Source organism: Streptosporangium sp. NPDC087985, from assembly GCF_044741965.1.
Taxonomy (GTDB): Bacteria; Actinomycetota; Actinomycetes; order Streptosporangiales; family Streptosporangiaceae; genus Streptosporangium.
This window is the reverse complement of the sequence record NZ_JBIUTQ010000019.1, coordinates 55249-111409: the sequence shown is the minus strand read 5'-3', so window position 1 is coordinate 111409 and position 56161 is coordinate 55249. Positions and strand designations below refer to the sequence as shown.

General features: G+C 68.1%; 53 protein-coding genes and 3 pseudogenes (2 of these 56 running past the window's edge). 30 read left to right on the top strand and 26 right to left on the bottom strand.

Annotation, left to right across the window (positions count from 1 at the left end; all coding sequences use genetic code 11):
• On the bottom strand, positions 1-520 hold the 5' portion of the coding sequence (locus tag ACIN94_RS27150; RefSeq protein ID WP_400711669.1) for a hypothetical protein. 1523 nt of this gene lie to the left of the window's left edge; the window shows 520 of its 2043 coding nt (coding positions 1-520); it begins with the start codon at positions 518-520; its stop codon lies beyond the left edge, outside the window.
• A gap of 550 nt (positions 521-1070) precedes the next feature.
• Positions 1071-1592 (bottom strand): hypothetical protein, encoded by a 522-nt coding sequence (locus ACIN94_RS27145; RefSeq protein ID WP_400711666.1) that lies wholly within the window; start codon positions 1590-1592, stop codon positions 1071-1073.
• A 499-nt stretch (positions 1593-2091) separates the two neighbouring features.
• Here ACIN94_RS27145 and ACIN94_RS27140 point away from each other — a divergent pair, with 499 nt between their 5' ends.
• A complete protein-coding gene (locus ACIN94_RS27140; protein WP_400711663.1) occupies positions 2092-4482 on the top strand; it encodes an ATP-binding protein in 2391 nt (796 codons plus the stop codon).
• Positions 4483-4487: 5 nt separating this feature from the next.
• Here ACIN94_RS27140 and ACIN94_RS27135 read toward each other — a convergent pair whose 3' ends face one another.
• The 3 genes from ACIN94_RS27135 to ACIN94_RS27125 all read right to left on the bottom strand — a co-directional run bounded on the left by ACIN94_RS27135 (position 4488) and on the right by ACIN94_RS27125 (position 7196).
• Positions 4488-4871 carry an ATP-binding protein gene (locus ACIN94_RS27135; RefSeq protein WP_400711660.1) on the bottom strand — a complete coding sequence of 128 codons (384 nt, stop codon included), beginning with the start codon at positions 4869-4871 and terminating at the stop codon, positions 4488-4490.
• 673 nt (positions 4872-5544) lie between these two features.
• Positions 5545-6351, bottom strand: coding sequence for a hypothetical protein (locus ACIN94_RS27130; RefSeq protein WP_400711657.1), 807 nt, complete (start codon positions 6349-6351; stop codon positions 5545-5547).
• Entirely contained in the window at positions 6351-7196 is an 846-nt protein-coding gene (locus tag ACIN94_RS27125) for a DUF692 family multinuclear iron-containing protein (protein WP_400711654.1), read from the bottom strand. Before ACIN94_RS27125 ends, ACIN94_RS27130 begins: the two co-directional genes overlap by 1 nt.
• Positions 7197-7531: 335 nt before the next feature.
• On the opposite strand from ACIN94_RS27125, the gene ACIN94_RS27120 reads away from it, so the two are divergent.
• The 4 genes and pseudogenes from ACIN94_RS27120 to ACIN94_RS27105 all read left to right on the top strand — a co-directional run bounded on the left by ACIN94_RS27120 (position 7532) and on the right by ACIN94_RS27105 (position 9780).
• Positions 7532-7864: an ArsR/SmtB family transcription factor gene (locus ACIN94_RS27120; protein ID WP_400711651.1), complete on the top strand. Its 333-nt coding sequence runs from the start codon at positions 7532-7534 to the stop codon at positions 7862-7864.
• Positions 7861-8325 carry an SRPBCC domain-containing protein gene (locus ACIN94_RS27115; protein ID WP_400711648.1) on the top strand — a complete coding sequence of 155 codons (465 nt, stop codon included), beginning with the start codon at positions 7861-7863 and terminating at the stop codon, positions 8323-8325. Before ACIN94_RS27120 ends, ACIN94_RS27115 begins: the two co-directional genes overlap by 4 nt.
• A gap of 20 nt (positions 8326-8345) precedes the next feature.
• Positions 8346-8474 (top strand): annotated as a pseudogene (locus ACIN94_RS27110) (DUF664 domain-containing protein); the annotation flags it as partial.
• A gap of 406 nt (positions 8475-8880) precedes the next feature.
• On the top strand, positions 8881-9780 hold the full coding sequence (locus tag ACIN94_RS27105; RefSeq protein WP_400711645.1) for an aminoglycoside phosphotransferase family protein: 900 nt from the start codon (positions 8881-8883) through the stop codon (positions 9778-9780).
• Between the two features lie 226 nt (positions 9781-10006).
• Here ACIN94_RS27105 and ACIN94_RS27100 read toward each other — a convergent pair whose 3' ends face one another.
• The 6 genes from ACIN94_RS27100 to ACIN94_RS27075 form a co-directional block, all read right to left on the bottom strand.
• Positions 10007-10819 (bottom strand): SAM-dependent methyltransferase, encoded by an 813-nt coding sequence (locus ACIN94_RS27100; RefSeq protein ID WP_400711642.1) that lies wholly within the window; start codon positions 10817-10819, stop codon positions 10007-10009.
• Between the two features lie 190 nt (positions 10820-11009).
• Positions 11010-11843, bottom strand: a complete 834-nt coding sequence (locus tag ACIN94_RS27095) for an NAD(P)H-binding protein (RefSeq protein ID WP_400711639.1) — start codon at positions 11841-11843, stop codon at positions 11010-11012.
• A gap of 115 nt (positions 11844-11958) precedes the next feature.
• A complete protein-coding gene (locus tag ACIN94_RS27090; protein WP_400711636.1) occupies positions 11959-12660 on the bottom strand; it encodes an MFS transporter in 702 nt (233 codons plus the stop codon).
• A gap of 200 nt (positions 12661-12860) precedes the next feature.
• Positions 12861-13109, bottom strand: coding sequence for a DUF1062 domain-containing protein (locus tag ACIN94_RS27085; protein WP_400711708.1), 249 nt, complete (start codon positions 13107-13109; stop codon positions 12861-12863).
• 69 nt (positions 13110-13178) lie between these two features.
• Positions 13179-13553, bottom strand: coding sequence for a VOC family protein (locus tag ACIN94_RS27080; RefSeq protein ID WP_400711633.1), 375 nt, complete (start codon positions 13551-13553; stop codon positions 13179-13181).
• 139 nt (positions 13554-13692) lie between these two features.
• On the bottom strand, positions 13693-14889 hold the full coding sequence (locus ACIN94_RS27075) for an FAD-dependent monooxygenase (protein ID WP_400711630.1): 1197 nt from the start codon (positions 14887-14889) through the stop codon (positions 13693-13695).
• 111 nt (positions 14890-15000) lie between these two features.
• Here ACIN94_RS27075 and ACIN94_RS27070 point away from each other — a divergent pair, with 111 nt between their 5' ends.
• Complete coding sequence (locus ACIN94_RS27070) at positions 15001-15576, top strand: TetR/AcrR family transcriptional regulator (RefSeq protein ID WP_400711627.1); 576 nt, start codon at positions 15001-15003, stop codon at positions 15574-15576.
• A gap of 57 nt (positions 15577-15633) precedes the next feature.
• Here the strand turns inward: ACIN94_RS27070 and ACIN94_RS27065 are convergent, their stop codons facing one another.
• Positions 15634-16425 (bottom strand): EamA family transporter, encoded by a 792-nt coding sequence (locus ACIN94_RS27065; protein WP_400711624.1) that lies wholly within the window; start codon positions 16423-16425, stop codon positions 15634-15636.
• A gap of 145 nt (positions 16426-16570) precedes the next feature.
• Here ACIN94_RS27065 and ACIN94_RS27060 point away from each other — a divergent pair, with 145 nt between their 5' ends.
• Positions 16571-17494 carry a LysR family transcriptional regulator gene (locus tag ACIN94_RS27060; protein WP_400711621.1) on the top strand — a complete coding sequence of 308 codons (924 nt, stop codon included), beginning with the start codon at positions 16571-16573 and terminating at the stop codon, positions 17492-17494.
• A 60-nt stretch (positions 17495-17554) separates the two neighbouring features.
• Here ACIN94_RS27060 and lxmK read toward each other — a convergent pair whose 3' ends face one another.
• Positions 17555-18643 (bottom strand): class V lanthionine synthetase subunit LxmK, encoded by a 1089-nt coding sequence (gene lxmK, locus ACIN94_RS27055; RefSeq protein ID WP_400711618.1) that lies wholly within the window; start codon positions 18641-18643, stop codon positions 17555-17557.
• 177 nt (positions 18644-18820) lie between these two features.
• Here lxmK and ACIN94_RS27050 point away from each other — a divergent pair, with 177 nt between their 5' ends.
• The 9 genes from ACIN94_RS27050 to ACIN94_RS27010 all read left to right on the top strand — a co-directional run bounded on the left by ACIN94_RS27050 (position 18821) and on the right by ACIN94_RS27010 (position 25931).
• On the top strand, positions 18821-18964 hold the full coding sequence (locus tag ACIN94_RS27050; protein WP_400711615.1) for an LxmA leader domain family RiPP: 144 nt from the start codon (positions 18821-18823) through the stop codon (positions 18962-18964).
• 231 nt (positions 18965-19195) lie between these two features.
• Positions 19196-19339 (top strand): LxmA leader domain family RiPP, encoded by a 144-nt coding sequence (locus ACIN94_RS27045; protein ID WP_400711615.1) that lies wholly within the window; start codon positions 19196-19198, stop codon positions 19337-19339.
• A 231-nt stretch (positions 19340-19570) separates the two neighbouring features.
• On the top strand, positions 19571-19714 hold the full coding sequence (locus ACIN94_RS27040; RefSeq protein WP_400711615.1) for an LxmA leader domain family RiPP: 144 nt from the start codon (positions 19571-19573) through the stop codon (positions 19712-19714).
• A 198-nt stretch (positions 19715-19912) separates the two neighbouring features.
• Positions 19913-20893, top strand: a complete 981-nt coding sequence (locus ACIN94_RS27035) for a T3SS effector HopA1 family protein (protein WP_400711612.1) — start codon at positions 19913-19915, stop codon at positions 20891-20893.
• Positions 20894-20897: 4 nt separating this feature from the next.
• A complete protein-coding gene (locus ACIN94_RS27030; protein WP_400711609.1) occupies positions 20898-21848 on the top strand; it encodes an LLM class flavin-dependent oxidoreductase in 951 nt (316 codons plus the stop codon).
• The gene (locus tag ACIN94_RS27025; RefSeq protein WP_400711606.1) at positions 21835-22449 is read left to right on the top strand and encodes a flavoprotein; all 615 of its coding nucleotides are present in this window, start codon (positions 21835-21837) and stop codon (positions 22447-22449) included. Before ACIN94_RS27030 ends, ACIN94_RS27025 begins: the two co-directional genes overlap by 14 nt.
• Positions 22446-23378: a hypothetical protein gene (locus ACIN94_RS27020; RefSeq protein WP_400711603.1), complete on the top strand. Its 933-nt coding sequence runs from the start codon at positions 22446-22448 to the stop codon at positions 23376-23378. Before ACIN94_RS27025 ends, ACIN94_RS27020 begins: the two co-directional genes overlap by 4 nt.
• An 8-nt stretch (positions 23379-23386) precedes the next feature.
• Positions 23387-25489, top strand: coding sequence for a prolyl oligopeptidase family protein (locus ACIN94_RS27015; protein ID WP_400711705.1), 2103 nt, complete (start codon positions 23387-23389; stop codon positions 25487-25489).
• Between the two features lie 184 nt (positions 25490-25673).
• Positions 25674-25931, top strand: a complete 258-nt coding sequence (locus ACIN94_RS27010; RefSeq protein WP_400711601.1) for a hypothetical protein — start codon at positions 25674-25676, stop codon at positions 25929-25931.
• A gap of 91 nt (positions 25932-26022) precedes the next feature.
• Here ACIN94_RS27010 and ACIN94_RS27005 read toward each other — a convergent pair whose 3' ends face one another.
• Complete coding sequence (locus tag ACIN94_RS27005) at positions 26023-27066, bottom strand: hypothetical protein (protein WP_400711598.1); 1044 nt, start codon at positions 27064-27066, stop codon at positions 26023-26025.
• Positions 27067-27299: 233 nt separating this feature from the next.
• On the opposite strand from ACIN94_RS27005, the gene ACIN94_RS27000 reads away from it, so the two are divergent.
• The 7 genes from ACIN94_RS27000 to ACIN94_RS26970 all read left to right on the top strand — a co-directional run bounded on the left by ACIN94_RS27000 (position 27300) and on the right by ACIN94_RS26970 (position 35274).
• Positions 27300-28280, top strand: a complete 981-nt coding sequence (locus ACIN94_RS27000; protein WP_400711595.1) for an NAD-dependent epimerase/dehydratase family protein — start codon at positions 27300-27302, stop codon at positions 28278-28280.
• Positions 28281-28347: 67 nt separating this feature from the next.
• Positions 28348-29499: a M20 family metallopeptidase gene (locus ACIN94_RS26995; RefSeq protein ID WP_400711592.1), complete on the top strand. Its 1152-nt coding sequence runs from the start codon at positions 28348-28350 to the stop codon at positions 29497-29499.
• Entirely contained in the window at positions 29499-30128 is a 630-nt protein-coding gene (locus tag ACIN94_RS26990) for a LuxR C-terminal-related transcriptional regulator (RefSeq protein WP_400711702.1), read from the top strand. Before ACIN94_RS26995 ends, ACIN94_RS26990 begins: the two co-directional genes overlap by 1 nt.
• 102 nt (positions 30129-30230) lie before the next feature.
• The gene (locus tag ACIN94_RS26985) at positions 30231-32918 is read left to right on the top strand and encodes a M16 family metallopeptidase (protein ID WP_400711589.1); all 2688 of its coding nucleotides are present in this window, start codon (positions 30231-30233) and stop codon (positions 32916-32918) included.
• A 27-nt stretch (positions 32919-32945) separates the two neighbouring features.
• Entirely contained in the window at positions 32946-33920 is a 975-nt protein-coding gene (locus tag ACIN94_RS26980; protein ID WP_400711586.1) for an ABC transporter ATP-binding protein, read from the top strand.
• Positions 33910-34704 carry an ABC transporter permease gene (locus ACIN94_RS26975; protein ID WP_400711583.1) on the top strand — a complete coding sequence of 265 codons (795 nt, stop codon included), beginning with the start codon at positions 33910-33912 and terminating at the stop codon, positions 34702-34704. The genes ACIN94_RS26980 and ACIN94_RS26975 overlap by 11 nt, the downstream gene beginning before the upstream one ends.
• A gap of 99 nt (positions 34705-34803) precedes the next feature.
• Complete coding sequence (locus tag ACIN94_RS26970; protein ID WP_400711580.1) at positions 34804-35274, top strand: DUF1707 domain-containing protein; 471 nt, start codon at positions 34804-34806, stop codon at positions 35272-35274.
• Between the two features lie 120 nt (positions 35275-35394).
• Here the strand turns inward: ACIN94_RS26970 and ACIN94_RS26965 are convergent, their stop codons facing one another.
• The 7 genes from ACIN94_RS26965 to ACIN94_RS26935 all read right to left on the bottom strand — a co-directional run bounded on the left by ACIN94_RS26965 (position 35395) and on the right by ACIN94_RS26935 (position 47331).
• Complete coding sequence (locus ACIN94_RS26965; RefSeq protein WP_400711577.1) at positions 35395-36186, bottom strand: isocitrate lyase/phosphoenolpyruvate mutase family protein; 792 nt, start codon at positions 36184-36186, stop codon at positions 35395-35397.
• Positions 36187-36239: 53 nt separating this feature from the next.
• The gene (locus ACIN94_RS26960) at positions 36240-37103 is read right to left on the bottom strand and encodes a cytochrome P450 (RefSeq protein WP_400711574.1); all 864 of its coding nucleotides are present in this window, start codon (positions 37101-37103) and stop codon (positions 36240-36242) included.
• Positions 37104-37229: 126 nt separating this feature from the next.
• Positions 37230-41600, bottom strand: a complete 4371-nt coding sequence (locus ACIN94_RS26955) for a caspase family protein (RefSeq protein WP_400711571.1) — start codon at positions 41598-41600, stop codon at positions 37230-37232.
• Positions 41601-41608: 8 nt separating this feature from the next.
• Entirely contained in the window at positions 41609-42010 is a 402-nt protein-coding gene (locus ACIN94_RS26950; protein WP_400711568.1) for a hypothetical protein, read from the bottom strand.
• Between the two features lie 63 nt (positions 42011-42073).
• Positions 42074-42604: a hypothetical protein gene (locus tag ACIN94_RS26945; RefSeq protein WP_400711565.1), complete on the bottom strand. Its 531-nt coding sequence runs from the start codon at positions 42602-42604 to the stop codon at positions 42074-42076.
• 699 nt (positions 42605-43303) lie between these two features.
• On the bottom strand, positions 43304-44461 hold the full coding sequence (locus ACIN94_RS26940; RefSeq protein WP_400711562.1) for a M20 family metallopeptidase: 1158 nt from the start codon (positions 44459-44461) through the stop codon (positions 43304-43306).
• A gap of 77 nt (positions 44462-44538) precedes the next feature.
• Positions 44539-47331, bottom strand: a complete 2793-nt coding sequence (locus ACIN94_RS26935; protein ID WP_400711559.1) for a HelD family protein — start codon at positions 47329-47331, stop codon at positions 44539-44541.
• Between the two features lie 393 nt (positions 47332-47724).
• Here ACIN94_RS26935 and ACIN94_RS26930 point away from each other — a divergent pair.
• Positions 47725-47901, top strand: a pseudogene (locus tag ACIN94_RS26930) (Tn3 family transposase); the annotation flags it as partial.
• Positions 47902-48007: 106 nt separating this feature from the next.
• Here the strand turns inward: ACIN94_RS26930 and ACIN94_RS26925 are convergent.
• Both ACIN94_RS26925 and ACIN94_RS26920 read right to left on the bottom strand, forming a co-directional pair.
• Positions 48008-48466: an SDR family NAD(P)-dependent oxidoreductase gene (locus tag ACIN94_RS26925; RefSeq protein WP_400711556.1), complete on the bottom strand. Its 459-nt coding sequence runs from the start codon at positions 48464-48466 to the stop codon at positions 48008-48010.
• A gap of 66 nt (positions 48467-48532) precedes the next feature.
• Entirely contained in the window at positions 48533-49198 is a 666-nt protein-coding gene (locus ACIN94_RS26920; protein WP_400711553.1) for an FMN-dependent NADH-azoreductase, read from the bottom strand.
• Between the two features lie 95 nt (positions 49199-49293).
• Here ACIN94_RS26920 and ACIN94_RS26915 point away from each other — a divergent pair, with 95 nt between their 5' ends.
• Positions 49294-49803 carry a MarR family winged helix-turn-helix transcriptional regulator gene (locus ACIN94_RS26915; RefSeq protein WP_400711550.1) on the top strand — a complete coding sequence of 170 codons (510 nt, stop codon included), beginning with the start codon at positions 49294-49296 and terminating at the stop codon, positions 49801-49803.
• Between the two features lie 15 nt (positions 49804-49818).
• On the opposite strand, the gene ACIN94_RS26910 is transcribed toward ACIN94_RS26915, so the two are convergent.
• Positions 49819-50055 (bottom strand): hypothetical protein, encoded by a 237-nt coding sequence (locus ACIN94_RS26910; RefSeq protein WP_400711547.1) that lies wholly within the window; start codon positions 50053-50055, stop codon positions 49819-49821.
• A gap of 120 nt (positions 50056-50175) precedes the next feature.
• Between ACIN94_RS26910 and ACIN94_RS26905 the strand changes: the two genes are divergently transcribed.
• Positions 50176-50736, top strand: a complete 561-nt coding sequence (locus tag ACIN94_RS26905) for a TOPRIM nucleotidyl transferase/hydrolase domain-containing protein (RefSeq protein WP_400711544.1) — start codon at positions 50176-50178, stop codon at positions 50734-50736.
• Positions 50733-50906: pseudogene (locus tag ACIN94_RS26900) on the top strand (hypothetical protein); the annotation flags it as partial. The gene ACIN94_RS26905 and the pseudogene ACIN94_RS26900, both read left to right, overlap by 4 nt.
• A gap of 47 nt (positions 50907-50953) precedes the next feature.
• On the opposite strand, the gene ACIN94_RS26895 reads toward ACIN94_RS26900, so the two are convergent.
• Positions 50954-52036: an epoxide hydrolase family protein gene (locus ACIN94_RS26895; RefSeq protein ID WP_400711541.1), complete on the bottom strand. Its 1083-nt coding sequence runs from the start codon at positions 52034-52036 to the stop codon at positions 50954-50956.
• A 113-nt stretch (positions 52037-52149) separates the two neighbouring features.
• Between ACIN94_RS26895 and ACIN94_RS26890 the strand changes: the two genes are divergently transcribed.
• The 3 genes from ACIN94_RS26890 to ACIN94_RS26880 all read left to right on the top strand — a co-directional run bounded on the left by ACIN94_RS26890 (position 52150) and on the right by ACIN94_RS26880 (position 54535).
• The gene (locus ACIN94_RS26890; protein ID WP_400711538.1) at positions 52150-52629 is read left to right on the top strand and encodes a MarR family winged helix-turn-helix transcriptional regulator; all 480 of its coding nucleotides are present in this window, start codon (positions 52150-52152) and stop codon (positions 52627-52629) included.
• A gap of 173 nt (positions 52630-52802) precedes the next feature.
• Positions 52803-53402 (top strand): DEAD/DEAH box helicase, encoded by a 600-nt coding sequence (locus tag ACIN94_RS26885; protein ID WP_400711699.1) that lies wholly within the window; start codon positions 52803-52805, stop codon positions 53400-53402.
• Between the two features lie 290 nt (positions 53403-53692).
• Positions 53693-54535, top strand: a complete 843-nt coding sequence (locus ACIN94_RS26880; RefSeq protein ID WP_400711535.1) for an LLM class flavin-dependent oxidoreductase — start codon at positions 53693-53695, stop codon at positions 54533-54535.
• 331 nt (positions 54536-54866) lie between these two features.
• Here the strand turns inward: ACIN94_RS26880 and ACIN94_RS26875 are convergent, their stop codons facing one another.
• Positions 54867-56161 carry the 3' portion of a catalase gene (locus tag ACIN94_RS26875; RefSeq protein ID WP_400711532.1) on the bottom strand. It continues 211 nt past the right edge of the window, so only the last 1295 of its 1506 coding nucleotides appear in the window; the start codon falls outside the window, past its right edge; its stop codon occupies positions 54867-54869.

The following is a 56161-nucleotide window of genomic DNA, read 5'->3' as shown; positions in this document are numbered from 1 at the left end:
GGAAGAATCCGGCGGTGAGGTAGGCGTCTTGTTGCCCGTCGGCGAGCTTGTCGAGGATCCGGTCGTAGGCGGCATCGGGCAGGCCGAGGGAGGACGGGGGGAGACGGGTGAGCTGAGCGGCGAGTTCGGTGCCTTCTCTGGCGCTGCCCGCCGGGGACTTTCCGGTCTTCTCGTCGTAGGGCAGCAGTCCCCACTGGAACGGGTCCTGGAGCAGGCCGCCGGTCCACGCCGAGGCCGGTCCCGGCAGGCCGACCCCTCCTCCCAGCAGGGGGAGGTCCTGGTTGATCGTCTGCAGGCGTTGGCGCAGTCCCGGGAGTTCGTCGCCGACCCAGCCGCCGATCTCCCTGATCGGCTGCAGTCCCGCCGCCGGTACCTCGGCCACCGCGAGTAGCTGCCGGATCCGCTCGGACTGCTCGCCGATCACGTCGCGACCGCGCTCCAGCGCGGTGATGAAGCCCTGCATCAGAGCGGGGTCGATTCCGGCGAAGTCCGGCGACAGCGGCCCCGTTCCCGACGGCATCGACCCCACCATTCCCCTCACCCCGTTTTCAGTTATTTCACTTTAGCTCCACGGTGAGCATATTAAAGGGCGAATAATACGGATCTATCAAGCATTATGGGACGATTCCTGGCCTCGATGTTGATTCCGGTGTCACGCCGGGTGCACTGGCACGCTGAAGATGATCGGACCCGTGCCGGCCTGGTGAAGACGGTCTCAACGCTGCCGGTGAGCGCGCAGGTTTACGCCTGTCCGTTTGATGTGCCTGGCCGTAAGGAGGTGGCTCGGGCGAGGGCGCTGAGGCAGGTGAGTGTCGACAGACCCGAAGGATGCGACTGAAGCGCGACGGCCGGGCGCCCGTCACGCGGCGGGAAGCCCGGCCTCACTTCGCGGTCCGTACCCGACCGCGCACTACTCATCGTAGTTGGGTCGTCGCTTCTGCCAATCGCTATCGGAGATGGTGCGATGCCGCGCAGACCGAGGGCCATCGCGGTGCGGGTGCCGTAGCCGCGGAAGATGAACTCCTCCAGCAGGTTCCTGTCGTAGCGCTTGTCGGTAACGAGCAGGTGGATCATTCCTGCGGCGTCCTGTTCCGTCTCCCAGACGATCCAGTCCTTGCCGACGGGAGAAGTTCACCTACGGCGTTGGCGTAGTAGGTCGATCCGCCCAGGTGGAAGGCGATCTGGCGGAAGGTCCATCCCTTGCCGGGTGAGTGGTCGAGCTGATCGGGCGTGAGGGAGTTCAATCGGTTCGCCCAGATCAGGGCGAGCCGGGTGAGACGGCTGCGGGCCTCATCCAGATCCTGCTCGGTGAAAGGGGCAAGGTCGGCGGGGGTAGTGATCGCCGATGCATGCCAGTGATCGGGGATGGTCTCGTGTTCGGCCAGCCGGGCTTCCAGTTCGGCGAGGTGGTCGAGGAGGTGATCGTTCACTCGTCGGATCGCCTTGTGCGGGGTGTAGGTCCGCCCGTCACCCCGCAGTGGGCGGCCATCCCACGCGGTCCACGTGGCCGCCAGGCGAAGGACGTGGTCGATCATCGCGGTCACGACCTGTGCCGGCTCGCGGTCATCGGTGATCGGGGACTCATCGGTCATTTTCGGTCTCCATGTCAGAACACCATGCGGACATTCCGGCCACGCCATCAGATGATCAAGATGTCGGAGAGGATCCGGTGGCCGCCGTCCCTCACCTTAGGTTCCGGATATTTCAGCGGCTGACGAAGCATGGAGACGTGATAGGCAGGCGCGGGACGGTGACCTCGGTCCCGTCGATGACGTCGACGTTCCGGTCAGCCGCCTGAACTCCTCATCGCGAAAGCGAATGATCTACGAACAGAGTTCGCTGGTACGGCAACGAGCTCGCCGATCGGCCGGCGCTCCCCGAGAAGGGGCGAATCCGCTGAACAGGCGCCCGAGTCAGGCGCTGCGCCAACGGGCACGGCGAGCGCGGAATCAGGCAAAGCTTTGCGCCGGGCCGGGTTGATCGTTCCCTTGGGTGCGGCTGTCGAGATGGTCTGGGCATAGCCTGACTAGAGCTGACTCATGTGCTGTATGTGAATTTGTCTCGTATATCCCGATATTGATGGTCGGCGTGATGGCAACCAACACCTCGAAGCGGCATATACGCGGGCTACCTGCCGAGATGACGAGCTTCGTCGGGCGCCGGCAGGAGCTGGCCGAGGTCAGGTCGGTGCTGTCCAGGTCCCGCCTGGTGACGCTCGTCGGCGTCGGCGGGGTCGGGAAGACCCGCCTGGCCTTCCGGATCGCCGCGGACGTGCGGCGAGCCTTCCCCGACGGCGTGTGGGCCGTCGAGCTGGCCACCCTGAGCATTCCGGAGTTGCTCGCCCAGACCGTGGCCGAGGCTCTGGAGCTCCAGGAGAGGCCCGACCGGCCGTCCATGGAGACGCTCACCGAGTACCTGCGGGACAAGAACGCGCTCCTGGTCCTGGACAACTGCGAGCACCTGCTGCATGACTGCGCGCTCATGGCGGAGAGACTCCTCGTCTCCGCTCCCAAACTGCGGATCATCGCCACCAGCAGGCAGGCATTGGGGATCGCCGGCGAGCAGACGCTGGTCGTACTTCCCCTGCCGCTCCCCGATGAGGGCACCACGGGCTTCACCGCGGATTCGCTGGCGCAGGTCGACGCGGTACGGCTGTTCGTGGAACGGGCGCAGGCCGTCCTGCCGACGTTCTCCGTCACGGAGGCCAACCGGGAGACGGTGGTGCGGATCTGCCGACGGCTGGACGGTATCCCGCTGGCGATCGAGCTCGCGGCCGTACGGCTGCGCGCACTCTCGGCCGAGCAGTTGCTCAAGCGGCTGGACGACAGGTTCAGGCTGCTCACGGGGGGATCCCGCGCGGTGCCGTACCGTCACCAGACGTTGCGCGCGCTCGTCGACTGGAGCTTCGAACTGTGTACGGAGCCGGAGCGGCTGCTGTGGACCCGCGCCTCGGTCTTCCGTGGTGGCCTCGACCTGGAGGCCGCCGAGGCCGTCTGCTCGGGCGATGGCATCGCCCGCGAGGAGGTCCTCGACCTGGTCATCGGTCTGGTCGAGAAGTCCGTGCTGGTCCGCGAGGAGCATCCGCCGGGAGTCCGGTACCGGTTGCTGGAGACCATCCGGCGGTACGGCGGGGACCGGCTGGCCGGGTCGGGGGAGGAGGAGACCCTGCGGCGGCGCCACCGCGACCATTACTCCGGCCTGGCGCGGGCGGCCCGTGCGGAACTCTTCGGTGATTCGCAGGTGGAGTGGTTCATGCGGCTGTGGGTGGAGCACCCGAACCTGCGGGCCGCCCTGACGTTCAGCTTCGAAGGGCAGGCGGAGGCCCCGGCCGGGCTGGAGATGGCGACGGACCTGCTCTACTACTGGATGCCCCGCTACCGCGTCCGGGAGGGGCGCCAGTGGCTCAGGCAGGGGCTCGCCGCCGTCACCGAGCCGGGGGAGTTGCGGGCGCGGGCGCTGTACAGCTGCGGCTGGCTGGGGATCCACCAGGGGGAGATCGCCGAGGCCGTCGCGATGTTGGAGGAGAGCCGGGACCTCGGGAAGAAGCTCGGACTGGACTCTGTCCTCGCCTATGCCACGCTCTTCCTCGGCATGACGGCCATGTACCGGGGGGACGTCGACTCCGCGATCAAGCTGTACGAGGAGGCGTTGGCCGGCCATCGCGCGACCGGGGACGACATGGGCGTGGTGCTGACCCTAACCAGGCTCTCCTTCGCCTACTCCTACCAGGGCGATTCGGAAGGGGCGATCTCCACCGGCTGGGAGTCCGTCAGGCTGTGTGACGTGCACAAGGAGAGCTGGCACCGGGCCTACGCCATGATGGCGCTGGGGGTCGAGATCTGGCGTCAGGGCGACATGGAACGCGCCGCCGACCTGGAGAAGGAGAGCATGCGGTTCAACAGCTTGCTCAACGACTGGCCGGGCCTCGGGGTGAACCTGGAGGTGCTGGCCTGGGCCGCGACCTGCCAGGGCGAGTACGGAAGAGCGGCACGGCTGCTGGGGATCCTGCGGAACACGTGGCGGAGGGCGGGCGCACCCCTCTCCGAATTCGGACACCTGATCGAATACAGCGAGGAATGTATATCCCGTACCCGTGAAGCCCTCGGGGTGTCCGCCTACGACGACGCACTCAAGTACGGCGCCGGCCTGTCCTCAGAGGAAGCGCTCGCCTACGCCCTGCAGGAGGGTCCGTCCGCCGGGCCGTCCGCCGGACCGCCTTCCGGCCGCGCAGCCCGGACGTCGCCGCTGACCCGCCGGGAGAGGCAGATCGCCGGCCTGGTCGCGCAGGGAATGAGCAATAAGGAGATCGCCACGGCGCTGGTCATCGCCCAGCGCACGGCGGAGGGACACATCGAGCACATTCTTGGCAAACTCGGCTTCCACTCCCGCGCGCAGATCGCGGTCTGGGTCGCGGAGCGGGCGCGGGACGCGGAGTCCGGTGTCACCGGCGAGGCGGGGACGGTCCCGAGGCCCCGCGGCTGAGCGGGTCAGCCGTTCCCGGCCATGCTGGTCGCCGTCTCGGCCGTGCGGGCCATCTCGAACCAGACGATCTTCCCGGTGGGGGTGCGGTGGCTGCCCCAGGAGTGGGCGAGTGCCTCCACGAGGTACAGGCCTCGGCCCCCTTCGTCCACGTCGAGGGCGTGGCGGACCTGAGGCAGGTTGGTGTTGGTGTCCTGCACCTCGCAGCGGAGCGCGTCGTCGTTCATGGAGATGGTGATGACCGCCGCCCGCGAGTGGCGTACGGCGTTGGTGACCAACTCGGTGACGAGCAGTTCGACGTCGTCTCCGTGCTCGCTGACTCCCCAGTCGGCGAGCTGGTGGCGGACCCGCTTCCGGGTGTTCGGCACGGTGACCGTGTCCGGAAGGAGCATCCACGATGCCCGGGTGTCGCAATGCCGGGACGGCTGGATGTGGAGAGCGCTGGTGGGCCCACCGCCCGCGTGTGTCCGTGGGGTGGCGTGGGCGGGCATCGTCATCACGCAGCCCGACCGCAGATCCTGCGTCCCCTGGCGCTGAGGTTGGTGTTGACACATGGCTGGTACCTGAATCCGGTTGATCTCTCGTTGCCTTCTCTGCCGACAGATCGATCGTCTCTCACCAGGCCTGTACCTAATAACGGGATAAATACCCATATCACTACCTATTTCGCCGCGACGGTGGCCATTCCTTTACCTTTGGCGGAGAGCCGGGCGGCCTGCGGTGGGAAGGCCGATCCACGCGGCCTCCGCCTCCTGAGCGTGCCGGCGGCCGGGGCGGTTCCCCGGTTGTACGAGGTGGAGACAGCCAAGGCGTCCTGCGGGTGGAGTGGCGAGTGAAAGGAGTGGGGCCATGGATGCCCCACTCCTCTGCTACCTGTTGTCGCGGCTGTGGCTAATAACCACATTAACCACAGCGCTCACCACACCTGTCCGGCGCCTGAGCGGAAACGAGATCGACGATGGGCTCGAACACGAAGGTCGGTGAGGTCGTTTGATCGATGATGGCATCGATCGGTGTGTCTGTGCTCATGGCCTTCCTTTCAAAGCGTGACCTGCTGCGGGCAGATCACAGATCGATGACCCGTTGCCGGGCCAGTTTCCGCGCCATCTGGACGACCTCTGTAAGGTCGGCGCGGAGCGTGGTGGCGATGGCCCGCAGGGAGCTGTGGCCGTCGCAGCAACTCAGTAGAGCGGCAGTGGCATCGTTGATCCGGTAGATCCGTACAGCGGGCTCACCCCACTGGCGTTGCAGCAGGATCCACGTGTGCCGGACGGGTAGGTGCGCAGGCGGCACCTTGGCGGTGACGTCGTGATCGAAGAATGCGACCCGGGCGGTGGGGGAGAGGCCGGGCACCTCACGCGGCAGCGTGCCCTCATCGCCGGTCCTGTCCGGCGCGAGGGCCGGTTCGATGTCATCCGGAACGGTGGCGGCCGGCTTCCGGGCTGCCTCGGCGGCCTGCCGGTCATGTGCGAGCTGCCCGCACAGCAGTTCGTAGCGGGCGAAGTCGACCAGTGGCACCGGCGCACGGCCGTCGATCCACGCCACCAGCTGCTCGGGCTCCCCGGAGCCCGTCAGCCGCTCGCCCCATTGCGGCCGGCGGACGGTGGAGGAGGCAAACCCCTCCAGTAGCTCCGGGTAACGGGCCTCCAGTTCGGCGACGGTGGCGGGCAGATAGGCCGTCACCTTCAGCACCAGCTTTCTTCGGACGCTCTCCCTGGTGATACGGAATCCCGCAGGCGGAGCGCCGGCCATCATGGCCAGCTCGGCATCGCTCAGCCCGTAACGGTGCCGCAGCCGAGCGGGATCCTCCCGCAACGTCGCCAGCTCGGCCTCGCAGGTCAGCACTGCGGCCAAGGCCTCCTGCAGGCCCATCAGGTGCCCTCGGTCACGGCCGGATCGGCAGGCGAACGCCGCAACAGGGCGCGGGCCCGGTCGATCTCCACGAGCAGCTCGTACGGATCACCCGGGAAGTTCCGGTCCCGTTCGACCAGGGTGGCCTGGAGAGTGGTGCGACCCACCAGCTCGGCCAGCAGATCCCACACGCGGGGAGGTACCGGTTCACCATGGGTGTCGATGGACAGCTCCCCGTCACCCCCGTCCTCACCGCCTGCCAGATGCACCTGTACCACGCGCTCCACCGGGATGGTGCCGAGGAACTCCAGCGGGTCAAAATTGTGATTACGGGCATTGATGTCGAGATTGGTGAGGTCCAGCAACAGGTGACACTCGCAGTTCTCCATCACCTCGGCGATGAACTGCGCCTCGCTGAGGGGGCTGGCCAGATCCACGTAGTAGGTGATGTTCTCCAGAAGGAACGGCGCCCCCACCGCGTCCTGCACTCGCTGCGCCCTGCGCCCCAGCCGGCGCGCCGTCTCCCGGGTGCGGGGCAGCGGCGCGAGCACCCCCAGCGCCACCTGATCGGTCCGGGTGAAACACAGATGGTCGCTGAACCACGGCGCGTCGATCTCGGCAACCAGGGCGGCCAGCGCCTCAAGATAATCTTCATCGACTTCACGGTCCGACCCGATGGACATCTCAACCCCGTGCGGTACGACCGGGAACCGGGCGGCCAGCGCGCGCAACCGCTCCCGCCTGTCAGCCGGGGCGTACAGGAAGTGCTCAGTGATCACCTCCAGCCAGTCAATCCGGTCGGCATGCTGGTCGATCATGTCTGCGAGCTCGGCCCGGTAACCCAGGCCTGAGCCCAACTCGCGCAATCCGAACACCGTGCACCCCCGAGATTCGGCGTATATCGCCATCTAGGGATCCTGTGTCGCTGTATTAACGGATAATTCCCCCGCCCGTTTCCGTCACACACCCGCGATGGGCAAACATTGGATGAGGCCGAGGAGAGCCGGTATACACCGAAATATGAAAAGCCTTGATAATGAGTTTCTGGCGCCTGCCAAGATTTATGTGAAAAGTGCCCAGATCGGCAGATTCTCGTGCCCTGGTCCGGGCAGTCATCACCCGGCCCAGAGTCCAGTCGAACGCGGACCGGGCGGCACCACAGGGTTGATCTGTCCACAGGTCACGCCCTATAGTGAACTATATGGTTCAGTTACTGCTCGACCGTACGTTCGCCGCCCTGGCCGACCCGACGCGGCGCGAGATCCTCGTCAGGCTCAGCCGCGGCCCGGCCTCCGTCAGCGAGCTGGCCGAACCGTTCGGCATGACCCTCACCGGGCTCAAGAAGCACATCCAGGTGCTGGAGGACGCCCGGCTGGTCACCACCGAGAAGGTCGGGCGCGTGCGTACCTGCCGCCTGGGTCCCGACCACCTGGAGGGCGCCATGCACTGGATCGACACCTACCGCCGCCAGTGGGAGCGCAGGCTCGACGGCCTGGAGACCTACCTGGAGCGCAAGAAGGGAAACCAGCAGTGAGCCATGAACTGACCGTGGAACGCGTGTTCAACCACCCTCCGCAGGACGTCTTCGACGCCTTCACCACCGCCGAGGCCCAGAGGGTCTGGTACACCCTCGGACCCGACGGCCCCGACGGAACCTACGTCGAGACCGAATCCGACCCGCGCGTCGGCGGCGAGTGGAACGTCGCCTGGGGCGACTCCGCCGCGCCCTTCCGCGAGCGCAACGTCTTCCAGGTCGTCGACCGGCCCCACCGGCTGGTGATGACCTCCACCGGCTGGTCACCCCAGGGCGACCGGCTCGACACCACGATCGAGGTCACCTTCGAAGACCTCGACGGCAAGACCCGCATGACCGTCACCCAGAGAGGTTTCCCCGACGCCGAGATGTGCGCCTTCTTCCAGCAGCACGCCTGGGCCGGCGCCTTCGACCGGATCGAGCGCTACCTGGATCTCCCGGAGAGGAGCAGTGTCGGCTGAACCACGCCGCCGCCGACACCGGCAACGAGTCCTGGCGCGGGGCGATGTCGCTGCGCTGGGTGCTGGTGCACATGGTGGAGGAGTACGCCCGGCACAACGGCCAGGCAGACCTGCGGCGCCAGCGGATCGACGGAGCAGTGGGCCAGTAGCCGGTACTACATTCGTAGATCTTGAGGGGGTGATATTGGGGGCGTGGGCCAGCAAGCCGCACACCAGATCCGCGAAGGTCGCCTCCGGCTCAGGCTGCTTGAACAGCGGATCGGCGATCCGCGCGGTCAGCGCCGCGAGTTCGGCATTCCAGGACACGACGAGATCGTAGGTGGGGCATGAGGTCACTCGCAGGCCACCGCCCATCAACCCCTGGTCACGCTGGCGAATCGATTAACGATCTACAGATGTAGTACAGAGGCCGCGTGCGCGTTTCCGTCGGTATATGAGTTGACAGGCGCATCTTGAATCGGTCCTATGAACATCGGCCGGCATGCAGCAGGAGCCGTCGTCCAGTCGCGTCGTCTGTTTCGTGTGCTGGTTTCACTCTAGGTAAAGAAGGTATTCATGGGTGTCGGCAAGATGCATGCGGACGAGATAGACCATGACGTCCCTCTGGTGCGCCGATTGGTCGCTGCGCAGTTTCCGCAGTGGGCAGACCTTCCCGTCGAGCCGTTCGATTCCTCCGGCACGGAGAATGCCATCTACCGGCTCGGCGATGACATGACTGTGCGTCTACCCCGCAGGCCTGGTCCCACAGCGCAGGTGGCGAAGGATCTGCGGTGGCTACCGAGGCTCGCTCCACTCCTCCCGGTGCCCATTCCCGTCCCGCTCGGCGAGGGGGAGCCCGCTGAGGGCTATCCCTCGCCCTGGTCCGTCTATCGTTGGCTCGACGGCGAGAACCCGTCCGCCGACCGCCTGACCGAACCCAGCCTGCTCGCGAAGGATCTGGCGGAGTTCGTCGCCGCGTTTCGCCGGATCGATCTCCCGGACGGACCGCCTGCCTACCGAGGTGGGCCGTTGGCGATGCTGGACGCTCCGACGCGCACTGCGATTGACGACCTGCGAGGAATGGTCGACACCGACGCGGCGACCGCGGCGTGGGAGGCCGCCCTGGAGACTCCCGGGTGGGCAGGCCCACCCGTCTGGATCCACTCCGACCTGATGCCCGGGAATCTGCTGGTCGTCCAGGGACGGCTCAGCGCCGTCATCGACTTCGGCACCATGGGCGTAGGAGACCCCGCCTGCGACCTGATCGTCGCATGGAACCTTCTCCCAGCCGGCGTGCGCAACGACTTCCGCACTGCCCTCCAGGTTGACGACGCGACCTGGGCACGCGGACGCGGCCGGGCCCTGTCCATCGCACTCATCGCGCTCCCGTACTACAAGGACACGAATCCGGTGTTCGCGGCGAACGCGCGGCACGTGATCCATGAAGTCCTCGCCGATCACGAGAATGCCCCATGAAGGCCCTCGGAGAGACGCGCCAAGTCATCGCCGGAATCGGCACGGAGCCACCAGTTCCCGGCGTGACTTCGGTGAGCACATGCACCTGAACGACCGGCTGATCAACGGCTAAAGGGTGTCCGAAAAGTCGATAAATGGGCATGTTGGTGGTTTGGTGACCCGTTGTGGAGTACGGGAGGCCGCCGATGACGAGGAAGCGTGCCGCGTAATGGCCGAGGACGTGCTCTCAGGGGATGCGGCCGACGCCGCCGAACAGACCGGGTTTGGTGACGTCGGGAGCTTCCTCCCACTCGTTCTCCGGACGCCAGGCCTGTACGGGAACCACCCCGGGTTCCGCCAGTTCGAGACCGTCGAACCAAGCGGCCAGCTGTTGGCGGCTGCGGGAGACGACCCCGCCGGCCCCGGTGTTGGTGTAGACGTCACGTCCCCTCTGCTGACTGCTCGACGGCAGTTCCCCGGCGTGGCCGTGTGAGATGACCAGGTGGCTGCCCGCGGTCAGGGGGCTACACAGTTCGCGCACGATACGCGCCGCGTCACGGTCGTCGGGGACGAAGTGCAGGACGGCCAGCAGGAGGATGCCGACAGGCTGCCCGAAGTCGATGTGGGCGCGGACCGCCTCATGGCCGAGAACCGAGCCCGGATCGTTCAGATCGGCGTCGACCACGATGGTGTTGGGATTGTCGGCGAGCAGCGCCCGTCCGTGAACGAGCACGAGCGGGTCGTTGTCGACGTAGACGATCCGCGACTTGGGTGCCACGTTCAGCGCGACCTCGTGGACGTTCTGCTGGGTGGGAAGCCCGGCGCCGATGTCGATGAACTGCCGCACGCCGGCATTCACCATGTGCCGGACGGCGCGGCTCAGGAACTCCCGGTTGGTGCGGGCGCTCTCACGCGCGTTCGGGACGATCTCGATGATCTTCTCCGCCGCGATCCGGTCCGCGGCGAAGTTGTCCTTGCCGCCCAGGTAGTAGTCGTACATCCGAGCGACGCTCGGAATGCTCGGGTCGACCCCGGATGGCGCTTTCTCTTGGTGGCTCATGGCATCCTCTCCCTTGCTGTGGCGCATATTAGAGGAATAGCCACCCGTTGTGGATCATGTCAGGAAAAAAGAGGAATCGCTCTGATCGCTCCGTCCCTCGTCGGTCTCTCGCAACCCGCGGCGGCTGACCCCAGATCGTCGAGGACATCCCTCCAGAGACGAGCCTCTGAAGGGATGTCCTCGGACCGGATCAGGCTCGCGGGCGGAAGTCGTCCGCGTGGTGAGCGGCCCACTGGGCGTAGGTGTACGGCGGGCGCCCGGTGACCTGCTCGACGGTCGGCAGCACCTGCGCCGTCCTGCCGACCGCCGAGGCGAGCATGTCGAGCATGAAGTCGACCGCCTGCGGGGGCAGCAGGCCGAGCAGGTGCTCCCTGGCCTGCTCCCTCGGCAGTTCCTCGAACCGCAACGGGCGGCCGATCGCCTCGCCGAGGATCCGTACCCGCTCGATCTGGGTCAGCGACTCCGGTCCGCTGAGCAGATGTGCCTCTCCGGAGTGCCGGTCGAGCAGGGCACGGACGGCGACCGCGGCGATGTCGCGTTCGTCGATCGGTGCCGCGGCCGCGTTTCCGTACGGCGCGCGGACCACGTCGCCATCCGCTGTCTGTGCGGCCCAGTCGAGGTCGTTGGCCATGAACATGCCGGGCCGTACGTGGGTCCACGACAGGCCGGACTCCTCGACCGCCCGCTCGCATTCGAGGTGCCGGTCCCCGATCCAACTGGGCGCCGGGAAGGTCACCGCCCCTGAGGACAGCAGCACCACGTGCTGAAGCCCGGCCTCCTTTCCGATCCGGAGGAAGTCGCCGAGCGAGCCGAACACGGGAAACAGGAAAGCCCGTTCGACGCCGTGCAGCGCGGCCGGCAGGGTCTCGGGCCGGGTCAGGTCGCCCGGCAGCACCTCGACGCCGTCCGGGAGCCCGGCACGGTCAGGGTGACGGGTGATCGCCCGCACCTTCTCGCCCTCGTCGAGCAGCTGTCGTACGACGTTGCGGCCGACGTTTCCGGTCGCGCCGGTTACCAGAATCATGATGAGTTCCTCCGTAGTGGATGTACCGCGTATGCGGGCTGTAGGCGTGGAACAGGAAGGTCTGGTCCAAGAATCTCTGACGGGTCGCGGGAGAAGCCGTTCCGTGGCGGCCGGGTCACCGCGCGTCGGACCTCTTAGGCCCGGTGACGAGGAAGACGGTGAGGGCCGCCACGACGAGGAAGACGGCGCCCGCCGTACCGGCGACGGTGCCGAGCAGCGCGATGCCGAGTGAGGCGCCGACCTGCATGGAGGTCATCACGGTGGCGCCGGCCACCGCGGTGTCCGGGCCCGCGTTGAGGGTCGCGGTGCTGTTGGCGGTCACCAGCACCCAGCCGTTACCGAGTCCGAGCAGCACGAGGATCGGCAGCAGCGGGAACGCGTAGCCGCTGTCGGCGCGGAGCAGGCCGAGCAGCACGAGCGCGAGCGCGGTTGACAGCAGGCCCGAGCAGAGCAGCAGCCGCACCGGGGCGTGTTCCAGGGATCTCTTGACGACGCGTATCCCGAGCATGATGGCGGCGGTGTACGGCAGGAAAGCGAGTCCCGCCAGGAGGGGAGAGAAGTTCAGAATGTTCTGCATGAAGAAGGTGAGGAAGAAGAACGCGGCGAAGTTGCCCGCCGCCATGCACAGGACCGCCAGATAGGCGCCGCCCCGGCTGCGGTCCAGGACGACGCGCAGCGGCAGCAGCGGCTGGGTGACCCGGCTCTCGACCAGGACGAACAGCGCCAGCAGGGCCAGGCCCGCCACGAGGCTGCCAAGGGTGATCGGCGCGCTCCAGCCGTCGGACCGGACCCGGGTGAGGCCGAAGACCAGCGCCATGAGCCCGGAGGTGGCCAGAACAGTGCCGGTGACGTCGGCGACCTCGCGTAATCAGGTGTCGCCTATTCGATCTCCCCCAGCACCGGCTACACCGCCAAGGTCGCCAAGAACGCCGACTGGATCCGCGTCGACCTGACCAAGGCAGAACACGGCACAGCCGTTTTCTGCCTTGGCGGAGAGCGTCGCACCGACACCTGGACCTACTGAACCGACCACATCAGGACGAATGAGAAATCCAGTTCCGTCCTGCGGTTCAGCGGGATATCGATCTTGACTCTGTGGGCGATCTCATTACGGCTGATGCCTAATCCATGAGCGATGAGCCGTTCGGGGCGGACTGGCACGGGATCGTCGAAGGTGACCGTGATCTGAAGGGGCCACGGATCCTCGGGAACGGGAGGTGCGTGGAGTTTCCAGCACCCGTCCCAATCGAGCGCGAAGTTGACCAGGAGCCAGACGTCGAGAAGTTTGCCGTTGGCGTTGACGCGGAACCTGCCGTTGCCGATGCCGGCCGATGCTCAGCTCAGGCGGGCTCGCAGAAGGCAGAATTCGTTGCCTTCGGGGTCGGCCAGGACGTGCCAGGGCTCCTCGCTGCTCTGGCCGATGTCGGCCGGGCGCGCCCCGAGCTTCAGGAGGCGTTCGAGTTCGGCGTCCTGATCGCGGTCGGTGGCGTTGACGTCGAAGTGCAGCCGCAGCTTGCCCGCCTTGGGCTCGGTAGTGGGGCTGAAGATCAGAGTCGGCTGCAATCCGCCGAACCCTTCCTGCGGTCCGATCTCCACCGCGCCTCCGTCCTCGGTGTCGAGCACGACGAAGCCCAGTACCTCGCACCAGAACGCCGCCAGCCGTTGCGGGTCCTGACAAGGGATTATCAGTTCGGAAATGCGACAAGCCATGATCGGCACCCTACAAGGCGTCAACCGCACGCAGCCAATCCTTAAACGGGGGCCTTCCCCGCCGGGTAGCCCCGGGGAAGGCCCGAACACATGAGGACGTCGCACCGGCAGCCTGGCCGAATCGCCGAGGTCACCGGGATCATTGCGGGAGGGTGATGGCGTTGGCGGCCTTGCTGATGGGCTCCATGATCTTGGCTAGCATGCGGTCCTTGCCGGGAATGCGGGCCATCAGCCCCAGCATCACCATCGAGAAGCGCACCTGGCTCTTGCTGCGTATCACCATCCGCTTGATGTTCGCCGGTCCGAGCTTCTGGTTTTCGTGGACGAACGGTCGCATCCGCCGCTCGTAGGCGTTGAAAGCGGCCACGTGGTCGCCACCGGCGGCGGCCAGTTCCGCCGCGAGGACGTAGGCGCCGACCAAGGCGAGGCTGGTGCCCTGTCCGGAGGCGGGCGAGGCGCAGTGAGCCGCGTCGCCGATCAGCGCGACACGCCCGGTGGACCAGCGGTCCATGTGGACCTGGCTGAGGGAGTCGAAGAGGAAGTCGGGGGAGTCGCTGACGTCCTGCAGTAGCCGGGGGACCTCCCACCCCTCTCCGGCGTATGCGGAGGTCAGGAGCCGTTCCTGCTCGGCGCGGTCACGGTGGTCGTACGACAACGGTTCGGAGGCGAACAGGAACATGGCCTTGGCTCCGGCCTCTCGCGCGGTGCTGTAGGTCAGCGCCGTGCGGCCGGGGCCGACGTAGGTAAGCTCCTCGCGGTCCAGGTTGAGGTGGTTGGGCACGGTGAAGACCGAGACGTAGTAGCCCATGTCGCGGACGAACCGTTCGTCGGGCCCGAAGGCCAGCTCCCGGGTGGTGGAACGCATGCCGTCCGCCCCCACCACCAGGTCGAAGACCTCGGTCCTGCCGCTGTCGAAGGCCACCTTCACCCCGTCGGGGGTGTCGCCGAGGGAGGCGATGGAGTCACCGAAGAGGTACTCGACGCCATCTTGGGTCCTGCCGTACAGGAGCTGGTGGAGGTCACCGCGCAGGACCTCGGCGTCGCTGTGCTCCCGCCCGCCGAAGGTGTCGCCGTCCATGCTGGCCACCTTCTTGCCTGCGGCGTTCACGACCGAGCCGGACCGCACCTCGGTGCGCATCGCGCGCACCTCCTCCATCAGGCCCATCCGCTCGATCACCTGTAGCGCCGCGCCTCGGATGTCGATTTTGTAGCCACCGGTCCGGACCGCAGGGGCGCGCTCCACCACGGTGACAGTGAAACCGTTGCGCCTCAGCCAAAAGGCCAGGGAGATGCCGGCGATGCCGGCGCCGGAGACGAGGACGTTGGTGTTCTTCACGGGGGGCTCCTTGGTTCCTACGGGGATGCCCCGACTGTACACATGTATTACACAACTGTGCAAGAAGAATGTATGAGACAGATGTCCTATCCATGCGGTAGCCTCGACGCCATGGGTAATCGCGAGGATCTGCTGGCTGGGGCCAGGCACTGTCTGCTGGAGAAGGGCTACGCCCGTACGACCGCCCGCGATATCGCCGTTGCTGCGGGGGTTAGCCTGGCCGCGATCGGCTACCACTTCGGGACGAAAGAGGCGCTGTTGAGCGAGGCCCTCAAGCAGGCGTTGCAAGAGTGGGGCGACAGCGTGGAACAGGTTCTGGCCACCGACCCTGGCGCTGATCCGGCGGATCGGTTCGAGGCGACATGGGACGGGGTGGTTCAGTCATTCGCCGATGACAGATCTCTGTGGGCCGTCCAGTTCGAACTCCTGGTCCACATCGATAACAATCCCGAACTCCGTCAGATGTTCACCGAAGCCAACCGGGCCGCCCGGCTGGGGCTGGTCGACCTGTTCGGCCTCTCCGTCCCCCAAGGCCAGGAAGAAAGGCTGGGGGCATACCTCCAGATGCTGATCGCCGGCGCGGCGGCGCAGTGGCTGGTGGATCCGGACTCCACACCATCCGGTTCCGATCTGCGCCGATCCGCCCTGGCACTTGCCGCCGCACTCAGCCACCAGGGCGTGTTCTGAACCACGGACAGGCCCTGGTCGCTCCGCTGTGGCGGCGCGGCCGTTGACCTCGTCCTCTCAGCGTCCGCCGTCGCGTGCCGCGCCGATCGCGGCGAGTGTGACCAGGGCGATCGCCGTCACCTGTACCGGACCGGCGGCCTGACCGAGGAAGATCACGCCGATGACGAGCGCCACCGCGGGTTCCAGGCTCATGAGGGTGCCGAAGGCGGCGGTGGTGAGCCGTCGCAGGGCGAGCAGTTCCAGCGCGTACGGCAGGACCGGCACCAGCACCGCCAGGCCCGCGCACGTCAGGAGCACGTCCCAGGAAAGGTTCCCGGCGGCCTGCGGTGCGCCGACGAAGGTCAGGGCGATCGCCGAGGCCGGCACGGAGACCGCGAGGCCTTCGAGTCCCCGGAAGCGGTCGCCGATCCGCTGGGTGAGCAGGATGTAGACGGCCCAGGTCACCGCCGCCCCGATCGCGAACAGCACGCCGAGGCCGTCGATCATCCCACGCCAGGGCTGGGTCAGCAGCAGCACACCGGTCAGGGCGAGCAGCGGCCAGGCCAGCCCGTACCTGCCCGACCGGCGAGCCACGGCGAGGGCGAGGGGGCCGAGAAGGCTGATCGCCACCTCCGTGGCCAGCGGGATCCTGGCGACGGACTCGAACACGAACACGGCCGTCGCGGAGCTCACCACGCCGAGCGCGCCCGCCGTGGCGAGGTCCCGGGCCGGCCGGCCCCGCAGCCGGGGCCGGGCGATCGCCAGGAAGATCAGGGCGGCGAAGGAGTTGCGGAGCCACGCGGTGCCCGCCGCCCCGATCAGAGTGAGCAGCGGCACGGACAGGGCGATGCCGGTGTACAGGCTGGTCATGGAGCCGAGCGTGAGAATCGCCGCGCCGCTTTGAAGAACCGGCCGCGATTTTTCCTGATGAATCGTCACGGACGATATGGCACAGGTATCCGGCTGTCCGCGTCTACCGCGAGATGACGGACAGAACATCCGCTAAAGATGGACTATGGAAACCCGGTTACTCCGTACCCTGGTCGAGCTGAACCGGCGCGGCACGATGCGCGCGGTCGCCGCGGCCACCGGATACGGCACCTCGGCGATCTCCCAGCAACTCGCCGTCCTCGAAAGGGAGATGGGAACCGCGCTCACCGAGCGGACCGGCCGCACGGTCCGGCTCACCTGGGCGGGGCGCCGCCTCGCGGAGCACGCGGAACGGATCCTCGCGGCCGAGGCGGAGGCCCGCGCGGCGCTGGACACCGGCAGCGAACCGAGCGGCGTCCTGAAGATCGCGGCTTTCGCCACCGCCATCTCCGTCGACATCCTCCCGATCGCCAGGCGGCTCGCCGTCTCCCACCCGCGGCTCTCCCTCGAGGTGCAGGAGCGCGAGCCCGCCGAGGTCGTCCGGCTGCTGGCCGACGGGGAGGTGGATCTGGGCTTCGGCTACGACTACAGCCTGGTCCAGCGCTTCCACGACGACGGCGGCGCGGTGCGGCTGATGTGCACGACCCCGCTCATGCTCGCCGTCCCCGCCTCCATGCCGGCTCCCGGCCGGATCGCCTCCCCGGACGACCTGCGGGCCTTCGCCGACGCTCCCTGGGTGGTGAACTCGCGGGGGGAGGACGACGGTGAGCTGGTCCGCCGGATGGTCGCGACGGCCAAGGTCGCGCACCGGGCCGACAGCCTGGGGCTGGTCCTCGACATCGTCGCCGCCGACTTCGGGGTGGCCCTGGTCCCGGTCTCCGCCCCGCCGCGCGACGGGGTCGTCTACGTGCCGATGCCGGGCCTGGACGTGCACCGCCGCATGTTCGCCCTCACCCGCCCCGGCGAGCAGGGGCGTCCGGCGATCGCCCTGGTCAGCGAGCTGGTCTCGGCACACGTGGGAGTGGTCGGCTCCCCGCTTCCTACGCCGGATGAGGTGCGACCCTCGTGAGACCGGCGCTCTCCGCCTCCACGGGGCGGTCATCTGGGAGGCGCGGTGGCCGGGGCCCTTTTACGCGGCGAGCCCCATGGTTGCGGTGAAGCGCGCCGGAGCGAGGAGCGCGGTGCGGCCGATTCCCGCAGCGGCGAGGTCGACCGGGCGCAGCCGTGTCTGCATGCCGGCGGTGGCGAGAAGCCGATCCAGGAGGTGCCAGCCGGCGAAGGACGTGGCCCGTTCCGCCAGACCCGAATCGATGGGGACCGAGCTGTCTCGATACCCCTGCCAGAAGGCTGAGATGAGCGGCCGGACCTGCGCGATCTCGACGCTGCCGCGTTCGACGATCAGGTCGTGCGAGAGCGTCGTATCGGGGCCGTGGAATTTGTCCACGTCGGAGTTGATTTTGCGGATGGCGTGATACAGCCACTCTCCGGCGAAGGCGCCCACGTCGCGCGCGGGGTCGGCGATCCGTGACTCCTCCCAGTCCAGCATGTAGAGCTGATCCGCGTCGAGGAGGAACTGGTCCAGCCGGAGATCACCGTGACACGGTTTCAGCTCGATCTGCGACTGCTCCCTCTCGCGCAGGGTCTCCAGGGCGGCGATGAGCGGCCGATCTTTCTGCAGCAGGGTCCAGTAGTGCAGCTCGGCGACGCGCGCTGCGGAGAACATCGTCAGCGGGATCGCGTGCAGGGCCCAGACGGGAGGCAGCGGATGCGGCGAGCCGTCGATCGCCGCCGGCAGTTGATGGAGCGCGCCGACGCTCTGCCCGGCCCGGTAGGCCAGGTCGGCGTCGAACTCGCCCTTGGTGGCGAGGTCGTTTCCCGCGCGCCCGTTCTCGAGCCATTCGAAGACCAGCAGCCGGCTCTCCTCGTCGACGCCCAGCAGCGGAGGGCAGCGGAGGGTGTCTCGGGAGTGGTGGGAGATCAGGGACTGAAGATCCAGCACCCGGCGAAACCTGGTCAACGAATCGTCGCGATCGCCGTCCAGGCGTTTCACGAAGACCCGTTCACCGCTGGTGGTGTGGCCGGCCCAGTTGTTGTTGCGCCCGGGAAAAGCATCGACGGTGCCCGCGTCCAACGTTCCGAGCCCCAGGCGTTCCAGCAGGATGTTGACCTCGGGCACCTCTGACAGGGAAGACGCCTGCAGTTTCTCTTTCTTCAGCATAACTGCCATGTTGACGGGTCCTCTCCCTGTTATCTAAACCCATGGCATTAACTGGTCCGGGGGTGGCGTCAAGGTGTCAGAGTCTTGTCGGGCTTGGCCTGGTTCTGGATTATTGAGTTACCGAGCGGCACTGAGGTTCGGTGAATGGAAAACCTTCGGATATTCATAGGAGAGGTCATGGCTGAGAAGGACCTGGTCGACGGTTACGACGCTTACACCAACGCCGAGGAGCTCGCGTTCGACGAGGCGGGCGAGGAGGAGACCCCGAGCACGCCGTGGTGTGTTCTGAGCATCGTGGTCACCGCTTCGGCCGGCTGCTGATAGTAGCTGGGCGTTTTCCCTGCTGAATTGTGCCCACGTGCGCCGTCAGGTGTACGTGGGCACAGCCATGTCATGAGGCGGGGGAATGGGGGTTTGTGGCATTAACTGGTCTGGGGGTGGCGTCAAGGTGTCAGAGTCTTGTCGGGCTTGGCCTGGTTCTGGATTATTGAGTTACCGAGCGGCACTGAGGTTCGGTGAATGGAAAACCTTCGGATATTCATAGGAGAGGTCATGGCTGAGAAGGACCTGGTCGACGGTTACGACGCTTACACCAACGCCGAGGAGCTCGCGTTCGACGAGGCGGGCGAGGAGGAGACCCCGAGCACGCCGTGGTGTGTTCTGAGCATCGTGGTCACCGCTTCGGCTGGCTGCTGATAGTAGCTGGGCGTTTTCCCTGCTGAATTGTGCCCACGTGCGCCGTCAGGTGTACGTGGGCACAGCCATGTCATGAGGCGGGGGAATGGGGGTTTGTGGCATTAACTGGTCCGGGGGTGGCGTCAAGGTGTCAGAGTCTTGTCGGGCTTGGCCTGGTTCTGGATTATTGAGTTACCGAGCGGCACTGAGGTTCGGTGAATGGAAAACCTTCGGATATTCATAGGAGAGGTCATGGCTGAGAAGGACCTGGTCGACGGTTACGACGCTTACACCAACGCCGAGGAGCTCGCGTTCGACGAGGCGGGCGAGGAGGAGACCCCGAGCACGCCGTGGTGTGTTCTGAGCATCGTGGTCACCGCTTCGGCCGGCTGCTGATAGTAGCTGGGCGTTTTCCCCGCTGAATTGTGCCCACGTGCGCCGTCAGGTGTACGTGGGCACAGCCATGTCATGAGGCGGGGAGAAAAGCACTTATGAGCCGGCCGCGACCAGGACGATGGCACGCTGGTGCCAATATGAGTCAGCTGAGTGCCACAGCCCTACATGGAAAAAATAGTTCCTCCTATTCTCCGTGGTGTGGGAACTGACAATGTGGTTGCGGTAGTGGACGATTACCGGCTCACCGCCGAGCTGGAAGCGGTGCTCGGGGCGGTGGACATCGCCCCGGACGGGCTGGGCGCCCGGGTGGGCGAGCGGGTCGTGGAGGTCGACGGTGTGCGTGCCCTCTGGCCGGCGCTGAGCACCGCGCTCTACGAGACCTTCCACAGCGGGCACGCGCATGATCCCAGCACCCGGCCGGGGACACGGGACCCGGCGCTGGAGGCCGCGCTGACCGCAGGGGTCCCTCACCGTCACACGACGACTCTGGCCCGGGTCCATGCCGGTGAGAACGCCTCCGACACCGGGTGGGTCGTCGACCTGCTGGATGTCAGGGTGCGGGTCCCCGCCGAGCGGGTGGTCGCGGTGGAGCCCGATGGCCGGGCGGTGATCCGGGCAGATGCCATCCGGCCTGCTCTCTCTCCCGGATTCTTTCTGTGTGACGGTTCGGCGGGCAGCGTGCTGGGTGCCGGGCCGATCCTGCGCTTCTACGTTCATCTGGCCGACGCCACGTTCACCCCGGCCGCCTGGTCGGCCGCGCTGGCGACGTTGGAGGCGTGGAAGGTCCCCTACAGGGCCAAGGCGTTCTCCAACCCGGCTGGATACCCGCGGCGTGACGCCCTGGTGATCTATTTGGAGGAGGCGGGCTGGCCGGCGTTGGAATCGCTGGTCGAGGTGGTCTCCGCGCTCCCCGGTCTCGTCGACGACACCTCGTCCTTCGCCAAGCGCGTCGGGCCCGGCCTGGCGATCGCCTGGGATCCGGCCGACGACCGGACCGGCATGCGCAGGCTGAGTTTCGGCGAGCACCGCTCCCGCGTCGTCGCCGAGGGCCTGATCAAGGGCACCGCCGAGGGGATTTCGCGGGCCACCGCGGTCATCGCCGCCCTGCGGGCGGCCGGCATCGATCCGGCGGAGCCGTTCCGCAACCGCACCTCGCCACTCCTGCCGATTGGAGCGTGACGCTGTGAGCCGAGTATCAGTGATCTTTCCCAGCCAGCCTGGCGACGCCTCCGAGGTGCAGCCGTACGCCGAGCTGGTGAAGCGCGGAGCGGCCTCGCGGTTGTGGATGGGGCAGTCTCTGCGAGCGGAGACGCACCACGTCCTCGCGTATCTGGCTGGAAACGGCTACCGGGTGCCCGCGGGTACCTCGGTGGCGTTGATGCCGCTGCGCCATCCGTTTGAGGCCGCCGTACAGGCACGTTCTCTGGCTCTGCTCACCGGCCACCCCGTGGTGGCGGGGCTCGGTGCCTCGGCACCCGAGTTCGTGACCCAGCTCAACGGAGTTCCCTACAGCCGTCCGGCCACGATGGCCGGCGAATATCTGTCAACAGTCCGTACCCTGCTCAGCGGGGGAAGTGTCCGAGGGTTCGTTCTGCCTCCCCTGCGTCACCCCCGTGTCGAGGTGGGTGCCGGAGTGCTCCGTCCAGGAATGGCCAGAGTCGCGGGAGCACACGCCGATGTGGCGATCACCTGGATGACACCCCCCGAATACATAGAGGATGTCCTGGCCCCGGCGCTGCATGAGGGCGCAGGGGAACACCGGGACCCACCGCGGATCGCCACCGTGGTGCATGCGGCGGTGGACCGTCCCGGACGTCCCAGCGTCCGGCTGGCCTATCTCGCCGCGCAGGCTCATCTGCGCTCTGCGCACTACACCGACATGCTCCGCCGGGCCGGGCTGGACGTCGACCCGGACGATCCCGGCACCGGTGCCCGGACGCTGGTAGAGTCCGGGATTTTCGCCACCGGTACGGCGGAGCAGATCGCCGGACGGCTCCGCGACTACCACCGGGCGGGAGTGGACGAGGTCATCGTCAACACCGCGGGAGTGTTCTTCGCCAGGGGGAGCCGGGCCGCACTCGCCGACGCCGAAGAGATCTTGAGCGCTCTGGAGGTGGGCGATGCCAGAGACTGACTTTGTATATCCGGACTTTTCGGGAAAGCGTCTGCTCGTCGTCATCACCGGCGCGCTTTCGGCGGCCTTCATCCCCGGCTGGTTGAGCTGGTTGCGTGCGGGCTACCCCGATCTCGTGATCCGCCCGGTCGTCACGCGCAGCGCGCAGCGCTTCGTCACCCTGGACGCGATGACCACGCTCTGCGGCCAGCGGGCGGTGTCCGACGAATGGCCCGCCCACGTCACGCAGGGGGCGCCGCACGTCGAAATGAGCCAATGGCCCGACACGATCTTCGTGTATCCGGCCAGCCTGAACTTTCTGGCCCGGCTGGCGCTGGGGATGGGCGACACCCCGGCCCTTCTCGCGCTCCAGTGCGCCACGGTGCCGATCGCGCTGGCACCTTCCCTCCCACCGCACGGGCTCAACAGCCCCGCCTACCGGAGTCACAAGGCTGCGCTTGAGCAGCGTCCCAACATCGTCATCGCCCCGCCGAAGCCGGGCATGAGCATCTCCACCGGGCAGTTGGACGCCTCCGTCGCGGCTCCGATGTCTCTTCTGGTCAGACTCGTCGAACAGCGCCGGATCCGGGCGGTCCGTCTCCCCCTCGGAGAGACCGCATGACGCCGACCCCGGTTCACGAGTTCGGCACCGCGTTCATGCGGACCTCCGTCTACCGGAATGGCGCGGAGTTCGCCTGGGTCCGCAGGCCCGGCCCCGCCTACCGGCTCCCGTTACCCGATCTGCCGGCGCGGCTCGGCGCCCTGCTCGGTTCCGTTCACCCGGCGCTGAGTCTGCCGGTCATCGACGACGGCCTGCGCTACCGGAGCGGGGGCGCGCTGCCGGCCGCCGGCTGGCTGGCCTTCGACGAGGAGCCGGCCGGCCCCGTACTGGAATCGGCGTTGCGCGAGATCGCCACGGCACTGGCCGGACTGCACGCCCGACCGGCACCCCCGCAGATCGTCCGGCGCCATCCCGGGGTGACCCGGCTCGCCGCCTGGTTCGACGACCGACACGACGCCGCCCCCGCGTTTCATCTGAGCCACCGGGCGAGAAAACGCCTGGGCCGGACCCGCTGGACGCGGTTAGAGGAGCTGTGCGGGCAGTTCTGCGCCGCCGGAGGGGACACCCTGCTGCACGGCGCGCTCAGCATGGCGTTGATCGTTCCCTCACCTGACGGGACCGGTGTCCTGCTGACCGGCGAGGACCTCGCGCGCGGTCCCTGGTGGCTCGACCTCGGCTGGCTCATCGCCGAGCTCATCGAGCTCGACCAGGCGGTCAAGGCGGGCATCGCCCCTGCCCTGGACTTCACCTATCCGGCGCTGTGCGCCGCGCTCCTGGAGGGTTACGGACGTACCCCGGACCTCTCGGCCATCGGGGGGCTCGGGGTGCTCCGCGTGCTCACCCACGCGCGGGACTACGCCACCTATGTCGGCTGGGACGACCAGCTCCTCACCTACGTCGACATCGCCGCTGTTCTGTTCGACGAGCAGATCGGCGAGGTCGCCGCCAGAGCGATGACGGAACGCGACCCCTCCATACCGAGAAAGTGATGGTCAGCATGATTACCTCGCCGTATCCGGTCGCCCCGCGGCAGGACGTCGTGGACGATTTCCACGGCACCCCTGTCGCCGACCCCTACCGGTGGCTGGAGGATCCGACCACTCCGGCCACCAAGGACTGGCTGGCGGCCCAGGACGACCTGTACCGGGAGTACGCGGCCGATTTCCACGGCCACGAGTGGTTTCGACAGCGGGTGGGCGAGCTGCACCGGACGGGAATCGTCGGGCCGCCCTCCTGGCACGGCGAGCGCCATTTCTTCATGCGGCGTACAGCCGAGCAGGAGTACATGGTGCTCTACACCGTCGAACCCGACGGCACCGAGCGGGCCCTGCTCGACCCGGCCACGCTGGACCCGGCGGGAAGGACCGTCATCGACTCCTGGCAGCCGTCGGCGGACGGCCGGCGTCTGGCCTACCAGGTGTCGATGGGCGGCCAGGAGGAGTCCATCCTGTCCGTGCTGGACGTCGCGACCGGCGAGATCATCGATGGCCCTGTCGGCCGTTGCCGCTACTCGCCGGTCGCGTGGCTACCCGACGGCCACTCCTTCTTCTACGTCCGCCGGCTCCCCGCCGACCAGGTACCGCCGGGTGAGGAACGTTTTCACCGTCGGGTCTACCTCCACCGTGTCGGGACGGATCCGCGCGACGACGTTCTGATCTTCGGCGAGGGGCGCGACAAGGCCAGTCACTACCGGGTGAACCTCAGCGGAGACGGCCGATGGCTGACGATCTCCGCTTCACTGGGCACCTCGCCCAGCAACGACCTCTGGATCGCCGATCTGTCCGCGTCCTCGCCGCAGGCCCCGCTGCTGAGAGTGGTGCAGGAGGGGGTGGGCGCGCACACCGCGCTGCGCGTCGGCCGGGACGGGCGGGCTTACCTGATGACCGACCGGGAGGCTCCCCGCGGGCGTCTGGTCGTCGCCGATCCCGCCGATCCGCGCTACGAGAACTGGCGGGAGCTGGTCCCGGAGGACCCCGAGGCGGTGCTCGGCGACTTCACGATCCTCGACGGCGAGGAGCTCGCCGCCCCCGTTCTCCTGGTCAGCCGGACCCGGCACGCTGTTGGCGAGATCTCCCGGCACGACCTGCGCAGCGGTGCCTTCCTCGGCGCCGTCCCCACTCCGGGGATCGGCACCGTCGGCGGCATCTCCAGCCGCGCCGAAGGCGGCTGCGAGGGATGGTTCGTCTACACCGACAACGTCACCCCGGTCTCGGTCCAGCGCTACGACGCGCGCACCGGTGAGACCTCCCGCTGGGCCGCGGCGCCCGGCGGCACCGAGCGCACTCAGGTGCAGAGCCACTCGGTGAAGTTCCGGTCCAAGGACGGCACGCTCGTCCGGATGTTGGTGCTGGCTCCGCCCGGCACGGGCGAGGTCCCCCGGAAGGCACGGTCCTGCATTCTCAGCGGCTACGGCGGGTTCGGCGTTCCCATGGCTCCTGGCTTCTCCCCGCAGGCTCTGGCCTGGGTAGAGGCCGGTGGCGTCTATGCCGTCGCCCAGCTCCGCGGGGGAGGCGAGGAAGGCGAGGAGTGGCACCGGGCGGGCATGCGCGGCAACAAGCAGAACGTCTTCGACGACTTCAACGCCGCGGCGGAGAAGCTGATCGCCGACGGTTGGACCTCTGCCGGGCAGCTGGCCATCACCGGCGGATCCAACGGCGGCCTGCTGGTCGGCGCGGCGCTCACCCAGAGGCCCGAGCTGTATGCCGCCGTGGTCTGCTCGGCTCCGCTGCTGGACATGGTGCGCTACGAGGGCTCGGGTCTCGGCGCCGCGTGGAGATCGGAGTACGGCTCCGCCGGCGACCCCGAGCAGTTCGGCTGGTTGTTCGGCTACTCGCCCTACCACCGCGTCCGCTCCGATGTGGAATATCCGGCGACGCTGTTCACTGTCTTCGATTCCGACACCCGGGTCGATCCGTTTCATGCCCGCAAAATGTGTGCGGCGCTTCAGTGGGGGACGATCTCCGTCGACCACGCCATTCCCGTCCTGCTGCGTACGGAGTACGGAGTGGGACACGGCGCTCGGGCGGTAAGCAGCTCGGTCGAACTCGTCGCGGACACCCTCGCATTCTGCGCCACCTATACCGGCCTCACCATGGATTGAGCCGAGGCCCAGGTCGCAGAGCACGGACGGGACCGGGAACCTCCGCGGGAGCTCCCGGCCCATGGGTTTTCCATGTTCACTTGGTGTCACGTGGCATCTCCTTCCTCCTCCGTCCCCGTACGGCGGTCTATCTTTCAAACACGCCAGACAGAAAAGATCGATCAGCCCATTCGGAGGAAATGCCATGAACGCGTTCCGTCGCATTGTCGCCATGATCGCCATCGCCGCCATCGTCGGTGTCGGCGTATCTTCTTTCACCGCATCCGCGCATGCCGCGGACATCAGGGGAACGCTCGCCGGCGAATTGGAGAAGAACATCTCCGGTGACCCGTGGAAGGGCGCGGTCGGCCCGCGGGAGTCTGTTCTCGGTGACCCGTGGAAGGGCGCGGTCGGCCCGCGGGAGCCTGTTCTCGGTGACCCGTGGAAGGGCGAAACTGCTTGATCATTGGCTGGAGCGGGGCGGAGCCTGGGGAGCCGTGGCATCCGCCCCGAAAACAGAGAACAGGACCGACCGGTGCGGACGGGATCCGGGGTTATTTGATCCAGCCGTGCTTGGCCGCCAGGACGCCGGCGGTGAACCGAGTCTCCGCCGAGAGCATTTCCATGATCGTAGATATATGCCGCCGTACCGTACGCAGGCTCATTCCCGTGCGGTTGGCAATGGACTCGTCCTTGAGGCCGAGGGCCATCATCTCCACCAGCTGAAGTTGCAGTTCGCTCGGCGCATTCGGCTGGCCCGGCATGGGAGCCGGCATGGCCCCCGACGACGACGTCACCGGGGCGGCGCGAGCCCACAGCAGTTCGAAGTAGTGGCGCAGGGCCTTGACCACGACCGGCGCCTTGATCAGGATGACCCCGCTCGCTCCGCTGGGGGTCAGCGGAAGCATCGCGGCATCCTCGTCGACAAGTTTCATCTTCATCACCAGGTTTCGGATAATCCGGACTTCCTCCCCCTCTGCGATGGAGTTCTGGATGATGTGATAGCCGACCTCGTTGTCAAAATACTCGGTCGAGTAAATCGAACGGCAACGGACCTTTCGGGAGGTCACTCCGAGGGGCGGTGGAGCCGAGTCCTCCTTCCGTAGCGGGATGTCGAATCTCCACGTATGCAGACCGAGAAAGTCGGACTGGGCCGAGTTGATGAGCGACAGTGAGAGGGAGAGGATTTTCTGTGGATCGGTCAATATCTGCACGGCCTCTTCCGGGTCCTGCTCGAAAACGAGCCGGGAGAAGGCCCGCTGGATACCGTTGAGCCGGTTGTGCGCATTGATCAGCTGACCGCTCGACTTCGTCAGTCGTTCCTGCAGGTCATGAATGATGTCCCGGAACGCGAGGGTGGGGTCGGTGGGCCGGAGGGTGGTCACGTCGCCGTCGAGCACGCGGTGGACCAGCCCCCGGTTTATCAGTTCGACGAGGCATTCCGCTGATCCGGCGTACTCAACGGCATCCTCCTCGGAGCACTCTCCCTGACGGAGAAAAGACGCATAACCGTCGGCAAGCCTATTCGGCAGCAACCCATCGAGGAGCTCCGCGATCTGGCCGATGGAGTCATCGAGATCTTCAGATTTCTTATGCACCGAGAAAGTCCGCTCCCGAGACGATCTGCTGTCACTCGTAGTGATCACTGTAGCGCCAGATCGTGTACATTCAACCTTTTTTACGCTACGAACGCATGGTGCTACTGCAAGTGATCATGTGGGGGTTGGTGCCATATGGCATTTTTTCCCTCCCGGGGGAAGTCTCCTCTGCTTAGCCTTCGACTCAATCGGCGCGCCGGCGACGAACGATACGACATATATAGGAGCAGCCTGTGGAAACGTCTGTCGACCTCCCAATAGCGATAATCGGAAGCGGGTTTCTGCGGACAGCGCTCCTGCGGCAGCTGGGCACCCGCTGTCCCGGGACGCGCGTGCGGGTCCTCAGTCCGGTCGCCCCGGATCCGGTCTCGGGAGTTCACCTCGAGCACGTCCAGGGGCGGCTGACCGACCAGAGCGCGCTCTATGCCGCGCTCACCGGCGTCGGCGCCGCCATCCATCTGGGAATGGAGGCTTCCTCGGGTCATCGAGGCCATACCGTGTCCAATCCGTACACGGTGAACGCCCGCGGTACCGCCGCGCTCACCTCCGCGGCGATCACCCAGGGCTGCCGGCACGTGATCTACTGCTCCACCGCGGATGTCTACGGCGACGCGCCGGGCCGCCTCCTCGACGAGGGCGACCCCGTCGCCCCGCACACCCGGCCGGCGCGGGCGAAGGTCATCGGGGAGCGTCTCGTCGAGCAGTTCGGCACCCTGCCCGGCCGCCTGTCCACCATCGTGCGGCCGTTCGGCCTGTACGGCCCCGGGCAGCCCGCGGGATCCACCATGGGCAGGATTCTCGCCTGCGCACTGTCCGGGCACCCGATCACCCTGCCCGGCGGCGGCACCCAGCTGCGGAGCTTCACCTACATCGACGATGTGGCCCGGGGCGTCATCGCCGCGCTGCGCCGCACCAACACCGCTGTCGCGCCGCACGCCTGCTACAACATCGCCTCCCTGGAGACCTTCAGCATCCGCGACGCGGCCAAGCTGGCCATCAGCCTGATCGGCGGCGGCAGCGTCGTCAGCGTCCCCCGGATCTCCTCCCGGCGCCATTCGGCGCACGAGCGGCCGATCACCGTCCAGATCCCCTCAACTGAGCGCGCCGCCAACGAGCTGGGTTTCCGATCCACCACGTTGCTCACCGAAGGACTGTCGCGATGCATCCCGCACGCCCACCTCACCGCTCCGGCGCGGGAGCTGGTCACAGCCTGACAAGTGGCAGGTTCTCCCTCCTCGCGCTCCGCGTCCCGCACTACCGTCCGTACCCGAAGGAGGTGACGTGGTGAATCCGTCCGTGGTCGAGCTCACATCCGAACTGATCCGGTGCCACCCCATCTATCGGAGCCTCGGTGTCTTCGACGCCCTCGACATCGCCGAGCTGCAGTTGAAACGGCTTGGTCTCGACTGTGACGTCCGCCCGCGTGGCAGAGGGCGCCAGATCACCGCGACCCATGCCTTCGCCCAGGACGGGCCGCACGTCATCGTGAACGGCCACATCGACATCGAATCCGTCGCCGACGAGGCGGGCTGGTCCGTCCCGGGCCTGTGGCGCAGCGGCAACCTGCGCGAGGGCCGGATCCACGGCGCCGGCGCCAACGACATGCTGGGCGGGGTGGCAGTCACCATCGCGACCCTCCACGAGCTCGTCAGGCGTGAGGAACTGACCGGGAGGATCACCGTTCAGTTCGTCGTCGGCCGGCATCTGGGCGGCGCGGGCACCGCCGACCTGCTCGCCGATCTCGACCTGCCCGGCGTGGACCTGGCCGTCCTCACCGAACCGACCGATCGGCATGTCTGCACGGCCGCATACGGCTCCGTCCAATATCGGCTGAGCTCCACCGGAACCGCCGGTGCCATGGCCGGCGCCACGGACCGGGAGAACGCCGCGACCCACGCGGCGATGGCCCTGCTGGCGCTGAACACCGCCAACAGCCGGCTCCAGGAGATCTACCCGACCAGGCAGGGGATCCGCTACATCCTGCCCGGCATGATCCACGCCGGAGAGGAGGCCGCGGTGCCCGCGACCGAGGCGCAGGTGGACTTCGCGATGGCCCTGCCGCCGTTGCTGCCCGAGGAGGTGGCGCTGGAGGTGGTGCGGCAGAGTCTGCTCGATCGGTTCGCCGCGTCCGACACGCCGCTGCCCGTATGGGAGCGCTACGGCCCGCACTTTCCGCCCACAGACCTCGGCCACAGCGCCTTCGCCGCGCTCGTCAGGAACGTCAACCCGGCTCTGCGCTGGTGTCAGTACCCGTGCCCCAGTGATGCCCGGGTCTTCCAGGACGCCGGCATCCCCGTCGTCCTCTACGGGCCGGGAGACCACTCCCGCACCCGGCGTCCCAACGAGTACGTCGAGACCGGCGAACTCTACGAATCCGTCACCACGCTCAGCACAGCGCTGAGCCGCTGGCTCTCCGAGGGGAGTGAGTCGTGATGCTTCCAGCGCCGCGCCGACCGGCCCAGGACGTGGACGCCGCGCAGATCTACACAATCCTGCAGACCAGCTCACAGCTCCGCGTCGAGGAGATCGCCGAGCAGCTCAACGGTGAGCCGGAGAACGTATGGCGATGCCTGCGCCTTCTGGTCGACCTCGGACTGCTGCGCTACGGGGAGGAAGGCCGTTTCACAGTTGTCCGTCCAGAAACGGGCATGACAATCCTGCTCTCCCGAGCGCAGGCGCAGCTGGCGAGGTCCCTGGCGGTCGACGCCACGTCCGCCGCGGCGGGAACACCCGAGCGTGGGACTGCCCCGGCATCCGCGGGCACGGCCATCTCCTCGCGGGAGTGGCAGGTGCTGCAGTTGCTCGCCCAAGGCTGTACCGACGAAGCGGTCGCCCGCACCTTGGATGTCTCATTGCGCACCGTCCGCCGCGTCACCGCTGATCTGATGGCGCGACTCGGTGCTCGCAGTCGATTCCAGGCGGGGCTCAACGCCTCCCGCATCTTCGCGGAGAGAAGTCTCAACCGTCCGCCGCACATGCGGCCAGCACATCCAAACCCCCATCGCCAGATGGACCAGAGTCATGGGAAACGGCATCATGCGGCCATTACCGCGAAACGATGATGCCATTAATGACAGCTTAATCAAGCAAACATAGAGAGCAGCCATCGAAAGCGTCAACGGTAATGGCACCAACCTGCCTCCATGACCTCAGAAGGATTGGGCATGAACGAAACAACCCGGGCGACCCTGCCTAATGGATTGCGACTCATCCTGGCGCCTGACCCGTGTGCCTCCATGGTGGGAATCAGTTTGCACTACGGCGTCGGATTCCGTTCCGAGCCGCGGGGGAAGACCGGCTTCGCCCATCTTTTCGAACACCTGATGTTTCAGGGAAGCGAGACCGTCGCGGCAGGCGAGCACGGCCGCCTCGTCCAGGCCGCGGGGGGCAGCTTCAACGGTTCTACCGGCCCTGATGCCACCAACTTCTATCAGACGGTGCCCAACTCGGCCATCGAGCGGGTGCTCTTCCTGGAGGCGGACCGGCTCCGCTCGCCGCGCCTCACCGAGCGTGCGCTCGTCACCCAGCTCGCCGTCGTGAAGGAGGAGATACGGAGGAACGTCATCGGTAAACCCTACGGGCGGTTTCCCTGGCCGGTGGTGCCACAGACCCTTTATCGGAACTTCGCCAACACCCATGACGGTTACGGCGACTTCAGCGATCTGGACCGGATGACGACGGAGGACTGCGAGCAGTTCTTCGACGCCTACTACCATCCGGGCAACTGCGTTCTTGCGATTTCCGGCGACTTCATCCCCCACCAGGTCGCCGGACTCGTCGACAAATATTTCTCCGAAATTCCCGCGAAAGCGGTCACAGATATTCCAGGAAACCCGGCCGTCGAATTTCCCGAGCCCCACCGCGTCGGGGAGTTCGAACAGGTCCAGTTCGACGAGCGCGCACCGATGCCGGCGGTGGCCCTGGGCTACCGGCTGCCGGATCCCGCCACCGCGCTGGGCGACTACCTCGCGCACATGGTGCTGTCCACGGTACTCACCGACGGCATGACCGGCCGGCTCAACCGCAGGCTCGCCGAGAGCGGCCTGGGCACGGTCACCATCAGGTCGGGGTGCGGTCTGGTCGGCGGACCGCTGCGTGCCCGCGAGCCCGACACCTTCGTCATCAGCGCCTACCACCCGCAGGACGTCAGCGACGGGCAGATCGTGTCCGTCATCGACGGTGAACTCTCCCGGCTCCTCACCGCGGAGGTTCCCGAGGAGGAGCTGAGGGGCGCGGCCATGCGTTCGGCCGCCGCCTGGAGCCGCGCGCACGACCAGGTCGGCCGGCGGGCCCGGACCTACGGCCGGCTCGAATCACTCTTCGGCGCGGCCGAGCTGACCCACGACCTTCCGCGTCTGCTGGGCAAGGTCACCTCCGCCGAAATCGCCGCCGCGGCGCAGCGGCTCCATGACGGCGCCCGCGCGCGGGTGAACGTACGGCCGGCCCCGCCGGCCCAGTCCGTGCCGACGCCGATCCGTTCGACCAGCGGCCCCGGCTCCCTGACGGCACCCCCGCCGGAAGAGCAGCCCTCGCAAGCCGCCCAGCTGCCGCCGATGGCCCCGCTGCAGCCGGCACAGCCCAGCCCCATAACCGACGTCACCCTCGACAGCGGACTGCGCGTGGTCGCCATCCGCTCGGACTCCGTCCCCCTGATCTCTCTGCGGCTGCGCATCCCGCTGCCAGCCGGATGCGACGCCGCGGCGGCAGCCGTACTGGGGGCGATGTTGCTCCGGCAGAGCCGTTGCGCGGGGGGCGCCGAGCTGGAGCACGCCGGGTGGACGGTCGTGCCGCTGGCCGACACCCGGCAACTCATCCTGTCCGGCAACGGGCCGGCTGTGGCGATCGCCAAGGTGTTGCGGATCCTCGCCACGGCGCTCGCCGACCCGGCGGGATACGACGCGGCCGACGTCGACACCACGCGGACACTGATCGCCCAGCAGATCACGGCGCTGAACGCCCACCCGGCGACCGTCGCCCGAGCGGCGCTGCGCCGACAGCGGCTGGGCGATCACCCGGGAATCCGGGAGTACGCCTCGGCCGACGCGGTGGCGATCATCACCGCCGCCGACCTCGAAGCGTTTCACTCCGCGCGCCTGTCGCCGGCCGAGGCCGCCCTGGTACTCGTCGGCGATCTCGACCCGGACCTGATCGTCCGCCAGGTCATCGAGGCGCTGAGCCCGTGGCGGAGCGTGCGGGCGGCCGGGGAGCTCCACCTGCCCGACGACGGCCGACAGCGCGGGCCGTACCCCGCACGACGCGGGTTCGAGGTGATTCACCGCCCCGGGGCGGCACAGACCCAGATCCGGTTCGGTGCTCCGTGGGCCGAGCCCGAAGATCCGATCTTCCCCGTGCTGGAGATCGCCAATGCCGCGTTCGGCGGGCATTTCTCCTCGCGGCTCTCCACCGAACTGCGGGAAAAGCGCGGCCTGACCTACTCGGCCCGATCGGTCATCGAACCCGATCAGGATGGCTCCACCCTGACGGTGAGCTTCGACACCCGCAAGGAAACGGCCGACCAGGCGATCACGGAGTTCTATCGCGTCGTCGACGAGGTGACCAGCATCCCGTTCGACGTCACCGAGTTCGAAAACGCCAGAGACCACACGATCGGCAGATGGCTCGCCGGGGTGGAAAGCCAGAGTGACCTGGCCAACGCCATCACCGGCCGGCTCGCCCTGGGGCTCCCTCCCGCGGCCATATTCGACTACAGCAGGCAGCTCGCGACAGTGCGTTACGAGGACGTGCGCTTGGCGAGCCAGAAGTTCATCACCCCCGATGTGTTCGCCGGGGTCGCCATCGGGGACGCGGACAGCATCTCACCCGACCACCCGATCATGGCCGGCAGCCGTTAACCCTCTAGTGCAGACATGGTGAATCGAATGATCGAAGAGAAAGTCGCAGACCGCGTGGGACCCGACGACAGCCGCATCGCACCAGCGATCGAGGTGCGCGACCTCCGGCAGAGCTACGGCGATTTCGAAGCCGTCAAGGGCATCTCCTTCGACGTCCGGCCCGGCGAGCTGTTCGCGCTGCTCGGCACGAACGGCGCCGGCAAGACCACGACCATCGAGCTCCTGGAAGGCTTCCGCCAGCCGAGCGGAGGCTCGGTCCGGGTCCTGGGGTTCGACCCGTACACCCAGCGCGGCGACGTCCGCCCGCACACCGGGCTGATGTTGCAGGAAGGAGGGTTCTTCAACGACCTCACCGTGGCCGAGACCGTGACCTTCTGGCGGGACATCTCCGCGGGCAAGCCCACCTCACCTGACGAGAGCCTCGCCCTGGTCGAGCTGAGCGACAAGGCCGACGTCATGGTCCGTCAGCTCTCCGGCGGCCAGAAGCGCCGCCTGGACCTGGCCCTGGCCACCCTCGTCCAGCCCAAGGTGCTCTTCCTCGACGAGCCCACCACGGGCATGGACCCGGAGGCCCGCCGCAACACCTGGACCATCATCCAGGACCTCGTCGCCGGTGGGACGACCGTTCTGCTCACCACCCACTACCTGGAGGAGGCCGAGCGCCTGGCAGATCGCCTGGCCATCATGCACGACGGGCGTATCGAGGTCGCCGGTACGATCGAGCAGGTCATCGCCGACCGTGGCAACCGGGTCCGCTTCCTGGTCCCCGACGCCCTGCCGGTCGACCGTCTGCCCCTGCTGGGCGGCATCGGCCCGACGGCGGAACTCCGCAAGGGGCAGTTGATCGCCGAATACGCGCTCACCGCCGACCCGGCCGACACCCAGCACGCTCTCAGCCACCTGATCGGCTGGGCATCCGAACATCACCTTGTCCTCAACCGACTCGAGGTGCGCAGCACCTCCCTGGAGGACGTCTTCCTGGAGGTCGCACATGCTGCTTAACCACGTCCTGAGGCTGGCCCGTCTGGACATCACGCTGCTGTGGCGCAACCGCACGGCGTTCTTCACGGCGATCGCCTTCCCGCTCATCCTCGCCTGCGTCGCCATCCCCCTGCAGGGCGGGTTCGTCGCAGGCGTCCCCTCAGGCCTCTACACCCTGACGGGCATGCTCGCCTTCGCCTGCTTCTTCGTCACCTTCATGCACCTGACGACGCTGTTCACCGCTCGCCGCGAGGAACTGGTGCTGAAGCGGATGCGCGGAAGCGTGCTCACCGAGGCCGCCATCTTCGGCGGCAGCGGCCTTGCCTCCACCGCCATCTACGTTCTGCAGGCGGCCGGCATCGTCACGTTGGGAATCGTCACCGTCAACGGCCATCTGCCACGCAACATCCCGCTGTTCCTGCTGGGTGTGGTGCTCGGCTCGGTCATGTTCGTCCCCCTGGCCGCGGCCCTGTCGGGGGTCACCAAGAGCGGGGAGACCGCGCAGATCACCGTTCTTCCCGCGATGCTGATCCTGATCGCGACCTCTCAGGCCAACTTCCCGCTCGACAGCATGCCCGACATCGTTCAGCGGATCGCCTCGGCCATGCCGCTCTCCCCGGTCGTGGACGTCATCCGCACCGCCTACTTCGGCCTCGACTTCACCCAGACCGCCCCCTACCCCGCCGTCGGTTTCGCCGAGTCATGGGCGGCGGCCGGCCCCCGCCTGCTCCTCATCTGGGGCTGGACCGTCGTCGGTGTCTTCCTGGCGCGTAAGTACTTCCGCTGGGAGCCCCGCCACTCCTGACCCCCGGCAGCGCGCGTCAACCTCAGATCGCGACATCTGAGCTCTCCCAAGGAACTGCGGCGTCCCCGCCGACGAGTAAACGGAAGGATGGAGTCTGCGATGTCGCAGAAGAAGCCGTACCAAGGTCTCTGGCTGGGAACGGGCGACTACTCCCACGCCGCCCCTCCGTTGCGGATCGGGGACGCCGAACGTGATGAGGTGACCGCGGCCTTGCGCGAGCACTACGCCCAAGGCCGCCTCACCCCGGAAGAGCTCGACGGACGCCTGGAGGCGGCGCTTGCCGCCCGTACGGCTGATGACCTTGAGCGGGTCATCGGCGATCTACCCCGTGACGGCCGCCGAGCAGGCGACTCCTCCTGGCCGGGCACCGCGGACAGACGCCGGCGCCCTCCCCGAGGGCGTCATGAGGTGCTGACCCCGATGGCCATCTTCGCGCTGGCGACCATCGCTCTGGTTACGAGCAGAGCGGGATCGCTGTTTCCGATCTCCAAGGTCGGCCTCTCCGTCCTGCTCGTAGGGGGCGCCGTCTCCGCGATCGTTCTCTACAGGCGGTACCGAAACCTCCGGTGACCAGAATGGGCCGGAGCGAGCAGCCCTTTCTCCACCGTGGGGCCCGGCGCGGCACGATGCGCTACGCCGGATGGGGTGGGACCCTCGTGAGACCGGCGCTCTCCGCCTCCACGGGGGCGGTCAGCTGGGAGGCGCGGCCCGGCCGTACCGGTGCAGGGCCTCGACCTGCCCGTAGGACGGGACGCCGCCGGGGGCGGGTGAGCCCTCGGCCACCCGGAGCGCCGTGGTGACGGCCGCGTGCAGCGCCGTCCGGAACAGCAGCGACCCGTAGCTGATCCGGGCCACTCCCAGCCCGGCCAGCCGGTCCACCGGCACACCGGGCTGGACGAGCACGTTCAACGGCACCTCGGCCGCGGCCACCAGCGCCTCGATGTCCCGCTCGCCGGTCGCGCCCGGCACGAACACCCCGTCGGCCCCCGCGCCGGCGTAGGCGCGGACCCTCGACAGCGCCTCGGCCCGGGCATCGGGCAGGCCCAGCCAGAACGCGTCGGTACGCGCGTTGAGGAACACCTCCGGAACGCGTTCCTTGACCACGGCGACCAGTTCCGCCTGCGCTTCCAGACCGGCCAGGCCGGTGCCGCGCCCGTCCTCGAGGTTGACCCCCACGACGCCCAGTCCGGCCAGCTCCGCGACCAGGTCGGCCACCTGTCCGGGCGTCCCGCCGAACCCCGACTCGATGTCCACCGTCACCGGGACCCCCAGGCCCGCGATCGACCGTGCCAGGCTCAGCGTCTCGGCCCGCGTCGCCCGCCCGGCGTCCGGTTTCCCGGCGGCCGCCGCCACCCCCAGGCTCGTCGTGCCGATCGCGGCGAACCCCGCCTGTGCCAGCGCCGCCGCGGAGGCGTGGTCCCACGCGCAGGGCAGCAGCAACGGCGAGTCCCCATGGTGCAGAGCCCTGAACCGCGTGAACATCGTCTGAATCCTTCCGGCATGTCGATCCCGGGTCCCGGGCGTGGGGGAGAGCGTCAACGGGTCACCGCCTCGACCACTCCGGCCGCCAGCGCCAGCGCGACCTGCCGCCCCGGACAGGCCCGGGGTCCGGCTCCGAACGTCAGGTGCTCCGGCGCGCGTCCCGGCCGGAAACGGTCCGGATCGGCGAACACCGCCGGATCGCGGTTGGCCGCCGCCACGTCGAGCACCACGTCCGTCCCCTCCTCGGCCACCGTACGGCGGAGCACCCGGACCGGAGGGTCGTGCCGGAGCGTCTCGGCCAGCAGCTCGTCCACCGTGCACGACACCGGCCGGGCGGCCAGCGCGTTGCGGACCAGCCCGGCCGTGGCACCGCACGCCTGGGCGAGCAGCCCCGCCAGCACGGCCAGCCGCTCCGGGGCCGGATCACCCAGCAGGCGCGAGAGCCGTACCAGAGCCTCGTCGGCCGCCGCGGTGTCCACCTCGCCCGGCCTTGACTCCGGCCCCGGTTCCGATCCCGGCGCTGAGCCCGACCCCGGCTCCGGATTCGGCGCCGGCAGGTAGGCCGGGGCGAGTGCCGCGACGGCCTCCGCGGCCCGGCACCCGTCTTCGGCCGGTACACCCAGCGCGACGGCCAGCACCCGTACGGGAACCAGCTCCGGGGGCCCGGTGTCCTGCGCCGCGAGCCGGAACGCCTCGGCGCGCAGCGCGTCCGGGTCCAGCCCGGCCAGTACCGCCACGCCCGCGGCCCGGCGCTCGGCGTGCACCGGCCTTGTGGCGAAACGGCCGACCGCGCCGCGCAGCCACGCCATGGTCAGCGTGAACGGCGGGCGGGGCACGGGAGCGACGGTGAAACGGGGATCGGCCAGCACCGCGCGCACGTCGGCGTGGCGGCTCACGACCAGCGGATCGGAAGTCATGACCGGCACGCTAGACGCTGAACACTTCGACCCTCGCCGAAGTGTTCACGTCGCAGGCGGGGGAAGCAGAAGATCGGCGGACGGGCCGCTGTTCCGGTCGGCGTAGGAGCCGTCCGGCGACTCCGTTCACCGGCACGGTGGCTTGTAGTCCAGGGCCTCCAGGTATTGGCTCCACTGTGCCGGCGTGATGGGGTCACCCGCGTTGGCACAGAGCTGCCGGAGTAACTTCTCCGGCCGCATCGCCCACATGCGGACCACGCCGTCGGCTCCGGCGGCGGCCAGGATGTCTCCCTCAGGACTGAACGCCAGCGCGGAGACCGCCCCTCCGTCTCCGGTGAAGGTGGCCAGGTTCTGCGGATGGGTGGCGTCGGCGACATCCCACACGAGTACGGTCCGGTTGTCGCCCGTGGCCAGGGTCCGCCCGTCAGGGCTGAACGCCAGCGCGCCGACGTCCTCCGTGTGGCCGGTGAGCTTGGCCACACGCTTCGGGTGGGCGGGGTCGTTGACGTCCCAGAGGTTCACCGAACGGTCCCCGCTCCCCGTCGCCGCCGTGTGCCCGTCCGGGCTGAACGCCACCGCCTGCACTTCCGCCGTGTGTCCGGTCAGTGTGGCGACCGGCACGGGGTGCTTGAGGTCGCTGATGTCCCACAACTGGGCCGTGTTTTCCCTGCTGGTGGTGAGGAGAGTGTGGCCGTCGGGGCCGAGCGCCATCGAGGAGTACACCCCTGGGGGGCCGGTGAAGGTTCCAAGGGATCGAGGGCGGTCCGGGGTGAGGCTCCACACCTGTTTCGTCTGCCCGTTGCCCACGACCACGGTGTACCCATCCGCGCTGAACGCCAGAACAGAGGTCTGGGTCATGGGACGGGCCAGGATGGCCGTGACACGGGGGCGGAGGGGGGTGGAGAGGTCCCACGCTTCCGTTGTCCCGTCCTTCCTGCCCGCCACCAGCGTCCGGCCGTCGCCGCCGAAGCCCACCGAGGCCACACCTGAGGCCGACTCGGACTGCAGCTTCGCGACCTCCTTCGGACGCAGGGGGTCGTCGACGTCCCAGAGCCGCACCGTGTCGTCGTCGCCGCCGGTCGCGAGGACATGGCCGCCGGGGCTGAACGCCAGTGCGTCGACCGCCGCGGTGTGGCCGGTCGCGGTGGCCGAGACGGTGGAATCCTTGGGGTCGGCCATGTTCCACAGTCGGACGGTGCGGTTGAGAGCGCTGGTCGCGAGCGTGCGGCCGTCCGAACTGAAGGCCAGTCCGTGGATTCCCGCCGTGTAACCGGTCTCGATGACCGACATCGTCGGATGGGCGTGGTCGCTGACGTCCCACAGCGTCAGGTCGAAACCGGCGGCGATGAGGATGCGGCCGTCGGAACTGAAGACCAGGTCGTCGGCCACGGACACCAGGCGGTTGTCGAAGAAGGTGGACAGCGCCACCGGACGCGCGGGGTTGGACGTGTCCCACTCCCGCAGTGTTCCGTCGGAGTCCGCGACGGCGAGGACGCGGCTGTCGGGGCTGAACGCCACGGCGTTCGGATCGCCGGCCTTGACGCCGGACAGGACGACCGGCCGCTTGAGGCCCGACAACCTCCACAGCCGTACCTTCTCGCCCCAGGCGGCGATGGCGAGAAGCCGGCCGTCGGGGCTGAACGCCAGTGTGCTGACCCCTCCGCTGAGGCGGGTCACGATGGTGGACGACGAGGGGGCGCGTGGATCGGCGATATCCCAGAGGCGCACGGTCTTGTCGGTGCCGATGGTGGCGAGCGTGTTTCCGACGGGGCTGAACGCCAGGGTCGTGATCTTCGCTCTGCCCGTGGTCAGCCTGGCCAGCCTTCTGGGGCGGGCCGGGACCGCGACGTCCCAGAGCTGGACCGACGGACTGTCACTGTGGGTGGCAAGGGTGCTCCCGTCGGGGCTGAAGGACATGCCCGTGATGGCGTTGGTGCCGCCGCTCACCGTGCTCAGGGCCTTGCCCGCGGAGGTGTCGTACATCGTGACGGTCTTACCGGTGGCCACCCCCAGCACGGGTCCGCCGGTCTGGTGGGCGAGGGCGGTGATGTCTTCCGGGAAGCTGATCTCTCCTGGGATGGAATGGCTGGTCAACAGCGCGCCAGTGGCCTGGTCGGTGACGGCCGTACGGTACGCGACCGCGAGTAGCTGCCGGGCGAGACCAGGCTGGGTGCGGTTCAGGTAGGCGGCCTGCACCGTGACCTGGCGGGAGATGGCGATGTCTCGTTGCCGCAGGGCGTCAGCCTGTGCCGCTGTCGCGACGGCGGCCTGCCGTGCGGCGAGACCGGTGGCGATGAGGGCGATGACCGTGAGGGCGGAGAGCGATCCGACGGCGCGGCGGCGGAGCCGCGTCCGACGGCGTTCGAGAGCGACGGACGCGTCGAGGAAGGCCAGAACAGGGGGTGCCAGGGTCTCCCGGGACGACGGTTCCGCGAACCGCTCGCGGACGATGGCCAGCTGGGTTCCGCGATACAGCAGGTCCGGGTCCTGACGCTCGCCCGTCCAGGCGTCGGCCGCGGCGATCAGTTGCTGCCGGACGAGCAGTCCCGCCCGGTCGGCCTCGATCCACTCGCGGAGCCGTGGCCATGCGCTGATCAATGCTTCGTGGGTGATCTCGACGGTCTGCGCGGTGGCCGTGACGAGCCGGGCCTTCACGAGGGCGTCCAGGACGAGCGTCGTGGTCGCCGCTGAGACGTCACGGCGCCATAACCGGGCGTGCGGCAACCGCCGGCGCACGTCCCTGGTGCCGTCCCCGACGGAGACCATCCGCAGGAGAAGGCGGTGAAGCTCGTCGCGCCCGGTCTCGTCGAGGCTGTCGTGAACCGACTCGGCGGTGGCGGCGATGGCTCCGCGGATTCCCCCGGTCATCTGGTAGTCGGCGACGGTCAGCATCCGGCCGGTGTGGTTGTTCCAGGTGCCGAGCAGGGCGTGGGACAGCAGCGGAAGGCTTCCCGGGTCGGGCATCTGTGACGAGTCGTCGGCGGACTCCATGCCGAGATCGTGCAGGAGTAGCTCGACCAGGGCCGCCTCCAAGGCGTGCCCCACGCTTTCGCAGGGCTGGGTGATGGCCTCCCGGAGCTGTCCTCTGGTCATCGGACCGACGAACTGGGCGTGGCGGATCGCCGGGGCGAGATCCTCGTAGGAGGCCAGGTGGTCGAGGAAGTCCGCCCTCACCGCGATGACGACCAGGACGGGCGGCCGGTCACCGGCCGACACGGCCAGGAGGACGCGGAGAAAGGCCTCACGGTCGGCCTGGGACACGGAAGGGGCGAAGACCTCCTCGAACTGATCGATGATCCATACCATTCGACGGTCGTCGTCTCCGGAGGGGACGCTGATCGGCTCCGGAAGGGCTCGGCGAACGAGCTGGACGGTCCGCGCGGGGCTGTCGCGGAACGCGGCCTCGACGTCGCCGACGGGGATCCCCGACGCCTGCGACACGCGTGCCGACAGGTCCGTCAGGATTTCCGCACCGGGCGTCATGAGGACCAGCGGCCAGCGGCCCGAACCCGGTACGCCCAGTTCACCGCGGCCGAGCGCGGGTATCAGCCCGGCATTCAGGAGCGACGACTTGCCCGCTCCCGACGCCCCGGTGACGATGAGCGGCCCGGCGGAGAACAGTTGCGCCGCGGCGGCGCGGACCAGCCGGCCGGTCATCTCCTCCCGCCCGAAGAACAGGCGCGTGTCAACCGGCCCGTAGGACGCGAGGCCGACGTACGGGCACAGGTTCTCCGTGCCGGGCAGCGGCCAGCCGTCCGCCGCCGGCGGCGGATGCGCGGGTGGGCGGTAGGCGGGATTCACCGACATGACCAGCTCTCCGGACCGCCCCGCGGACCTGATCACAGGGGTACGGCCGTGCTCGCGTAGGACGCGGTGCAGATGCCCGGCCACCCGTTGCAGAGTGAGCCGTGGCGGGCCGTCGGAGTCGCCGTCGCGGAGTAGCCGGATGAGCTCCCCGCTGAAAAGGGTGTACGGCGCGTCTTTCGGAGCGAGTGCCGTCGCCTCGCCGGTGGCCGATGCGATCAGGTATCCCTCGCTCACCTCCCCGAGGTGGGCCCGGCCGGAGAAGCAGCAGTCGAGGATGACGATGGTGGTCGAGGCACGGCAACGGCTGATCGAGTCGTTGATCGCGGAGAACTCCAGTGCCTGCGAGGCCGCCCGCCCACGGGTGAGATCGATGGTCGCGTGTGTCGCGAGGTGCAGCTCTCCGCTCGGCGACAGGACTCCGTGGCCGACGTAGTACAGCAGGAAAACGTCGTCGGCCTCGGCGGCGGAGGCGCGGATGGCGACATCCATCGTCTCCGGATCGCGAGGGTCGACCACCGTCCGTACCTGCGAGGCCGGCAGGCCGCATGACCCGGTTAGGCAGGCGGCGAGATCCGTCACCGTCCCCCTGACAGCGGGCACGTTCGTCAGCCTCGAACCCGTGGTGTGGTCGCCTGTGCCGATCACGACGGCCCGCGTTCCAGGTGAGGACAGTGAGGCCAGGGGATGCATGCCGGCCGTTAGCCCCGCTCCCCGTCCTCTTGGACGTCGGCACGGTCCTGTGCGTCATCGTTCAGATGCCGGGAGAGACGGGAGATCTCCCTCTGCAGGGCCGCGGTGTCCAGCGCGCGGAGGCGTTTGGCGGACAAGGTGACCTTCACCGACCGATCGGTGCGGGTCACCGTCAGGTCCACGTCGCTGGTGCGGTAGCGGATCCACGTCGTGACGGCCATGACCAGTCCGGACACCGCCATCGGCGTCACCAGCACGCTCAGAGCCTCCAGAATGGGGCCGAGCGACTCGTCGTCGGGTGGGCTCTCGACGAGGCTCACGTCCCGCCAGGCGTGGTCGCGGCCCAGTTCGGCCGCGAGGTCCCGCAACACCTCACCGGATCCCTCGGTAACCGAGATCTTCACATTCATGCGCCCTGATTTTCTGTGATATGTGCTGGTATTTCCCATGCGGTAGGGGCGGGATCCCGAAATTCATCTCCGGGGAGACCGCCGTTGCCCGGCGAAGTGCAGAATGAACGAGAAGAGGCCGTCGGTGGTGGAGGCTCGGAGGACCAGGTCCGCCTTCCCGCTGCGGATACTGCCTTTCAACGTGGAGCCCTTCGCGACACCGGACACCCGGGGTAGCGTTCCCAGCCTCGGACCGCACGGGGCCAGCGCTCCTTCTCCGAAGAAGAGGTTGTAATTGAACCCCTCGGATTGGTGGGTGTCCACCAGCTTCCCCGAAAGGCGGCCATCCGAGTAGGCGAGCCGCCAGTAGGTCAGGATGCGATATCTCCTGTCGCCCCCGGGGGCCCGCGTTATCGCGGCCGATCCCAGGAAAAGGGTTCCCACTCTGCCGTCCTTTCCCGCCTGGAGGTCGAGCGAGAAGGGATTTCTCTCAAGGGCGTCTCCCCGCTTCTTCGGCGAGCCGATGACCAGCTCCACGGTCGTCGTATACGTCCTTCGCCCCAGGGCTTTCCGGGTGAAGCGCGGGCCGCAGTAGTCGTAGGAGGTCAGCTCCACCGAGGCGGACCCCCGGTAGACGCCGAGGGGAGAGGACTTCGGGACGGCCGGACCGGCCGACGGGGCCCCGGCGGGGGCGGGGGTCGTACGCGGTGTGGCCGGCGACGCCGGGGCCTGGAAAGCCGGAGTCTGGAAAGCCGGAGGAGGCGGCGACGGGTCCGGGGAGGGAGACGCCGCGAGGGAACCGTTCCCGCATCCGGTCAGAGCGCTGAGCAGAAGGGCCGTGATAATCGGGACCGGCCGGTGGACCGCGGCCCGCGTGGTCTTTCCCGAACCCGGTCCGCGGACCTTTCCGATGGCACAGCCGTACGTGTCTCGCCCGTGTGCTCGCTCTTCGACCGCTGAAGAAGATGTTCGCACGGTGGTACGGCTCCATTCGTCTCGCACGGCAAGTTATCAGCGTTTTGCCGAGTGGTCGACGGCAGTTTCGAAACCCGATCTCCACCGTGTTTCCGAATCGGAGCCGATTTCTATTTCAGATGCCGCCTGGATGATCGAATGCCCGAAATGTCGAGGCGTGGGTCCCGGCCCGTCTCGCGTTGGCCGGAGCGCGCGGGCAGCCCGCGTCGACGGTGTTGAGGGGCCGGTCCCCTGTCCACGGTGGCGACGGTCTCGACCGCCAGAAGGGCGACAAGCATCCAGGACCGGTGTGCGCCGAGTTCCGTGAGTCCGCCGCACCGTTCGAATGCGAGAGAGGTACTACCTGGCCAGGAAGTCGAGTGCGATCTGCACTTCGACCGCGGCGCCGATCGGGAGACAGTCCTCGATGATGTCGAACTTCGGGCTGTGATTCGCGAAGTCGAGGCCGTCCTCATGGGTCCCGGCGCCGAGGAAGAGGAAGCAACCGGGCACAATCCCCGTGTAGAAGGCGAAGTCTTCAGACGCTGAGGTGCCCGGCCCGAAGTAGGCGGCGTCGCCGATGACCTTGCGCGCGGCGGCGTGGGCGAGGTCGGCCAGGCGGGAGTCGTTCTGTACCACGGGATAGTTGTCGAACCACTGGAACGCGTACTCGGCGCCGTTGGCGGCGCAGATGCCGGCGACGATGTCCTTGGCGCGCCTGGCCATGAGCTCCCAGTCGGCATCGGAGGCCGTCCGGATTGAGCAACCCAGCTTGGCGGTGTCCGGGATGACGTTGGGCGCCTCCCCGGACTGGAAGACACCGACGTTCACCACGTTCATGTTTGCCGGGTCGGTGTTGCGCGACGTGATGGTGTTGAGAGCAAGGACGATCTCGGCACCTACCAGCACCGGATCAATGCCGTTCTGCGGCATGGCCCCGTGGGACCCCCGTCCCTGGATCTTCAGGAAGAAGCCGCCGGCCGCTGTGGAGGCCGCCCCCTTGTGGATGCTCAGCGTGCTGAGCTTCTGATTCATCACGTGGATGCCGAAGATGCCGTCGACTCCTGACAGGACGCCGGCCTTGACCAGCTCCTGCGCTCCACCCGGCGGCACCTCCTCGGCGTGCTGAAAGATGAACTTCACCGTGCCCGCGAAGTCGCTGCGCAGGCCGGTGAGGGTCTTCGCGGCTCCGAGCAGCATGGCGGCGTGTGCGTCGTGCCCGCAGGCATGCATCACGCCTGCGGTCTTCGACGAGAAGGGAAGTCCGGTCTCCTCCTGCAGAGGCAGTGCGTCGATGTCGGCGCGGAGTGCCACGGTCCCACCGTCACCCCTCCCGCCGCGGAGGACCCCGAGAACACTTGTCCGGGTGGGTCGTTGAACCTCGATCCCGAAGCCGGTGAGCAGCTCCGCGATGAAGGAGGAGGTCGTGAATTCCTTGAAGGACAGTTCCGGATTCTCGTGGATGTGGCGTCGCCAACTCACGATGTCCGCAGTGGGAATCTCCGATGCAAGGCTCATCGTTATGCCCTTCTTCGGGAGCCTTCATACCGATGGTATGCCTCACCGGGGGCGGGCAGCCTATCCGCTGACTCGGTTCACTGGGGAGCCGGCTCGGCCGCAGGGGTCTGGCCGAGTGCGACGGCGAGCCGTTCCCCGCCCCACCCCGTGCCGTCTCTCCAGATCGTCGTGATGTTGAAGGTCGTGGCCAGCATTCCGGGTGCCCACGAGGGTTCGGGAGCCTGGGGGAGCACGAGGAACAGATGGTCCGCGCGGTCCCCGCCGGCGTGCTCCACCTCCATGATCCGCAGTACGGCCTCGCGCATCCGCTCGTAGGTGTGGCCGCCCTCGCCCAGCACCTCGTATCGGGCCGACCCTTCGGGCCCCTTGCACGCGATGTCGACGAGCGAGGACTGTGCGGGATGCAGCCGGGCCCCGTGCAGTTCGGCGATGAGCCGGAAACGGAGCTCCTCGTGGACGTGGCACTGCCTGTCGGCGCGGACGCGCTCCTCCAGGGAGGAGACGAAGCTCTGGAAGTCGTGATCGTGCGGGTCACCGCCGGGGATCGGGTCACCGCCGGGAGTCGGGTCGCCGTCAGGAAGCGGGTCGCCACCGGAAAGCAGGTCGTCGTCGGGGGCCGGGTCGCCGTCGGGAAGCGGTCCACCGCCGGAAGGCAGATCGGATTCCATGGTCATGTTCTCCTCACTGGATGTGCTGGGGGGTTCGGGCGCGTTCGCGGGCACCGGACCCGCCGGTCCGCCCAGTTCGACGGGGAGCGGCGCGGAGTGGACGACGGTGAGCGACTGGGTGCACCGGGTGATCGCGACGTAGAGGCGGCGCGGTCCTGCCGCGCCCTGGGCGGCGATGGCGGCGGGTTCGACCACCACGACGTGGTCGAACTCCAGACCCCTGGCCATGGTCGCGGGCAGCACGACCAGCGGCGGGACGTCGTTTTCGGGCACCTCGCCCTGGGCCGCCGTCACCCGCGCGCCGATCTCGCCGAGCAGCGCGGTGCCGTCCGGGACGATCAGCGCGACCGACCGTCCCTGCTCCCGGTCCGCCGTGGCGAGATCCAGCGCCCGCTCGACGGCCTCGTCCGCCAGCCGGTCGGCCTCGGCCGGCACGATCCGCAGCGACGTCTCGTCGGCGGGGCGCACGGACCGGGGGACGGCGGTGGAGAGGGACACGGTCGCGGCCAGCGGCGCCGCGAACCGCATGACCTCGTCCGGGACCCGGTAGCCGACGGCGAGTTCGGCCATGTGCCAGCCGTCGCCGCCGCTGAGGAGCACGGCCAGTCGTTCCCACACGTCGTACTGCCGGGCCCCGGTCGTCTGGGCGAGATCGCCGAGCACGGTCATGGAGCCGCTGGGGCAGCGGCGGGCCAGCGACCGCGCCTGCATGGGGGTGAGGTCCTGGGCCTCGTCCACCACGATGTGGCGGTAGCGCCGGAGCCGGGCCCCGGACAGCAGGTGGCGCAGCTCCTCCAGGCAGACCAGGTCGTCGAGCGTCCACGGCTCCTCGGCGCCCCGGGCCGTGCGGGGCCGTACGACGGCCGCCCGCTCCTCGGCGGTCAGCAGACCGGGAGCGGCCAGGCCGATCAGGTCCGGGTCGTTCAGCGTCCGGCGCAGGACGGTCTCGGCGTTGGTCGCGGGCCAGATGGCGTTGATCAGGGAGGCCACCCGGCTGTGCTTCTCGATGCCGGAGCGGAGCGCCCGGTCCGGGCGGCGGCCCGGCAGTGCCTTGGCGTACCGGTGCATCAGGCGGTCGACGAAGGTGTCGACGAACTTGCGGCGCCGGACCAGGTAGGGCCCGTTGGAGTCGCGCGCCGCGACGGCGAGCGCCTCGATCTCGGTGGCGGGGAGCGTCAGGGCGGCGCCCCGGTACGGCGTGCTGAAGACGTCGTCCCCGACGTGGGCGGCCAGCGCCTCGGGACGGACGCCGCTCTCGACGACGCGGCGCAATACCTCGGCCATCCGCTCGTCGGACTTGACCAGGTGCGCCTGCGGGGTGTCGATGGCACGGACCTCTCCCTCCCAGAGCCGCGCCACCTCCACCGTCGCCACGCCCCGGCTGCCGAGCCGGGGCAGGACCTGGCTGACGTAGCGCAGGAATCCCCGGTGCGGCCCCACCACGAGGACGTCGTCGGGGGCGAGCCCCCGGTTCGTCGGGTCCAGCAGCCAGACGACGCGGTGCAGGCCGACCGCGGTCTTGCCGGTCCCCGGGCCGCCCTGGACGATGAGCACGCCGGGCCGTCCGTCGGATACCAGCTCCAGCTGGTCGCGCTGGATGGTCTCCACGATGTCGCGCATCAGCCCGTCGCGCGCCCGGTCGAGATCGGCGAGCAGGAAGGCGTCGGCGGGCTCGCCGGGGGCCTGCTCGGGAGCGGGGAAGGGCAGTTCCTCGGCGAGGGGGACGGCGTCCGGGACGGGCATGGTCGCACTGCGCCTCGGGGCGACCGGTCTGATGTCGTCGAGGTAGTCGGTCACCGTACGCCCGTCGAGGCGCAGCTTGCGGCGGAGCCGGATCCCGTCGGGGCGGGAGGGCTGCGCCTTCATCCAGGTGATCGCCTGGGCGGTGGTCCAGTTGATCACGACGAGGCCGCCGTCGGGATCGCGGACCGCCCGCCGTCCGATGCGCCACGTCTCCGGGCCTTCCGGGTCGCCGGTGACGTCGACGCGCATGAAGACGAGGGGCTGCTCGCCGAGGTCCTCGTACACGCCGAACTCGGGCGGAACGTCCGCGACGAACGGGAGGCCGGTGTCGGGGTGCTCCGCGCCGCGCGTGCTCCTGACCCGGTCGGCGTCGAGCTGCCTGAGCTCGACGCAGTCGTAGGCGTGATCGACGGCGCGCTGCTCCTCGGCGATCACGATGGCACGGTCGGCACTGCCCATGCTGCCTCCGGAGTTCGGTGCCTGACGGCACTGCTGGGGGGACCGGGTTCTGCTGCGACGGGACGTACGGTTCACGCCGGATCGGTGGGAGGCCGTGCCTGCCCGGTAACCCGATCTGGTGTGTGCCGCGTCACACTGCTGGACGGTAGACCATTATCCGGCAAATGTGAACCCAGTGCACATGTAATTCTCTCAACAGACACAAAACAGATAAAAAGTATAAATTCTGATTCACGCTGTTGACGGCCCCGTCTCGGTGCGACGGGGCCGCCCCGCCGACACGGGTGAGGAGGTCCAGCAGCGGCTCGGCCAGGGTTTCACCGCCCTGGCCCCGCTCGCCGCCGCCTCGCGTACGGCCGGGCCAACGGCCGGGAGAGATCTACCTCGACGGGGCTGGACCCGCGCCGAGTCCTGGACCTGCCGGCCCGCTACGCCAACGGCGCCGCCCTGGGGCCCATGGTGTCCGAGCGCGTCATCGACTGGGAGCTGATCGCCCAGCAGTACGACCAGATGGTCAAGTACGCCACCGCGCTGAAGCTGCGCACCGCCGTGCCCGCGCACGCGCTGCGCGACGACGTCCGAGTTCAGGGGGGCGGCACGCGTGAACCGTCTCCCGCCTGCTTGGTCGGACCGAGCGGGCGGGAAACGGATTCATGTGGCTCTCGGGCCTGGCCTGCTATCCGCCGATGTGCGGTGCGCGTGCGGCGGCGGAGCCGTCCCGGATCACCTCACCGGTGAGGTTGCCGTTGGCTGCCGAGCCGAGGAAGACGATGAGGTTGGCCACATCGTCGGAGTTGGAGAGCCTGCGGGTGGGGGTGGCGGCAGCGAGGGCGTCGGTGACGAACGCCGGAATGTCTGGGCGGCTGTCGGTCAGGGTGAAGCCCGGGGCCACGACGTTGACCAGGATCCCGTCCCGGCCGCCGTTCCAGGCGAGGCTGCGGGCGAGCCCGTACAGGCCCGATTTGGCGGTCCCATAGGGGCCCGGCCCGGGCAGGCCCTCCTCCGCGACACTCGAGGAGATCAGCACGATACGGCCCCAGCCCCTGGCGCGCATGCTCGGCAGGACGGCGCGGACCGAGGCCGCCGTTCCGACGAGGTTGGCGTTGATCATCGCGTCCCACTCCTGCAGCGGCACGTCCTCGAACCGGAGGCTGGGGTCGGGCGGCCCGTTTGTCTTCGCTGATCGGGTAGAGAGTCAGGCTCAGGAGGGCGTCTCGGCGCGCGTCCGGGTCGCCAGGGTGTGCACCGCGGCGAGCGCCGCGGCGTGGGAGGCCTCGTGCTGCTCGCGGAACTGAGCGAGGAAGGGCATGACCGTGGCGTGCGTGAGCTCGGCATGGACGAACTCCACGTCGTCCAATCCGAGCACGGAGAAGTAGGCGCGCAGGTAGGGCTCCTGGAAGTCGAAACGCTCGCGGGGCGTGCCAGGCCCGTAGCCCCCGCCGCGCGCGCTCAGCACCACGGCCGACTTTCCCTTGAGCGGCAGCCAGGGCAGGGTCACGCGGTCGATCCATGCCTTGAGCGCGGCGGGCACCGAGAAGTTGTACATCGGAACGCCCAGGAGCAGAACGTCCGCTGCGAGCAGCTGCTCCACCAGCGGGCGGGTGGCGGCCCAGCTTCTGGCCAGCTCGGGGGCGCTGGCGGCGACCTTGTCCATGGCCTCGATGTCGCGCACCTCGTTCACGGATGACTGGGTGGCGAGTCGGACACGGTCCTCGTCGATGGGCGGCACCGGGTCCGCCACCAGGTCACGGTAGGTGTAGATCCCATTGGGATGGGTCGCTTGCCAGTCGGCCACGAAGGCCTTGCCCAGCCTGCGCGAGAACGAGTCGCTTCGTCCGCTCGCGTCCAGATACAGAAGATGCGTCACAAGATTGCCTCAAATTCGAGATGATCTGGATTCGCAATCAATATATATCCAGATGTTCTTAAATCAAGAACATCTCGGCTTGCTATCATGCTGCTATGGCCATCTCTCCCGCCACCGACGGCTCGCCCAGCAGCTGGTTGCACCAGGACCTGCACTGGCTGTTCGCCCGGCTGAAGCAGGGCCTCGCCACGGCGGAGACCGCAGTGGTGCGAGAACACGGCATGACCCTGTGGGGCTACACGGTGCTGATGGCGATCGTCGAAGCCCCCGCGCGCACCCAGCTCGCCCTCGCCCAAGCCGTGTCGGTCGACAAGAGCAAGCTGGTCGTCATCCTCGACGAACTGGAAAGCGCCGGCCTGGTGCGACGCCGGCCGGACCCTACCGACCGCAGGGCCCGCATCATCGAGGTCACCTCCGAAGGGAGCCGCGCCCTCAAAGCCGCCCGCAGTGACATCGAGGCGATCGAGGACCAGCTCCTGGCCGACCTCGCCCCCTCGGCACAGACCGCCCTGAAGAGCGCGCTGCAACAGCTCGTCGGCGACCCCATCGCGAGAATCGAGGACGGACGGCCGCACGAAAACGCCTGCACTCCCCAGCAAGCCTGACCCCGCATTCGATGCCTACGGCACCCAGAGGCCGCGTCCGCCGCCGCTGTCGAGGTCGATGTCCGGGCAGATCTGGGGCACGTGTCCGGCTGATCCGGCGTCGATGACGTCGATATGGAGCGTTCCATTGTGGTTGGTGACGGCGACGGAGACCCAGCCGTCGGGGTGGCGGCCGGAGTCGGAGTGGCGTACCGCGCCGGTGCGACGTTCGCGGGCGGCAAGCTCGTCGAGAGACCCGATGACGAACCCCAACCCGAGGCAGCCTAAAAGATCTTGATCCCAGGTCTTGACTATTGATCCCGCCGATCGTGAATTCCTTCAACGCAGGAAAATGGGTACGAACCTCGCCAGATTCGGTGCAAGGCTGAGCGCGTGAACCATACGCACACCGTGGTCCTGGTCGAGGGGATCAGTGATAAGTCGGCCATCAAAGCGTTGGCCGAGCGCCGGGGCCGAAACCTCGCGGCCGAAGGCGTCTCCCTCGTGGCGATGGGCGGTGCCACGAACATCGGGACGTATATCGGCAAGTTCGGCCCTCCCGGTCGCAATCTCCGGCTGGCCGGTCTGTGTGACGCCGGCGAAGAAGGCGCCTTCTGGAGGGGCCTCGAGCGCGCCGGCCTTGGATCCAATCTCAACAGAAGCGATCTGGAGGCGCTCGGATTCTTCGTGTGCGTGGCTGACCTGGAAGACGAGCTGATCCGCGCCCTCGGTATCGCCACGGTTGAACGCGTCGTCGATGCCGAGGGCGAGCTCCGCTCATTTCGCACACTCCAGAAGCAACCCGCATGGCGCGGGCGCAGCACTCACGACCAGCTGCGCCGGTTCATGGGATCAGGCGGCGGCCGCAAGATTCGCTACTCAGGCCCGCTCGTCGCGGCACTGGAGCTCGATCGCGTGCCGCGACCGCTGGACGGACTGCTGGCCCACCTATGAGGCCCTCCACTCGGGTCCCCACGACCAGAGGAAAAGTAGCTGAGGGCAACGTTCTGGAGGCCCGGTTCCCGCGGCGGGAGGACGTTCCCCGCGCTGCGGTGGACTCCGTGGCCGGTCAGGTGAAGGCCGATCCGGCGCTGTTCGCCGGCTACGACTTCACCTCCCGTACCGCGGTCGATCACCGGGCGAAGATCCGTGATTTCCACGGGTTCCGGCCCTACTCGACGTGGGTAAGGAAGAAGTCCCGGACGTCCTCGGCGAGCAGCTCCGGCACCTCCATCGCGGCGAAGTGGCCGCCGCGCTCGAACTCCGACCAGTGCCTGATGTCGTACAGCCGCTCGGCCAGCGGTCGCACCGACTGTGTGATGTCGTGCGCGAACACCGCCACGCCGACCGGTACCGGGCACGGCTCGATCCCCCGCGGGGTGTCGTGGTGCAGCCGCGCCGAGGAGGCCGCGGTGGCGGTCAGCCAGTACAGCGAGATGTCGGTGAGCATCCGGTCGTCACTGATGTGCGAGCGGGGGTCGGTCCACTGCGCGAAGCGCTCGGCGATCCAGACCAGCTGGCCGACCGGCGAGTCGGTCAGCGCGTAGCCGATGGTCTGGGGGGTGAGGGCCTGCAGAGCCTGGTACGGCGGCCGGTCCGCCATCAGCTGCCTGACCTTGTCCAGCCGAGCTTCATCCGTTGCGGACAGTTCAATGTCGGCGTCTGGGACCGGCCGGGTCGGCAGGTAGTTGACGTGCACCCCGACGACCCGCTCGGGTGCCATCGCGCCGAGCGCCAGGGAGATGCCCGCGCCGAAGTCGCCGCCCTGCGCGCCGTAGCGCTCGTACCCGAGACGGCGCATCAGCTCGGCCCAGGCCCGCGCGACCCGGACGATGTCCCAGCCGCGCTCGTGGGTCGGCCCGGAGAAGCCGTAACCCGGGATGGACGGGATCACCAGGTGGAACTCGCGCGACAGCGGCTCGATGACGTCGAGGAACTCCAGGAACGAACCGGGCCAGCCGTGGGTGAGGATCAGCGCGAGCGCGTCCGGCTTCGCGGACCGGACGTGGACGAAGTGGATGTTCTGGCCGTCGATCTCGGTGGTGAAGTGCGGGAGCTCGTTGAGCTCGGCCTCGTGCTCGCGCCAGTCGTATCCGGTCCGCCAGTGTTCGGCGAGCTCCTTGAGCCGCGCCAGCGGGAAGCCGTAGTCCCACCCGGCGTCGGCGACCTCGTTGGGCCAGCGGGTGCGGGCGAGCCGGTCGGCCAGGTCGTCGAGGTCGGCCTGGGGGATGTCGATGCGGAACGGCTTGATCATGGTCTCAGCTCCAGGGGGATTCATTCGGCGGCCGAATGTTCAGTTGGCTAACGTTTACTCCACGAACGATAGCGCAATCATTAGTGCGCCAAACGACTCGCTAGACTTGTCACATGGAGAACCCATCCGAGGAGACGCCCGCCCGGTGGGAGGGCCTGCCCAGCTGGCTGCTCGGCCAGACCGCCAACCACGCGCGCCGCCTGGTGGGCGACGGGTTCTCGTCCGTCGGCGCCCGCGGCTACCACTACCGCCTGCTGGCGACGCTGGAGGAGTCCGGCCCGGCCAGCCAGGCCGCGCTGGGCCGCCGTAGTGGCATCCACCTCAGCGACATGGTCGCGACGGTCAACGAACTCGCCGATCGCGGACTGGTCGAGCGCGCCCCGGACCCCGCCGACCGGCGGCGCAACATCATCTCGCTGACCTCAGCGGGCAAGCGGCAGCTGCGGCGACTGGAGAAGCGGCTGGCCGAATGCCAGGACGAACTGCTGGCTCCGCTGTCACCCGAGGAGCGACAGCGGCTGACCGAGGTGCTGTCCAGGCTGTTGGATCACCACAACCGGCGAACAGGCATCCCCGAAGAGCCGTGGCGCTGACTGGGAACGCGCCCAAGAATTCCTCGAAGGCCCGCCGGTAGTAAACGGCAAAAAAACAACGCTAAGGCCGGGCCTCAGTCGGGGATGATCGCGCCGGCGTCGGGGTCGATGAGGTCGGTGCGGACGGCGACGATGTAACGGGTGCCGGTTTCGAACATGGCCGTGAGGCGGGCCTGCCGGAAACCCCGGCCCGCTGGCGGGGGCTCTCCCTGCTCTACGTCTGCCCGATCAAGGCCCTGCTCAACAACCTCCTGCCCCGCCTGGAGGGCTACGCGAGCTGGACCGGCCACCGCGTGGCGCTCTGGCACGGAGATGTCTCCGGCAGCCGGCGGAAGAAAATCCTGCGCGACCCGCCCGACGTCCTGCTCACCACGCCCGAGTCGATCGAGTCGATGCTGGTCGGCGTGAACGTGGACCACCGGCAGCTCTTCGAGCACCTCCAGGCGATCGTGGTGGACCAGATCTACTCGGCGTCCGAGCCCGAACTCTTCTGCTTCGTCGTCGGTGACCATGGCGAAGGCGTCGCTGGGGACTCCAGCGAGAGCCGCCGCGCGCGAGGCGACAGCCAAGAGGATGTGGCGGGTCTTCGAGGACGTCGAACAGCTCGCCGGATCCATCCTCTGGTCCGGTGGCCCCAATCCCCGTCTTGCGTCCGATTCCCACAGCGCGGCACGCCTCGACCGTTCCCACGCCTGACAGCACCAGGCGCCAGTACTCCGACTCGACATCTAACCGACGCTTGGGTCCTCGCCTCGCTATCAACACGCCCCTAATGATCAGGTGTGTTGCGACAAACACTAGAACCCGCGCGTCGCCACAGGGTCAGTTTTCACCTGTCGTCGACACCCGTAGGCCGCGACGAGGCCGAATATGACGCGGCGCACGTCCGCAGAAGCTCGTGCGCACGCTCGTCGAGTACGGCGATCTTAGCGAGCCAGAGCTAAAAGTCATTTTGTGAAGTTACTCAACTACCTAATGTTCGTGTCGGGTAGATCCCGTGTGCAGGTGCACACCTGTGCAACGGAAGCCTGTGTGACGCGCCCATCGCGGAAGTGGAGAGAACATGAAGGTCGGTCTTGGCCTGCCCATCAGCGACCCTCCCTCGCTGCTGACCTGGGCACGGCGCGCGGATGCCGGGCCGTTCACCACGATGGGGCTGCTCGATCGCATCGTGTACGACAACCCAGAGCCGCTGATCACCTTGGCCGCCATCGCCGCGGCCACCACAAGGATCCGCGTGCAGACCGAGGTGCTACTCGCGCCACTGCGTGAGCCGGTGCTGCTGGCCAAGCAGTGCGCGACCCTGGACCGGATCTCCGGCGGACGCCTCACCCTCGGTATCGGCGTGGGCGCACGGCCCGAAGATTACCTGGCCGTGGGCGCGGACTATGCCACGCGGGGCCGCCGCGTCGATGAGATGATGCCGGTCCTGCGGCGCATCTGGTCGGGTCAACCCCACGATGATCAGGTGGGTCCCATCGGCCCCGCCCCCACCCGCGTAAACGGCCCGGAGCTCCTGTTCGGCGGTTTCGTCCCAGCGGCCCTCAAACGCGTCGCGCGCTGGGGCGACGGCTACCTCAGCGCCGTACCCGTCGAACGCACCGACCCGTTGTTCCGCATGGTCGAAAAGGAATGGGGCGCGGCGGGACGTGCGGGCAGGGCGCGCCTGGTCGGCCAGGTCAACGTAGCCCTGGGCCCGGACAGCGTGGTCGAGGACGCCAAGCAGACGATCGGCTCCTACTACGCCTCCCTGGCCGGCACCTACGACGTCCACATGGTGACGACCGCCGACCAGATCCGCACCACCATCACCGGGTTCGCCGATCTCGGCGCCGACGAGGTGATGCTCTACTGCTGGGCCCACGACCCGGACCAAGTAGATCGCCTGGCCGACCTCCTCGCCTGACCGCTACCGGCGATCTCTGGCGACGACCTGTATCCCACCCGCACTCACTCCGACAGACACTGCTCGTCGGCGCGAGTCGCCGGACGGAAGCCGAGCGCCTCACGGATCTGCGTACGGTGAGCCTTGGCCGGACGGGGAGGACAGGTCGTATTTCGCCAGGGCCTGCGCCGACACCTTCACGACGGCGGCCACGTAGTCGACCGCGGCCTGCGGGAAGTCCTCGATGGGTTGGAGGAACCGGGCTCTCCAGCTCGAAGAACTTCAGCAGCGGTACGGAGCCGAGTCGGGTCGCGCCGGACTTGTCCGCGACCAAGTCCCCGTTGGCGCCCCTCTACCGCGCTAAAGTCGCCAGACCCAGATCGTGGGCGATGCGCGTGCCGAGGTCGGGGTCGACCTTGCTCCAGTAGTCGTTGACCGCGCGCTCCTGGATGAAGCGCTCCACCCCCTGGCTCAGGTGCCAGGCGATGTTGCCGACCAAATGGTCCCGATCGGTTGGCGACATCACCTGGCGGTAAAGGGTGCCGGGCTGGATGAAGTCGTTATCGTCCCGGTGCGCCACGTAGGCCGTGCGTATGATCTCGGCCGCCTCCACAAGCCAGCCCGGATCGCGGTAGCGCTGCGGGTCGGCCCGCGGGCCGCCGTAGCTGTTCGGCGCGTAGACCGGCTGGTTCCCATTGTGGCGGTAGCGCATCGGGCCGTCCTTGTTGTAGTTGTGCACCTCGTTGATCGGCCGGTTGACCGGCAGCTGGTCATAGTTCGGGCCGGTGCGATAGCGGTTGGAGTCGCCGTAGGCGAACATCCGCCCCAGCACCATCCGGTCCGGGCTGGGCCCGATGCCCGGGACCATGTTCGACACCTCGAACCCGGCCTGCACGATCTGGGCGAAGAAGTTCTCGGGGTTGCGGTCGAGCACCATCCGGCCGATGGGGATCGTCGGGTAGTCCTCGTGCGGCCAGACCTTGGTGATGTCGAATGGGTTGAAGCGGTAGCCGGCCGCGTCCTGGTACGGCATGATCTGCATCTCAAGCCGCCAGGACGGGTGGTCCTCGCGGGCGATCGCCTCCCACAGGTCACGCCGGTGGCAGTCGAGGTCCTCGGCGCGCATGGCCCTGGCCTCGGCGTCGGTCATGTTCTGGATGCCCTGCTCGGTCTTGAAGTGATACTTGACCCAGAACCTCTCGCCCGCGGCGTTCTCCCACAGGTACGTGCTGCTGCTGAAGCCGTTCATGTGCCGCCAGGAGCGCGGCGTGCCCCGGTCGCTCATCAGGATCGTCACCTGGTGGGCCGACTCGGGCGACAGCGTCCAGAAGTCCCACTGCATGTTGTTGCTGCGCAGGCCGGTATCGGGCAGGCGCTCCTGCGAGTGAATGAAGTCAGGGAACTTCATGGGGTCACGCACGAAAAAGACCGGCGTGTTGTTGCCGACGAGGTCGTAGTTGCCCTCTTCGGTGTAGAACTTGAGGGCGAAGCCACGCACGTCTCGGTCGGAATCCGGGTAGCCCTCTTCACCGGCCACCGACGAGAAGCGCACGAGCATCGGTGTGCGCTTACCGACCTGGTTGAGAAAGGCGGCCTTGGTCCACTGAGTGACGTCGGCGGTCACCTCGAAATAGCCGAAGGCACCGC

Bases quoted from the DNA above. Each gene is read 5' to 3' on its own strand.
- ACIN94_RS27095 (WP_400711639.1), bottom strand. From the start codon at position 11,843: ATGATTCTGGTAACCGGCGCGACCGGAAACGTCGGCCGCAACGTCGTA.
- ACIN94_RS26940 (WP_400711562.1), bottom strand. From the start codon at position 44,461: ATGAGCCTTGCATCGGAGATTCCCACTGCGGACATCGTGAGTTGGCGA.
- ACIN94_RS27070 (WP_400711627.1), top strand. From the start codon at position 15,001: ATGGGTAATCGCGAGGATCTGCTGGCTGGGGCCAGGCACTGTCTGCTG.
- ACIN94_RS27045 (WP_400711615.1), top strand. From the start codon at position 19,196: ATGGCTGAGAAGGACCTGGTCGACGGTTACGACGCTTACACCAACGCC.
- ACIN94_RS27025 (WP_400711606.1), top strand. From the start codon at position 21,835: ATGCCAGAGACTGACTTTGTATATCCGGACTTTTCGGGAAAGCGTCTG.
- ACIN94_RS26975 (WP_400711583.1), top strand. From the start codon at position 33,910: ATGCTGCTTAACCACGTCCTGAGGCTGGCCCGTCTGGACATCACGCTG.
- ACIN94_RS27080 (WP_400711633.1), bottom strand. From the start codon at position 13,553: ATGGCTTGTCGCATTTCCGAACTGATAATCCCTTGTCAGGACCCGCAA.
- ACIN94_RS26965 (WP_400711577.1), bottom strand. From the start codon at position 36,186: ATGTTCACGCGGTTCAGGGCTCTGCACCATGGGGACTCGCCGTTGCTG.
- ACIN94_RS26895 (WP_400711541.1), bottom strand. From the start codon at position 52,036: ATGATCAAGCCGTTCCGCATCGACATCCCCCAGGCCGACCTCGACGAC.
- lxmK (WP_400711618.1), bottom strand. From the start codon at position 18,643: ATGCTGAAGAAAGAGAAACTGCAGGCGTCTTCCCTGTCAGAGGTGCCC.
- ACIN94_RS27050 (WP_400711615.1), top strand. From the start codon at position 18,821: ATGGCTGAGAAGGACCTGGTCGACGGTTACGACGCTTACACCAACGCC.
- ACIN94_RS27105 (WP_400711645.1), top strand. From the start codon at position 8,881: ATGGGTGTCGGCAAGATGCATGCGGACGAGATAGACCATGACGTCCCT.
- ACIN94_RS26880 (WP_400711535.1), top strand. From the start codon at position 53,693: ATGAAGGTCGGTCTTGGCCTGCCCATCAGCGACCCTCCCTCGCTGCTG.
- ACIN94_RS26950 (WP_400711568.1), bottom strand. From the start codon at position 42,010: ATGAATGTGAAGATCTCGGTTACCGAGGGATCCGGTGAGGTGTTGCGG.
- ACIN94_RS26890 (WP_400711538.1), top strand. From the start codon at position 52,150: ATGGAGAACCCATCCGAGGAGACGCCCGCCCGGTGGGAGGGCCTGCCC.
- ACIN94_RS26980 (WP_400711586.1), top strand. From the start codon at position 32,946: ATGATCGAAGAGAAAGTCGCAGACCGCGTGGGACCCGACGACAGCCGC.
- ACIN94_RS26935 (WP_400711559.1), bottom strand. From the start codon at position 47,331: ATGGGCAGTGCCGACCGTGCCATCGTGATCGCCGAGGAGCAGCGCGCC.
- ACIN94_RS27060 (WP_400711621.1), top strand. From the start codon at position 16,571: ATGGAAACCCGGTTACTCCGTACCCTGGTCGAGCTGAACCGGCGCGGC.
- ACIN94_RS26985 (WP_400711589.1), top strand. From the start codon at position 30,231: ATGAACGAAACAACCCGGGCGACCCTGCCTAATGGATTGCGACTCATC.
- ACIN94_RS26955 (WP_400711571.1), bottom strand. From the start codon at position 41,600: ATGCATCCCCTGGCCTCACTGTCCTCACCTGGAACGCGGGCCGTCGTG.
- ACIN94_RS26970 (WP_400711580.1), top strand. From the start codon at position 34,804: ATGTCGCAGAAGAAGCCGTACCAAGGTCTCTGGCTGGGAACGGGCGAC.
- ACIN94_RS27010 (WP_400711601.1), top strand. From the start codon at position 25,674: ATGAACGCGTTCCGTCGCATTGTCGCCATGATCGCCATCGCCGCCATC.
- ACIN94_RS27130 (WP_400711657.1), bottom strand. From the start codon at position 6,351: ATGGGCCTGCAGGAGGCCTTGGCCGCAGTGCTGACCTGCGAGGCCGAG.
- ACIN94_RS26915 (WP_400711550.1), top strand. From the start codon at position 49,294: ATGGCCATCTCTCCCGCCACCGACGGCTCGCCCAGCAGCTGGTTGCAC.
- ACIN94_RS27015 (WP_400711705.1), top strand. From the start codon at position 23,387: ATGATTACCTCGCCGTATCCGGTCGCCCCGCGGCAGGACGTCGTGGAC.
- ACIN94_RS27145 (WP_400711666.1), bottom strand. From the start codon at position 1,592: ATGACCGATGAGTCCCCGATCACCGATGACCGCGAGCCGGCACAGGTC.
- ACIN94_RS27065 (WP_400711624.1), bottom strand. From the start codon at position 16,425: ATGACCAGCCTGTACACCGGCATCGCCCTGTCCGTGCCGCTGCTCACT.
- ACIN94_RS27135 (WP_400711660.1), bottom strand. From the start codon at position 4,871: ATGCTCCTTCCGGACACGGTCACCGTGCCGAACACCCGGAAGCGGGTC.
- ACIN94_RS26990 (WP_400711702.1), top strand. From the start codon at position 29,499: ATGCTTCCAGCGCCGCGCCGACCGGCCCAGGACGTGGACGCCGCGCAG.
- ACIN94_RS26960 (WP_400711574.1), bottom strand. From the start codon at position 37,103: ATGACTTCCGATCCGCTGGTCGTGAGCCGCCACGCCGACGTGCGCGCG.
- ACIN94_RS27040 (WP_400711615.1), top strand. From the start codon at position 19,571: ATGGCTGAGAAGGACCTGGTCGACGGTTACGACGCTTACACCAACGCC.
- ACIN94_RS27100 (WP_400711642.1), bottom strand. From the start codon at position 10,819: ATGAGCCACCAAGAGAAAGCGCCATCCGGGGTCGACCCGAGCATTCCG.
- ACIN94_RS27090 (WP_400711636.1), bottom strand. From the start codon at position 12,660: ATGGCGCTGGTCTTCGGCCTCACCCGGGTCCGGTCCGACGGCTGGAGC.
- ACIN94_RS27120 (WP_400711651.1), top strand. From the start codon at position 7,532: ATGGTTCAGTTACTGCTCGACCGTACGTTCGCCGCCCTGGCCGACCCG.
- ACIN94_RS27140 (WP_400711663.1), top strand. From the start codon at position 2,092: ATGGCAACCAACACCTCGAAGCGGCATATACGCGGGCTACCTGCCGAG.
- ACIN94_RS27020 (WP_400711603.1), top strand. From the start codon at position 22,446: ATGACGCCGACCCCGGTTCACGAGTTCGGCACCGCGTTCATGCGGACC.